We start from the raw sequence: 57671 nt of genomic DNA, 5'->3' as shown, positions 1-57671 counted from the left end.
CCGGTGTGAATTCGTGCTCGAAGGTTGCGGTAAAGCGGTCAAGCTCGTATTCTTCCCTGTCTTCCAGATAGCCGTAATAATTCTGGCGACGTACGCCGTGTTTAGTTACGGGTTCTAGGACGCCAACATTATTGGGCAAGACCGGAACGCCCCAGCGAGGCACGCCATTGTCGGGCCTGCCCCAGTCCTCCTGATGGATATAGGAAAGTGTCAGCTTGGTATCGGACGTCATGCCAAAGGTGACGGTGGGGGCGATGCCCCAACGTTTCTGGAAGACGTGATCCCGCTCGGCGAAGTCGCGGCTAAGCCCTACGGCATTCAGCCGGAATGCGACTTCCGGTGTCACCGGGACATTTACGTCGATAGCGCCACGATAATAGTTGTCAGTGCCTACGGTGGTGTAAATGTCGGCGAAGAAATGATCCTTTGCGGTCTTTGAGGTCATGTTGATGGAGCCTCCGCCGCCGCCACGGCCCAAGGTGCTGCCAGCGCCGCCCTTGAAAATCTCCACCTGTTCCATGTTGAAGGGATCGCGGCTGGCGATACCGGAATCACGGATTCCGTCGACGAAGACGTTTCCGACAGCAGTAAGGCCGCGAATGTTGAAGGAGTCGCCACCCATTCCGCCACCGCCGCCTTCGCCCGCGCTCATGGTCACACCGGGAACGCGCGTGATAAGTTCACTCAGATTCGTCACTGCGCGTTGCTGAATCTGTTCTTCCGTGATGACATTGATAACCTGTGGTGTGTCCTGAATCTTGGTGGGTACCCGTTTCAGACCCGTTGTCGCCTCGTTCGTGTTGGAGGTGCCTTCGCCGCCCTTGCCCTCCACATTGATCTGCTGGAGCACGACGTCGCCATCGGCGGCGCCCGGTGCAGGCGTGGCCGTCTGTGCATAAGCCGGGCTCGTGAGCGCGGCCGAAAGCGCAATCACCGGCAGAAGCCCCAAAGTGTTTCTTATCTGAGCCGATGTTTCCGGTGCAGCCGTACGACCGTCGATGCCAGCTTCCATGGCCTGTGACCCCCAACCTGAATTTTCTGGCCCGATCTCTTCGGGCCACGAGAATGTTTCCGAATTCTTGCCGAGCCTGCAGAAAGGCGGTCACCGGGAAACACCGGTGGTACTTCCGCTAGGAAACATGACAATAATTGTCAACTATGGTGCGAACTATGGAGAGCGCTTGTCGCATTTCTGCCACAGTTTGCAAGAGCTTGTTGCAATCTGGTCAGCGCGAATAGCGGATCGGTTGCACCAAGTTCATCCGCGATTTGGCGATTTCAGGCGGCGGGGCCGGAACGGGAGAGGCGCGCCGCACCAGTTCGACGGCGGCGTTGTCGAAGGCGGGATCGCCGGATGAGCGCGCCAGCGATACCGCGATGACGTCGCCAGCGGGATTGATGGTGAAGCTGACGGTGGCGGTGCCGACACCGCGCGCAGCCCGCGGATAACGCTTGTAGCGGTTAAGATGTGCGCTCACCCGCGAGTGCCAGCGCGCGGGCGACACACTGGAACCGCCGGCGGCCTTGGTCACGCGGGGAGCAGCGGCCTTGGGCGCGTCATCGGCGGATTTGGTCGAAGCGATCTGCGGAGCGGATTTCCTCTTCTCGACCTTCTTCTTTTCCACCTTTTTCTCGACCGGCTTTTCGACGGGCTTGGGCTTTTCCGGGATCGGGCGACGCTGCGGCACGGCCAGGGCCACCTCCGGCAGGGGCACCTCTTCGAGTTCCTCGACCACCTCTTCGATCTCTTCGAGAGGTTCGACCTCGGCGATTTCCTCCGTCTCGACCGGCTCTTCCTCGACGACTTCCTCTTCGAGGATCGGTTCTTCGACCGGATCGATCTCTTCCACCTGCTCGACCAGTTCGGCCGGGGCGCTGTCGACCATTTCGGCCATGTCGTTCAGCACCGCCTCGGGCGCGACGGCCATCGGGGCCAGTTCCATCATGATGGCCGGAGCGGCGTCGAGGGACGGGGCTTCCACGGGCTGCAGGCGTTGCAGATACCACGCGCCGGTCAGATGCGCGGCAAGCACGAAGGCGGCCGCGCCCGACCAGAGCGCCATTTCGCCCTTGCTGAGGTTGAGCGACAGGCTGTCTGCGTGGAAGGAAGCCGCCTTGCTCATTTTACGGAGCTCCGGTTTCGCCGTCGGTGGTGGCTGTCGGTACCATTTCGAGCCCGACAAGCGCGATCTTGAGATAGCCTGCCTTGCGCAGCAGGTTCATGACGTTCATCAGCTCGCCATAATCCACAGACTGGTCGGCGCGCAGGAAGACGCGCTGTTCCTTGTCGCCGCCGGTGAAGGTGTCGAGCGCGCCGGGCAGGCCGTCGCGGGCCACCTCGTCATTGCCAAGGAGAACGGACAGGTCTTCCTTCACGGTGAGGTAGAGCGGCTTATCGGGCCGCGGCGCAGGGGTGGCGGCCGCTGCCGGCAGATCGACATTCACATCCACGGTGGCGAGGGGCGCGGCGACCATGAAGATGATGAGCAGAACCAGCATGACGTCGATGAAGGGGGTGACGTTGATCTCGTGGGTTTCCTGGAGATCGTCGTCATCGCCCGTATTTTCCCTTATGCCTCCGGCCATGGCGCCTGCTCCTATTCCGCAGCCAGACGTTCACGCACGGCGGCAGGCGCCTTGCGGAAGTCGAGATCGCGGCTGACGAGCCGCTCCACGCCGGCGGCGGCGTCGGCCAGGGCCTGACGGTAGCCGGTGATCGAACGGGAAAAGACGTTGTAGATCACCACTGCGGGGATAGCGGCGACGAGGCCAAGCGCGGTGGCCAGCAGCGCCTCGGCGATGCCGGGGGCCACCACGGCCAGGTTGGTGGTCTGCGATTCCGAGATGCCGATGAACGAGTTCATGATGCCCCAGACCGTGCCGAACAGACCGACGAAAGGCGAAGTGGAGCCGATGGTGGCCAGCACGCCCGTACCGCGGCTGAGGCGGCGGCCGGTGTGGATCTGGATGCGGGACATGCGCGACCAGACACGCTCCTTCAGGCCGGACGGATCGGCATGATCAAGCGCGCCGGCCGACATCTTCGATTCCTCGACAGCCGCATGGACCAGCCGGGCAGCCGCATCGCGGCGCTTGCCGAGCTTCTGGGACGCCTCGCCGAGCGTGGTCGAACCGAGAATGGCGCGCAGCGCGGAGCGCAGCCGCGCCCTGGAGCCGGCAAGCTCGAGCGACTTCGCCAGCCAGACCGTCCAGGTGACCAGCGAAGCGAAAGCCAGGCCGATCATGACCGCCTTGACCACCCAGTCGGCGGCCATGAACATGCCCCAGGGTGAAAGATCGTGTGGCAGGGTGATGTCGCGCTCGCCTTCTTCCTCTCCCTCATCCAGGGGCAGGGCGTCCTGCGCGGGCGCTGGCTGAGAACCGTCATCGGCGGCAGGTGTGGAGGGCTGTACGCCGCCTTGCGCCGCGTCGGGCGTATCGGACGAAGCTGACGGAGCGGCTGCGTCGGGATCGGAAGACCCGGGTGCGGTCGGTGCTGCTTCAGCCGGGACGGTTTCCGCAGGCGCTGAAGGCGCGGGCGCAGCATCGGCCGGAACGGAGACCGCCGGAGCTTCGGGGGCCGTTTGCTCCTGGGCGATGGCCGTCGGCGCAGCGGCCATGAAGAGCCCGATGCTTACCGCAATGGCGGCGAGGCGTTTTGTTGTCGATCCCTTCGCACAGGGTTCATGCCTCATCAGATCGACCATTCTGCAACCTATCTCAATTGTTCCGCGTCGTTCGATCGCCATTTTTCGGGCTCCGCCATTTCGGGCGAGCCGTCGGGAGCGTCACAGCTCCGCCCTTTTGATCGAGTTGGATGGGCGGTTAGCATTGTTGACTAATGCATTCAAGATTAGACGGTGATTTTCACCACAAACTGTGTCAAATCCCTGTGTGGCCAAGCCGTCTCTGACGCCTTTCGGGGTCGGTCAGCCATTTTCCGGCGCGCTGGCCAGGGCAAGTGCAGCTTCGAGCGAGGCCGGCAGGGTGGCGGCATGGCCGAGCCCTTCGAATATATGAAGGTCGACGGCGAGTTGCGGTCGCCTCCTCAGCCGGTCGGCCATCTCCAGCGTGTGCGGGGCGGGGCCTTCCCAGTGCGGTCCGGCCGGATTGGAGCGCCGTTCCGCATCGCCCAGCATGAGCAGGACCCGGGCCGCATGTTCCGTCGGCGGTGTTGCGGATTCCAGACCAAGCATCCACTGGTCGTTCCACCAGATCGAGGGGCTGACGGAGATGTGACGGCTGAAAGCGCCCGGTCTGGTGAGCAGCGCGTGGAGCGCGCACATGCCGGCCAGCGAATGGCCCCACAGGGTGCGGCGGGATGGATCGACGGGAAGGGCGGTTTCGATCTTTCTACGCAGTTCGCCGGTTAGCAGATGCAGAAAAGCGTCGGCTCCGCCCGTCTTTCGTCCGCCGGGCGAAAGCGGCGTCTCGGCCGGAGTGTAGTCGAAGCTGCGGGCGATCACGTCGAAGCGCAGGTCCGTTTCATAGCCGACGCCGGCGAGCGCCAGTCCGGGGGCGGCCTCCAGATGTGCGGGCGTCAGCGCGTCGAATGCGGCGTTGCCATCCAGCATATAGAGAAGGGGATAGCCGTGCTCAGGAGGTTGCGCGCATGGAATGGCGAGGAAAATCTGAAATGTCCTGCGCCCGGCGGTAACCAGCCGACGCTCCAGCCGATGAGTGGAAACACGGGCGTCGAAAACGGCGAGCGCCGCAGGCTGCGGCTGCTTTGGCGGGGCAGGAGTGACGGCTGCTGGCTGCATCGGCAAGCTGTGACAGCTTGGGTAAAACACCGTCAAGACCGGCAGCGAACAAACCTGATAATTTTTCTCATGTAGCCGATGGAAACCGCGATTTCAGGTCATCGCCCGGTTCGCAGGCTTCTTCATCGCGTGTTCGCTGCGAAACGCGCCGGCAGCATGCGCGCCAGAAGCCCGTCCTTACGGACGAACTGGTGCCAGATCACCGCGGCGACATGCAGCATGACAACGGCGAGGATAAGCTTTGCGGCTACGTTATGCGCATCGCGCGGCCAGCGACCAAGCGTCTTGCCGAAGGCGGAAATGGCCAGCAAACCAAGCGCCGGCTGGGCCAGTATGGCGAGGTAGAGCAGGCCGTGCCCGGCGTGCGCGGCGATCCGTTGCAGGCGCGACATGCCTTCGGGCAAGGGCGGCGCGCGATGGGTGAGACGCCAGCCTATGCGGGCCAGGGCCAGCGCAAGTATGGCCGATCCAAGGGTGATGTGCGTGCGGAACAGGTAGAAGCGCGGTTCCGAGCCGCGCTCGAAGAAGCCCCATACCCATCCTGTCGCGAATTGGGCCAGCACCAGCAGGGCGACCAGCCAGTGCAGCCAGATGGCGACGGCATCATATCTGCGCTGCTGGTTCATCCCGCATACTCCGCGATTCCCTCGTTTCAGCCCTTGTCGTCGACATGGCGGCCCCTTGTCTACATTGCCGCTTTGTAAGTTGACATTTTGTTTCATATTTATATTGGTGCCCGCAAATCGACGTCGGGTCCATGGCAAGGGCGGCCTTGACGGCGACAATGGAATGCAGGTGCGGGTCTTGTCGTCAGATAAAGAAATTTCAGGCCGGGCCACAGAATGTGGACTTGCAGAGAGTTTTCTCCTGCGCGGCCATGGCCGGGTTCTGATCGGACAGGGGCTGCGCACGGAAGTCGGGCGCGGACCGATCGGGAGTCTCGCTGCGCGCGTGGGCGCGTTCTTCAAGGCAAACGAAGGGGGTCCGCGTGTCGTCATGGGCGCGCTGCCTTTCGACCGCTCCCAGCCGGACTATCTCTTCCAGCCGGAAATTTTCTCCACGGCAGACGGCAAGGACGGCAGAGGAACATCCTCCGCTTCGGCGGATGCCGCTCGCTGCACCATAACGCCGGCGCCCGCACCTTCGGTCTTTGCCGATGCGGTCGCCGCCTGCCTGGCGATGATCGCGGCTTCGGCCGATGACGCCGAGCCGCTGACCAAGGTGGTTTTGTCGCGCAGCCTTGAGCTTGTCTCGACGCATGAATTCGACGCGGCCGGTCTGCTGGCGGCGCTCGCCCGCGACCCCAGCATCGCCGTGTTTTCGACGCTGCTGCCTGCCGAGGCGGATGCGCCGCGCCCGCTGCTGGTGGGGGCGACGCCGGAACTGCTGGTGTCGAAGAAGGGCGACGAGGTGGTTTCTCATCCGCTGGCAGGCTCCGCGAGGCGCTATGGCGACCCCGGCGCCGACCGCCGCTCAGCCGCCGGGCTGGAGCGCTCGGAGAAGGACCGGCGCGAGCATCAGGCCGTGGTCGACGCCGTGTTCGACGCGCTCTCGCCCTATTGCAGGGAATTGAACGCGCCCGAGCGCACGACGCTGCGATCCACCGCCTCCATGTGGCATCTGGGAACGCGCATCGTCGGCAAGCTCAGGGATGCCGATACGCCTGTGGCCGAACTCGCATGCGCGCTTCACCCGACGCCGGCCGTCTGCGGCCTGCCGCGCAATCGCGCCGCCGAGGTGATCGGCCGGCTGGAGGGCTATGATCGCGGTTTCTATGCCGGCGCTGTCGGCTGGGCCGACGAGAAGGGCGACGGTGAATGGTACGTCTCGATCCGCTCGGCACGCCTCGCCGGCAAGCGGGCGACGCTCTATGCGGGCGCGGGCATCGTCGCGGGTTCCGACCCGGCGGGCGAAACTGACGAAACCTCGGCCAAGTTCGTGGCGCTGCTTTCGGCGCTCGGTATCGACGAGCATGGCCATCCGTTGCGGGAGCGGGCGGCATGATGCGGGTCAGCCAGACATGGCCGCAGGAATTCGCCCGGCGCTACCGCGACAAGGGCTATTGGCGTGGCGAAATCTTCCCGAAGATGCTGCGCGAGCGCGCGGCGGCTTTCCCTGATCGCATCGCTGTAGTGGGTGGTGGCGAGCGCTGGAGCTATGGCGAATTGCATGTCCGCGCCGAAACGGCGGCGGCGGGCTTCCTGAAGCTGGGGCTGAAGCCCGGCGAGCGCGTCATCGTGCAGATCGGCAACCGGCCGGAGTTCCTTTCGGTGGTGTTCGGCCTGTTTTATGCCGGGCTGATCCCGGTCTATGCGCTGCCGGCGCATCGCCGCACCGAGATCGTGCATTTCGCCAACAGGGCCGAGGCCGCCGGCTATGTGGTGGCCGACCGGGGCGACGGCTTCGACTATCGCGCACTGGCACGCGAGGCGAAGGTGGAAGCGCCGACGCTGCGCCATGTCGTGGTGCTGGGCGAGGCGGAAGAATTTTCCCGCTTCGAGGATTTCGAGCCCGATCCGGCGCTGCTGCCTGGCGATCCTTCGCCTTCCGACGTCGCTTTCCTGCAAATCTCGGGCGGCAGCACCGGTCTGTCGAAGCTCATCCCGCGCACCCATGACGACTATATCTATTCGTTCCGGGCGAGCGCGGAAATCTGCGGGCTGGACGAGAGCAGCGTCTACATGGCGGCGCTGCCGGTGGCGCATAATTTCCCGATGAGTTCGCCCGGCGTGATGGGCGCGCTCTACGCCGGCAGCCGCATCGTCATGTGCCCTTCGCCCGATGCGCAGACGGCCTTTGCGCTGATCGAGCAGGAGAAGGTGACGATCACCGGGCTGGTGCCGCCGCTGGCGCTTTTGTGGATGCAGGCGGCGGCCAATGCGAAGCACGACCTTTCCAGTCTGAAGGTGTTGCAGGTGGGCGGGGCGAAGTTCATGCCCGAAGCCGCGCGCCGGGTGCGCGCCACGCTGGGCTGCCAGCTCCAGCAGGTGTTCGGCATGGCCGAAGGGCTGGTGAACTATACGCGCCTCGACGATCCGGACGAGATCGTCGTGGAGACGCAGGGGCGGCCCATCAGCGCCGACGATGAGGTGCTGATCGTCGACGACGCGGGCCAGCCGGTGGCCGAGGGCGAGGCCGGTAATCTCCTGACGCGCGGGCCCTATACGATCCGCGCCTATCACAACGAGCCGGGCGCGAATGCGCGTTCCTTCACCGAGGATGGTTTCTACCGCACCGGCGATGTGGTGAAGCGCACGCCCGAAGGCTATCTGGTGGTGCAGGGACGGGCGACCGATCACATCAACCGCGCCGGCGAAAAAGTATCGGCGGAGGAAATCGAGGATCATCTTCTGGCGCATCCCAACGTGTTCGACGCGGCGGTGGTGTCGATCCCCGACGAGTTCCTCGGCGAGCGGAGCTGCGCTTTCATCATCGCGCAGGGCGAGAAGCCGAAGGGGGCCGCGATCAAGGCGTGGATGCGCACCCGCAACGTGGCCGAGTTCAAGGTGCCGGACCAGATCCGTTTCGTGGACGGGTTCGAGACCACGGCGGTGGGCAAGATCAGCCGCAAGGAACTGCGCGCGCGGCTGCGGCAGGCGTTCCTCGACGGTCAAGCGGAAAAAGGATGAGCGCCCATGGGCCTGCCGACGATCCAGCCTTATGAACTGCCCTCCGTGGCCGAACTGCCCCAATCGCGTGGGCCGTGGAAGGTCGAGACCGGGCGCGCGGCGCTGTTGATCCACGACATGCAGAACTATTTCGTGCGCCCCTTCGTGGCGGACGCCGCGCCGCTTGGCCCCGCCACCGCCAATATCGCGCTTCTGGCCGCACATTGCAGGAAAAAGGGCGTTCCCGTGTTCTATACGGCGCAGAACGGCGATCAGGACCGGCGCGACCGCGGCTTGCAGGCCGACCTGTGGGGGCCGGGCATGGGTTCGTCCGAAGCGGATCAGGGGATCATCGCGCCGCTGGCGCCGCACGGCCAAGATTTCGTGCTGGTCAAGCACCGCTACAGCGCCTTCCAGCGCTCCAATCTGGAGACGCTGATGCGGGTGCGCGGGCGCGACCAGCTCATCGTCACCGGCATCTATGCCCATATCGGCTGCATGATGACGGCGGCGGAAGCCTTCCAGCGCGACATCGAGGCGTTCTTCGCCGCCGACGCGCTGGCCGATTTTTCACGCGAAAAGCACGATCTGGCGCTGGACTGGGTTGCGGGACGCTGCGGCGTCGTAACCAGCGCGGACCAGCTTATCGCCGCTCTTGTCTGAAGGATGCTGACATGGCCATCACACTGGAGCGCATGCGCGCCGACATCGCCGGAATGATCCACGAGGAGCCGGAGGAAATCGGGCTTGAGGACAATCTCATCGACCTCGGCATCGATTCCATGCGCCTGCTCAACCTCATCCTGAAATGGCAGGAGGACGGGCTCGACCTCGAATTCGCCGAACTGGCCGACCGCTTCACGCTGGCCGGCTGGTGGGAGGCGATTCAAGCGAAACAGGCGGGCGGCGGAGCCTAGATATGGACGCCAGGCCGCCTGCCGCCATTTCCGGGACAGGCGCGCCGCTGACCGAGGCGCAGACGGGCCTCTGGTACACGCAGCGCATCGACCCGGCCAATCCGATCCTCAACACGGGGCAATATCTCGATATTGCCGGGCGGCTCGATGTCGAAGCCTTCCGCAAGGCGGTGGACGAGACCGTCGAGGAGGCGGAGGCGCTGTCGCTGCGCTTCGAGGATGCTCTGCAAGGTCCGGTGCAGGTGGTCGATCCATCGCGGCGGCCATTCCTCGAAATCGTCGACGTTTCCGGCGCGGCCGATCCGCAAGGCGAGGCGCTGGCCGGGATCGAAGCCGACACCAATACGCCGCTGGATCTCGCTCGCGACCGGATCGCTTCGTTCCGGCTTTACCGGCTGTCGGGCGAGCGGCACTTCTTCTACGAGCGCATCCACCATCTGGCCATCGACGGCTTCGGCATGGTGCTGGTCACCAACCGGGTGGCGGAACGCTACGCCTGTCTGATGAAGGGCACGGAGCCGGCAGTGAGCTTCCCGCCGTTGCAGGTGGCGCTGGATGACGACCGCGCCTATGCGCAATCGGAAAAGCGCGAGGCCGATCGCGCCTTCTGGCACGAGGCGATGGCGAGGCTGGAGCCGGTGACCGGCATGGCGCCGGGGCGCGCCATCTCCGGCCCGGGCTTCCACCGCGAAAGCCTTTATCTGCCCGCCAGCTTCATGGAACGGCTGCAAGCCTTTTCGAGCGGGGCGAAGGTGACGTGGCCGGATGCGCTGACGGCGCTGGTCGCGGCCTATTGCCGGCGCTTTGCCGGCACGGAAGAGATGGTCGTCGGCGTGCCCTATATGGGCCGGCTCGGTAATGTCGCGGCGCGCGTGCCCTGCATGCTGATGAACGTGCTGCCGCTGCGCATCGCGCCCGACGAGGCGCAGGCGATGGGCGATTATCTCGTTGGCGTGTCGAAGCAGTTGATGCGCGCGCGAAGGCACGGGCGCTACCGTTCCGAGCAATTGCGCCGCGATCTGGGACTGGTCGGCGGTTCGCGACGACTTTACGGGCCGCTGATCAACATGCAGCCCTTCGACCTGCCGCCGGCCATGCCAGGGCTGGACGTGACGCTGAACATCCTGGGCGCAGGCGCGGTGGACGACATCACCTTCACCTTCCGGGGCGATGCGCTGAGCGCGCTGCTGATGGAGGTCGATTCCAATCCCGCTCTCTATTCGCCGGAGGCCACAAGAGCGCATTCGCGGCGGCTGGCGGCATTCCTCGAAAAGGCCATGGAGGCAGCGACGCTGGCCGATGTGCCGACCGCTTGCGAGGCCGATGTGCAGCGCTATCTGGTGGAGGCGAACCGCACCGAACACGAAGTGCCGGACACGACGCTGGCGGCGCTGATCGAGGCGAAGATGCGCAAGACGCCGGATGCGCCGGCGCTGGTGTTCGGCGATATGGTGCTGAGCTACGCCGAGCTTGACCGGCGCACCGCTGCCCTTGCCGGCGAACTGGTGAAGCGTGGCGCGGGACGCGATAGAATCGTGGCGGTGGCGCTGCCGCGCTCGCTGGAACTGGTGATCGCCCTGATTGCCAGTTTGCGGGCCGGGGCGGCCTATCTGCCGCTCGATCTCGACAATCCGCCGCAGCGTCTTGCCCGCATCGTGGCTTCCGCCGAGCCGGTCTGCGTGCTGGCCGAGCCGGGCAACGACGCCTTTTCCGGTGCGCAGGTGCTGGCTCCGGCCGACTGGCCGAAGGAACCGGGCGGCGAGGCGCTGCCGCAGGTCGAGCCGGGCGACATGGCCTATGTGATCTACACGTCAGGCTCGACCGGCGAGCCGAAGGGTGTGGTGATCGAGCATCGCGCCATCGTCAACCGGCTGGAATGGATGCGCACGCATTACGGCTTTTCCGCCGCCGACCGCTTCCTGCAAAAGACGCCGGCCACCTTCGACGTTTCGGTGTGGGAGTTCTTCCTGCCGTTCCTGTGCGGTGCGCGGCTGGTGGTCGCGCCGCCCGGAGCGCATCGCGATCCGGCGGCGATTGCGGCGCTGGTGCGCCGGCATGGCGTCACCACGCTGCACTTCGTGCCTTCCATGCTTTCCGCCTTTCTGGCTTCGCCGGCCTCGCAGGGCCTGAACGTCGTGCGCACCTTTTGCAGCGGCGAGGAACTGACCGCCGATCACCGCGACCGCTTCCATCAGCGCATCACGGGCAAGTTGCACAATCTCTACGGGCCGACCGAGGCGGCGGTGGATGTCAGCTACTGGCCGGCGGGACCGGATGACGACAGCGCTCCGGTGCCGATCGGTTTTCCGGTGTGGAACACCCGGCTTTACGTTCTGGACGAGCGGCTGCGGCCGCAGCCGCCGGGCGTCGCCGGCCATCTTTACCTTGCCGGCGTGCAGCTTGCGCGCTGCTATCTGGGGCGGCCGGACCTCACCGAAGAACGCTTCGTGGCCGATCCTTTCCGGCCGGGCGAGCGCATGTACATGACCGGCGATCTGGCGCGGCTGCGCGAGGATGGCGCGGTCGTCTATCTTGGGCGTTCCGATCATCAGGTGAAGATCCGGGGCCTGCGCATCGAGCTTGGCGAGATCGAGGCGGCGATCGCCGGCTCCGGTCTGGTGACGGACGCGGCGGTGATCGTGCGCGAAGACCGGCCGGGGGCCAGGCACATCGTCGCCTATGTCGTGCCGGGCGAGGGCTACGAGGTGGAGCGGCTGCGCCGGCATATGGCGGCAAGGCTGGCGGATTACATGGTTCCTTCTGCGATGGTCGAGATGCAGGTGATGCCGGTCAACGCCAATGGCAAGCTGGACCGCAAGGCGCTGCCCGCGCCGAGTTTCGATGCGCCTGCGGCGCGCGCTCCGGCGACGCCGACCGAGGCGGCGCTGTGCCGGCTCGTGGCCGATGTGCTGGGGCTGGAGGCGCTGCCCGACCCGGATGGCGATTTCTTCAATCTGGGCGGCGACTCGCTGCTGGCCGTGCATCTGCTCTTGCGGGTGCAGGAGCGTTTCGGCTTCGATCCCGGGCTGGGCGTGCTGTTCGAGCATCCGACCATCGCCACGCTGGCGGCTTCAATCGAGGCTGACCGGGCGCATGACAGCGGGCTGGAGCCGATCATCCGGCTGCGCGGCGGAAGCGACGACAAGCCGCCTCTGTTCATCGTCCACCCGGCTGGCGGGCTTTCATGGGGATACAGGACGCTGGCGCGGTCGCTGGGAGCAGGGCGGGCTATCTACGGGCTGCAATCGCCCGCCATCGATCCGGAGCATCCTTTGCCGGACAGTCTCGACGCGCTGGCCGCCGACTATGCAAAGCGGATCGCGGAGATTTACCCGCAAGGGCCTTACCATCTGGCCGGCTGGTCGGTGGGCGGCATCATCGCACACGCCATGGCCGTGCATCTGCAAGCGCGCGGCAAGCAGGTCGGCGTGGTGGCGATGCTCGATTCCTATCCGGCGGAATGCTGGCGGGCGGAGCCGGAACCGGATGAGGCGGCGGCGCTGCGCGCGCTGCTGGCGATCGCCGGCTACGATCCCAACGCGCATCCCGAACTGACGACGCGCGCGGCCATCACCGCCTTCCTGCGGGCCGGCGACAGCCCGCTCGGCAACCTGCCGGGAACGGCGCTGGACGGCGTGGTGCGGGTCGTTCTCGACACCAACCGGCTGGTGCGCAACCACTATCATGGCCGCTATGACGGCACGGTCACGCATGTGCGCGCCGCGCTCGACCACAAGGATCGCCCCGATCTGACGCCGGAGCTGTGGCTGGCGCATGCCGCCGGGCTCGACCGCATCGACGCGCCGTTCCTGCATCCGCAACTGACCGCGCCGGCGGCCTCGGCGCTGATCGCGCCGGAACTGGACCGCCGGCTTGGCCGATACGACTGAAGGAGTTTCTTTCGTGCGCCCCACCGGACTTGAGGGAAAGACCGCGCTTGTGACGGGCGCAGGCGGCGGCATCGGGCTTGAGGTCGTGCGGCTTCTGGTGGAGGAGGGGGCGTCCGTTCTGGCGACCGATTTCGACGCCGCGACGCTGGCCGGCCTGCCGGCGGACAGGGTGACGCGCGCCGCGCTGGACGTGCGCGATTCCGCCGCCGTCGAAGCGCTGGTCGAGGCGCATGAGCGTGCGGCGGGGCCGATCGATCTCGGCGTCAGCGTGGCCGGTATTCTCTCCACCGATCTTGTCACGGACACCTCGGACGAGACTTGGCGCAACGTGTTCGCCGTCAACAGCGACGGCGTGTTCCATGTGGCGCGTGCATTGGCGAAGCGCATGAAGGAGCGGCGGCGGGGCGCGCTGGTGACGGTGAGCTCCAATGCGGCCGGCATTCCCCGCCACGCCATGGCCGCCTATGCGGCGTCGAAGGCGGCGGCCACCATGTTCACCCGCTGTCTCGGCCTGGAGCTTGCGCCCTTCGGCATACGCTGCAACATCGTCGCGCCCGGTTCCACGCTGACCCCCATGCAGACCGGCATGTGGGCCGACGAAAACGGCGCGGAAAAAGTGATCGCCGGTTCGCTGGAAAGTTTCAAAAGCGGCATTCCGCTCGGTAAGCTGGCGACGCCGCAGGATATAGCCGAAGCGGTCGTTTTCCTGCTTTCCGACCGGGCCGGACACATCACCATGAGCGATCTTTATGTGGACGGCGGCGCCACCTTGCGCGGCTAGTCAAATATAACTTGAGCACAACAATCATGTTATGTAGAACGAGCCGGTTCTCCCAAATGACCGCTGCTTGCAGCGGCCTCAACCGACAGGAAGGCATTTCCATGCACGGCACTTCATCCTCCATTTTCCGAAACCGGTCCGCTGCGGGATTGCGCTTCATCGTCGCCGCCGGCGCGCTGGCGCTCAGCCTTGGCACGGCGCTGGCGCAGGTCGCCTTCGATGCGCCCGACGCCAGCTATCAGGGCCGCGCGCGCGCCGGGGCCGCCGAGATGGGCCAGCCGGTCTATTCCGGCTCCGAGATCAAGGTTTCAGGCCAGAACTTCAAGCCCGGCCAGGAAGTGACCATCCTGCGCGGCGCGCAGACGCTGGGCGACGGCCCGATCACCGCCGATCAGGAAGGCAAGTTCGAAGCGACCTTCAAGCTGCCGGAAGACGCCGCCACCGGCACGCATCCGCTGGTGCTCACCACTGCCGCGCCCTACCACGCCGAGATCGTGGAACTGAAGGTTTCGCCGCAGGTGCCGCTGTCGGGCGCGGACAAGTTCGAGATCAAGGACAACAAGCTTGTGTCCGGCCTTTACCAGAGCGCCTACAGCGCCAAAAACGACGCCGTGTTCGTGACCTCGGCCGTCGGCCGCCCGCCGGTCAAGGAATCGGCGCTGGTCAAGGTGAACCCGGAAACGCTGGAGATCGTGGCGCAGGTTTCGCCCGCCGAAGCTCCGGCGCGTGAGGACGGCAGGGAAGGCGGCGTCTACGCCGTTTACGGTGTCGCCGTTGACGACGCCAACGACAATGTGTGGGTGTCCAACACCCGTCAGAACACGGTCGCCGTCTACAAGCAGTCCGACCTTTCGCTGGTCAAGCAGTTCGAGCCGGGCGCGGTTCCCCATGCGCGCGATGTGGTGGTGGACGAGAAGGGGGCCAAGGCTTATGCGACGGCCACCGGTACGCCGAACGTGGCGGTGTTCGACGCCGGGAGCCTTGAGCCCGCCGGCACGATCGAGATCAAGAGCGGCAAGCGCGGCGAGAACTTCTCCGTCGGCAGCCTGAAGTTCGACGCCGGGTCCGGCAAGCTGTTCACGGTCAGCCTGTCCACCGACGAGGCCGCGATCATCGACGCCGCCAGCGGCGAGGTGGAGAAGGTGTTCCCGATCGAGGGTTCGCGCGGGGCCATCGGCGTGGCCTATGACGGCGAGACGAAGCGTATCTTCGTGGCCTCGCAGGGCAGCGACAATGTGCTGATCGTCGACGCCGAGAGCGGCAAGACGCTGCACAACGTGCAGGTGGGCGCGGGCGCGCTAAACGTTACATTCGATCCGGTCAGCAAGCATGCCTATGTCAGCAACCGCGGCGCGGGCACGGTGACGGTGGTGGACGTGGATGGCAACATCGTCGCCAATCTCGAAAACGCGCCGTTCGCCAACCATGTCGCGATCGACGGCAAGGGCGACGTGTTTGCAATCAACAAGGCGCAGGGCAAGGACAATCCGGCCAACGACCGCATCACCAGGATCTCTCCCAAGAAGTGATCGCGCGCGCCGGCCGGGCAAACTGCGCCGGCCGGCGCTGGAAAGCAGGGCTGCGCGGTGGTCCCGCTCCGGCTACACTGGCTGCGTGATGATGCGCCGCAAGGGAGCCGCAATGACGGAAGATCGCCTCGAAGCATTCAGGATCAGCGCCGGCGGCATCACCGCCGGCGTCATACCTTTCGGGGCGACCCTGACGGAACTGACCGTGCCGGGCCGCGCCGGCCCGGTGGGCGTCGTGCTTGGCTTCGACAACAGTCGTTCCTACCGGACGCATGGCGCTTTCTTCGGCGCTGTCGTGGGACGCTGCGCCAACCGGATCGCGCGGGGCCGCGCGCGCATTGGCGGCAAGGATCACCAGCTCGACCTCAACGAGAACGGCCGGACCCATCTGCATGGGGGATCGGGCGGCTTCTTTGCGCGCGACTGGGCTGTGGAGCAGGTGGCGGCCGATTCCGTACTTCTTTCACTGGTGTCGCCGGACGGGGATCAGGGCTATCCCGGCGAAGTGCGGGCCAGCTGTCTCTACAGGGTCGAGCCCGGCCGGCTGGTGGTGGAAATGGAGGCGCGGACGGACCGGGAGACGCTGGTGAATCTCGCCGCGCACCCGTATTTCAACCTCGATGGCGGCGGAAATGTGCTGGGCCACCGGCTGCGCATCGCAGCGGATGCGTTTACGCCAGTGGACGCGGACAATATCCCGACCGGCGAAATCCGCACAGTGGCCGGGAGCCGTTTCGACTTTCGCCAGTTGCGACCGATTCACCGCGAGGGCGAGCTTTATGAGGGCTACGATCATAACTTCGCCCTGGCGCAGAAGCCTTCCGCCGCATCTGCTTTCGCCGCGCGTATCGAGGCAGCCCGTTCGGGTGTCGTCATGGAGGTGTGGACGACGGAGCCCGGCCTGCAATTCTATGACGGCGGCGGCCTGCCGGTGTGCGATATGTTGCGCGGCGGGGTTCCGGGCGTGCGTTTCGGCGGCTTGTGTCTGGAGCCGCAGCGCTTCCCGGATGCGGTCCATCATCCCGGCTTTCCGGACGCGGTGTTGAAACCAGATGAACGCTATCGACAGATCACCGAGTACCGCTTTCAGGTCCGCTGACGCCGATTTTCATTCTTTCTCCATGACCATCCACAGGGGTCGCCGTAAAGCTGCGGCGAATGGATGCTATTATGACTTTCATGAACATTCGACTTGATTGAGAGACACATGTTCACTATTGATGAGCCAACCATTGGAGGATGCACGACATGAGCATTAACATTGCCCCGACGGGATTGGCGCGGGATCTTCAGGAGCGTGCCGCATCCGGCAAGCCGATCCGCATCGGCCTGATCGGATCGGGCGAGATGGGCACCGACATCGTCACCCGCGTGGCGCATATGTCGGGCATCGAGATCGGCGCGATTTCCGAACTCAATGTTCCGAACGCCCACAAGGCGGTCGACATCGCCTATCAGGAGCAGGGCCACTCCCGCGAGGCGGGAACGTCGTCGGAGATGACGGCTGCGATGGAAGCGGGCAAGGTCGCGGTGACCGACGACGCCGACCTCATCATCAACAACGATCTGATCGACGTGGTGATCGACGCGACCGGCGTTCCTGCCGTGGGCGCGGAAATCGGTCTGCGCGCGATGGAGCATGGCAAGCATCTGGTGATGATGAATGTCGAGGCCGACGTCACCATCGGCGCTTATCTGAAGGCGGAAGCCGATCGCCTCGGCGTCACCTATTCGCTGGGCGCGGGCGACGAGCCGTCCTCGTGCATGGAGCTGATCGAGTTCGTCTCGGCCATGGGCCATCCGATCGTCGCCGCCGGCAAGGGCAAGAACAATCCGCTCAACATCGACGCGACGCCCCCCGACTACGAGGAGGAGGCGAAGCGCCGCAACATGAACGTACGTATGCTGGTCGAGTTCGTCGATGGCTCCAAGACCATGGTCGAGATGGCGGCCATCGCCAACGCCACCGGTCTGGTGCCTGACAAGCCGGGCATGCACGGCCCCGCCGCCACGCTCGACCAGCTTTCCAGCGTGCTCATTCCCGAGAAGGATGGCGGCGTGCTCTCGAAGGTGGGCGTGGTCGATTACTCCATCGGCAAGGGCGTTGCGCCGGGTGTATTCGTCGTCGCCGACATGTCGCATCCGCGCATTTCGGAGCGCATGGAAGACCTGAAGATGGGCAAGGGCCCGTATTTCACCTTCCATCGCCCTTATCACCTGACCTCGCTGGAAGTGCCGCTGACCTGCGCCCGCGTCGTGCTCTACGGCAAGGCCGACATGGTGCCGCTGGCGAAGCCGGTCGCAGAAGTCTGCGCCGTCGCCAAGAAGGACATGCAGCCGGGCGAGAAGCTCGACGCCATCGGCGAATATTGCTACCGCGCCTGGATCATGACCGCGCCGGAAGCGCGCGCCGCCAAGGCCATCCCCTGCGGCCTGTTGCAGGGCGGCTCGGTGACCGCGCCGATCAAGAAGGGTGAACTCATCACCTATGCAAACGCCGCGACCGCGCCGGGATCGAAGATCGCCGAACTGCGCGCCCGGCAGGACAAGCTCGTTTACGGTTGAGGAGCCTGAATATGGCCACAGCAAAAAAGGCGGCGAAGCAGTCCAACCTGCCGTTTGCCTATACCCGGTACAGCCACGAGCAGCTCAGAGACGTGCTGCGCAAGATGTATCTCATCCGCCGCTTCGAAGAAGGCGCGGAAGACAGCTACACGCGCGGTCTGATCCATGGCACCATGCACCTGTCCATCGGGCAGGAGGCGAGCGCCATGGGCATCTGCATGCCGCTCACCGATGAGGACCAGATCACCTCCACGCATCGCGGCCACGGCCATTCGATCGCCAAGGGCGCGGACGTGAAGAAGATGTTCGCGGAGTTCTTCGGCAAGACCACCGGCTACTGCAAGGGCCGTGGCGGCTCCATGCACATCGCCGACGTGAGCAAGGGCAATCTGGGCGCCAACGGCATCGTGGCCGGCGGCATTCCGATCGCCGTGGGCGCGGCCCTTTCGGCCAAGCGCCTCGGCAACGGCAAGGTTGTCGTCTCCTTTTTCGGAGATGGCGCGAACAATGAGGGCGCGTTCCACGAGTCGCTCAACATGGCTTCCATCTGGAAGCTGCCGGTGATCTTTGTGTGCGAGAACAACGGCTACGGCATGTCTACCTCCACGGCGCGTTCGACCGCCGTGGCCAACATCGCCGACCGCGCCGCCGCCTATTCGATGCCGGGCGTGATCGTCGACGGCAACAATTTCTCGGAAGTGGCCGAAGCCTCCCACGCCGCCGCCGAACGGGCGCGGGCCGGCGACGGGCCGACGCTGATCGAGTCCAAGACCTACCGCTATCGCGGCCATTCCAAGAGCGACCGCAACCGCTATCGCACCAAGGAAGAGATCGAGGACTGGATGACCAACCGCGATCCGATCACGCTGTTCGAGACCGAACTGAAGGAATTCGGCGCGATCGACGATCATGGCATCGAGGCGATCCGCGAGGACGTGGCGCGCGAGATCGCGGAAGGCATCGAGTTCGCCAAGGAAGGTCCGATGCCGGAAATTTCCGACCTCGCCAAATTTGTCTATACTGAGGTGGCGTGATGGGTGAAGCTGTGCGTGAACTGAGCTACTCGCAGGCCATTCAGGAAGCCATGGCCATCGCCATGGAGGCCGACGAGCGCGTCATCCTCATGGGTGAGGACATCGGCGTCTATGGCGGCGCGTTTCAGGTGACCGGCGATCTGATCGAGCGCTTCGGCCCGGACCGGGTCATGGATACGCCGATTTCGGAACTTGGCGGCGCGGGCGTGGCCGTCGGCGCGGCCGTGACCGGCCTGCGTCCGATCTTCGAATTCCAGTTCTCCGATTTCGCGACGCTCGGCATGGAGCAGATCGTCAACCAGGCCGCCAAGATGCGCTTCATGCTGGGCGGAGAGGTCTCCGTGCCTGTCGTCATGCGCTTTCCGGCCGGTTCGGGCACGGGCGCCGCAGCCCAGCACAGCCAGAGCCTTGAGGCATGGCTGGCGCATGTGCCGGGCCTCAAGGTGATCCAGCCGGCGACCCCGCACGACGTGAAGGGCATGCTGCTGGCGGCGATCGCCGATCCCGACCCGGTGATGATCTTCGAGCACAAGCTGCTTTACAAGATGAAGGGCCCGGTGCCGGAAGGCCACTATACGGTGCCGATCGGCAAGGCCGAGGTGCGCCGCGAGGGCAGGGACCTCACCATCGTCGCCACCTCGATCATGGTGCACAAGGCGCTGGAAGCGGCCGAGACGCTGGCCGGCGAGGGCATCGACATCGAGGTGATCGATCTCAGGACCATCCGCCCCATCGACCGCGAGACGGTGATCGAGAGCGTCAAGAAGACCTCGCGCCTGATGTGCGTCTATGAGGCTGTGAAGACGCTCGGCATCGGCGCCGAGATCAGCGCCATGATCGCGGAGAGCGAGGCGTTCGACTATCTCGACGCGCCGATCGTGCGCCTCGGCGGCGCCGAGACGCCCATCCCCTACAACCCGGAGCTGGAAAAGGCCGCCGTACCGCAGGTGCCCGGCATCATCGCAGCAGCTCGCGATCTGGTGAAGGGAGCGCGCTGAGACATGGCCGTAGAAGTCATCCTCCCCAAGGTCGACATGGATATGGCGACCGGACAGATCTCGCGCTGGTTCTTCAAGGAAGGCGACGCCGTCAAGCAGGGTGACGTCCTGTTCGAGATCGAGACCGACAAGGCGTCGATGGAAATCGACGCTCCGGCCAGCGGCATCCTGCGCAACGTCACCGGCAAGGAAGGCGTGGACATTCCCGTCGGCCATGCGGTGGCGTGGATCTATGCCGAGGGCGAGGATGCCAGCGCGGCTGCGCCTGCCGCGGCCCCGGCTGCCGAAGTGAAATCCGAAGAAACCGAAACGTCCGCTTCTGAATCGTCCTCCCAGGACAGGTCCGCGCAGACTGCGCCCGCAGTGCAGGATACGCCTGTACAAGCGGGTGCGGTCCGCGCCACGCCGCTGGCGCGGCGTCTGGCCCGCGAGGCCGGGCTCGACCTTTCGGCGGTTTCGGGGTCTGGCCCGCAGGGTCGGGTGGTGAAGGCCGATGTCGAGGCGGCGATCGCCGGCGGCGGGGCCAAGCCTGCTGCTGCGCCGGCAACTGCTGCGGCCGGAGCAGCTCCCGCCGCCGCGCCGGCGGTCAAGCCGATGTCGGACGATGCGGTGCTGAACCTGTTCGAAGAAGGCTCCTACGAGCTGATCCCGCACGACACGATGCGCCGGACCATCGCCAGGCGTCTGGTCGAGGCCAAGTCGACGGTGCCGCACTTCTACCTCACCGTCGATTGCGAGCTGGACGCTTTGCTGGCGCTGCGCAAGCAGCTCAACGACGCCGCCCCGGTCAAGAAGACCGACAACCCGGCCAGTGGGGGCGCGGAGCCGGCCTACAAGCTTTCCGTCAACGACCTGATCATCAAGGCGCTGGCGCTGGCGCTGAAAGAGGTGCCGGACGCCAATGTGTCGTGGACCGAGGGCGCGATGGTGAAGCACCGGCACGCCGATGTGGGGGTGGCGGTGTCGATCCCCGGCGGGCTGATCACGCCGATCGTGCGAAAGGCGGAGGAAAAGAGCCTGTCTTCGATCTCCAGCGAGATGAAGGATCTGGCGGCGCGGGCGCGGACGCGCAAGCTGAAGCCGGAAGAGTATCAGGGCGGCACCACGGCGGTGTCGAACCTTGGCATGTTCGGCATCAAGGACTTCGCCGCCGTCATCAACCCGCCGCATGCGACGATCCTGGCCATTGGCGCGGGCGAGCAGCGGGCGGTGGTGAAGGACGGCGAGATCAGGGTCGCCACCGTGATGTCGGTGACCTTGTCGACCGACCACCGCGCCGTGGACGGGGCGCTGGGGGCCGAACTGGTCGGCGCCTTCAAGCGCCTCATCGAAAACCCGATGGGACTGGTGGTGTAACGCCGGTGCTGGCGTTCGCCTGCGAAGTTCCTATATTCGTTCTGAAAATCCCCTGTCCCTGAGGGCAGGGGATTCAAAGGTAACAAGGAACCTCGCCATGCCTCCGTTTGGGCCTTCCGACGTCCGCAACATCGTTTCGAAGGTGATGAGCGCGTCGCCGGCCGACATCAGGCTGGTGGCGCAGCGTCTGCATGACCATGCCTTTGAGGAAAGACTTTCGGGCGAGGACACCGCTCTTCTGGTGCAGGAACTGGGCTATGAGAGCCTCGAAGCCTTCTGCACCGATTTGCAGCTTCCCGCCCACATCGCCGAACGCTGGGCGCGGTTCGGCATTTCCGTCGAGATGCGGCAGGTGCTGACGCTGCTCGTCACCCACCGTCGCCGCATGAACGAAGCGGTGCGCGAGTTCGAGGACGTGACCAATGCCGGCCTCGACGACTTTCTGCGCGAGCGCGGGCTGATCTAGCTTCCCGAATTTCGTCAGCCGCCGGCACTCAGCGCTTCGGCCGTCTCGCTGTCGGTGATCAGCACATTGGTCTCAAAAGCGTTGAGGGCGGCGCGGGTGGCGGCGATCTTGTGGCGGCCGCCCGCGGCCAGAACCACATTGGGGATCATGCCGACCACGTCGAGGCCGATGGCCATCACCCGATCGTTGACCTCGTGATCGACCAGCCGGCCTTGTGCATCAATGAAATAGGACAGCACGTTGGCCTCCGCGCCCTTCGCCCGCAGTGAGGGGAGGAGCGAGGGCGGCACCAGCCCATGCCGGAAGATCGTGGCCTCGCGCGAAATCTCGCCGACCGTCAGCAGGGCGATGTCGGCGTTGGCGGCGCGCGTCCTGACGTCCATCAGTTCGGGCTGCGCCCACAGGAGATCGCGCAGCGCCGGGTCGTGCAGCATGACCGGGGCGGTGATCTGGTAGCTGTCGACGCCGAATAGATCGGCCACCTTGGCGGCCACGATGGACGGGTTGATCCATTGCGAATGGGGCAGGGCCCCGACGAGGCCGATGACGGACGCATTGTGCAATTGCCGGCGGCCGAGATAGGCGAGGCTGGCATGGAGCGTCGCGCCGCCGCCGATGGCGAGCGTCATGCCGTCCTGCATGTGTTCGCCAAGATAGAGCGCCACGGCGTGGCCGATGGCCTTCTCCAGATGGCCGGCGTCTTCGGGGGTCGGCACGACCACTGCCGAATCGAGTCGAAAGCGCTTTTCCAGCGCACGCTCCAATGCCACCTGCCTTGCAGTCTGGGCGTTGATGGTGGTGACGACGACGCCCTCGGCCGTGCAGGCGGCCAGTGTTCGCATGACCTTGACGCGGCTGACGTTCAGCTTTTCCGCGATCTGCTCCTGCGTCAGCCCTTCGACATAGTAGAGCCATGCCGTCTTGACGTTGATGTCGGACGAGACCAGCGGCACGTTCCGGCCGGCCTCCCTGCGTTTGCTTTTCGCCAATTTCGGCATGCTCCTCTCCCGATTCGGCGCCGGAGCGCCGTGCGTCGGACGCACAAAACACGCTCTAGCACTCTGATGGAGCATCGGAACAGCCCGCTAACCCGGCTTACAGTGCGGCCCGATGCGCCCGGACTGTGGATAACACCCTGTCTCCACCACCCTACATTGCGCCTGTTCAAATGTGTTTGACAACAAACAAATGAACATATCATATGGGGACTAGGATTTTGTCATCCATCGGTCATACAGGATGTGCAGGGAGGAGCGGGTTTGGCCGGCAAACGAGCCGGAGAACCGCGCGAAGAAGATCAGGAGGTCTCCATGAGAACGCGTTTCGTTACATTGCTTGCGAGCAAGGTCGCACTTGCCGCCATGCTTATCTCGGGCGCAGCCAGCGCCGACACGCTGACGCTTTATACGTCGCAGCCGGAGGCCGATGCGGCCAAGACGGTCGAAGCCTTCAAGAAGGCCCATCCCGACACCGATGTGAACATCTACCGTTCCGGCACCAGCGACATTCTGGCCAAGCTGGCGGCCGAGTTCGCCGCCGGCAGCCCGCAGCCCGACGTGCTGCTCATCGCCGACGCGGTGAGCATGGAACTGCTCAAGGCTGAAGATCGGCTGCTGGCGTATCCGGAAGCCAGCATCGACGGCATCGAGGCCGATGCGGTCGATGCCGACAAGACCTATTTCGGCTCCAAGCTGATCACCACCGGCATCGCCTACAACACCGCCGCCGCCGAAAAGCCCGAACATTGGGCCGACCTCGCCAAGCCGGAGTACAAGGACGGTCTGGTGATGCCGAGCCCGCTCTATTCGGGGGCCGCCGCCTACCTGCTTTCCGGCTTCGTGGCCGAGTCCGACTATGGCTGGGATTTCTTCCAGAAGCTGAAGGACAACAACACCATCTCCGTGCGCGGCAACGGCGCCGTGCTGAAGTCGGTGGCCAGCGGCGAGAAGCCGTACGGCGTCCTCGTCGACTTCATGGCCATGAACGCCAAGGCCAAGGGCTCGCCGATCGAGTTCGTGTTCCCGTCCGAGGGCGTGCCGGCTGTGACCGAGCCCGTCGCCATCATGAAGACGGCCAAGAACGTGGACGCGGCCAAGGCCTTCGTCGACTTCATCCTGTCGGATGATGGCCAGAAGCTGGCGCTCGACATGGGCTACCTGCCGGCCAAGGCGTCGGTGGGCCGTCCCGAATGGATGCCCGAAGGCGTCGAGGTGAAGGTGATGTCGTTCGACTTGCCCGCCATCATCAAGAACACCGAAGCCGACAAGGCGAAATTCTCCGAACTGTTCGGCGGCTGATCTGGCGGAGGGGCCGGCGGACAGGACCGCCGGTCCCTCCCCACCACATTCACGGCCGGCGGGCCAGCCAGATACGCTGGAAAATGCGACGACCCTCGGGGCAGTTCGCGCCAACCCGCCTATATCGAGCCAGAAGGCTTCTCGGGAAACAATCATGTCCGCATCTGTCAAGGAAAGCCGGGGCCAGGAAATGGCCCTGACGGTGGCTGTCGTCGTCGTCATCGTGCTGCTTTCGCTGCTGCCGATGCTGCGTCTCATCAAGGAGATCGTGGCGCCCGGCGGCACCATATCCGATACGGCTATCCGTCTCGGGCTGGCCAGTCCGGCGACCTGGACGGCCACGGTGAACACGCTCGTCGTCGGCTTCGGCGGCACGGTGCTCGCGGTGTTGCTCGGAACTTTCGTTGCGCTGCTGGTGACGCTGACCGACATACGCGGCCGCTCCATGCTGGTGCTCGCCTATGTGATGCCGCTGATGATCGCGCCACAGGTGACGGCGCTGGCATGGCTGCAACTGTTCGGGCCGGCGAGCCCCTTCCTCAAGATGATCGGCATGGCGCCGCCCATCGGCACCCGCAATCCGCTTTATTCGACCGAGGGCATAATCCTGCTGCTCGGCGTGCAATACGGGCCGCTGGTGTTCCTGCTGGTGCGCGCCGGACTGCGCAAGCTGCCGCGCGAGCTGATAGAGGCGGCACGCTCTGGCGGGGCGGGCTGGTTCACCGTGCTGCGCACCATCGTGTTGCCGCTGATGACGCCGTCCATCGTGGCGGCCGCGGCGCTCGCCTTCGTTTCCTGCGTCGGCAATTTCGGCATTCCCGCCTTCCTCGGCATTCCCGCCAACTATCTGGTGCTGCCGACGCTGATCTACCAGAAGCTGGCGGGCGGCGGCCCGGCTGTGCTGGGCGAGGCGGCGTTCCTCTCGGTGCTGATCGGCGTGATCGCCATGGCTGGCATTCTGGCGCAGGAGGTGATGAGCCGGCGGCGCGACTATCGCATCTCGTCCACCTCCCTGCCGGCCGACGCCTATGAGCTTGGCAAATGGCGGAGACCGGTCGAGATCGGCATGTGGCTCTTCATCGTGCTCATCCTGGTGTTGCCGCTGTTCGGCCTGCTGCTCACCTCGCTGGTTCCGGGCTACGGCATTCCGCTGAACTGGGCGACGGCCACGCTCGATAACTACCGCTTCGTGCTGTTCGAGCACGCGGCGGCGCAGCGCTCGTTCTTCAATTCCTTCGCGTTGTCGATCGCGGCCGCGGTCTTCGCCGTGCTGGTCGCGGTGCCCGTCGGCTACATGGTGGCCTGGGGCAGGCAGAAGTGGATCCGCTATGTGAACCTCGCCATCGAACTGCCCTATGCGCTGCCCGGCGTGGTGCTGGCGATTGCGGCGCTTCTGATGTTCCTGCGTCCGATCCCGTTCACCGGCATCCAGATCTACAACACGGTCTGGATCATCCTCTATGCCTATCTCGCCCGCTTCCTCGTGCTGGCTCTCAGGCCGACGGTGAGCGGTTATCACCAGATCGACCGGGCGCTGGAGGAGGCCGCGCAGGTGGCGGGCGCAGGACTGTTCACCCGGTTGCGCACCATCGTCTTCCCACTGGTGGCCCCGGCCGCACTGGCTGGCGGACTCCTCATCTTCATGACCGCGCTCAGCGAACTGACCGTTTCGGCGCTGCTGTGGTCCTCCGGCTCGGAGACCATCGGCGTGGTGATGTTCTCGTTCGAGCAGGGCGGCGATTCCAGCTATGCGGCGGCGATGTCGGCCATCACGGTCTCCATCACCTTCGTGCTGATGCTCGCCACCAACCTGCTCGCCCCCTACCTTCCCAACGGAGTTCTGCCATGGCGGGATTGACGCTCTCCAACGTAACCAAGACCTTTGGCGATTTTGACGCGGTGAAGGACGTTTCGATCGACGTGCGTGACGGCGAATTCCTCGCCGTGCTTGGCCCCTCGGGCTGTGGCAAGACCACATTGCTCAGGCTGGTGGCCGGCTTCGAGCGGGTGAGCGACGGGCGGATACTGATCGGCGGCGAGACGGTGTCCGACGCCGGCGGCAGCGTGCCGCCCGAGAAGCGCCGCGTCGGCATCGTGTTCCAGAACTATGCGCTGTGGCCGCACATGACGGTGGCCGAAAATGTCGGCTATTCGCTGAAAGTGGCCAAGGTGGACAAGGACGAGGCGAAGCGCAAGGTGGACGAGGCGCTGGCGCTGGTGGACCTGAAGGGCCTTGCCGACCGCCGCCCGGCCAACCTTTCGGGCGGGCAGCGGCAGCGCGTGGCGCTGGCGCGCTGCCTCGTGGCCGCGCCTTCGCTGGTGCTGTTCGACGAGCCGCTGGCCAATCTGGACGTGCATCTGCGCGCCTCGATGGAGGACGAGTTCGCCGCTTTCCACAAGCGCACAGGAACCACCATCGTCTACATCACGCATGACCAGTCGGAAGCCATGGCGCTGGCCGACCGCATCGCGGTGATGGACAATGGCAGGCTGGCGCAGCTCGCCACGCCGCGCGAGCTCTACAACGAGCCGGCCAACGAGATGGTCGCCTCCTTCATCGCGCAGGGGATCGTGCTGCCCGCCAGGGTGCTTTCGGCCGAAGGCGGACAGGCGCGGGTGGAGGTTTTGGGGCAGGAGGTGGCGGTGCGCTGCCGCCCCGATGACGGCCCGCGCGCCGCCGCCAGCATCTGCGTGCGCACGCCCGATCTGGAGATCGCCGGCGAGGGCGAGCCGGGCGTCGAAGGCACGGTGACGCGCGCCGTTTACAAAGGTGGCGCGCTGCGCGTCGACTTCGCGCCGGCGGCCGATCCGGACCGGGTGATCAGCTTCGAATATCCCGGGCATACAGGCTTCGAGGAAGGCGCGCGGCTGCGGCTGCGCATCGTTTCGGGCTGGCTCATTCCCGGCGGGCAGCAGGCATGACGCTGGAAGTTGAACTTGCCGGCGGCTTCGGTGAGAAGGGCCGCACCAGCGTCGTCGTGGGGCGCGAAGGCCAGCGCGTAATGCTGGACGCCGGCATCAAGGTGGGCACGACCGGCCGCGATTATTACCCGCGGCCGCTGACGCCGGTCGACCAGCTCGATGCGGTGCTGATCTCGCATGCCCATGAGGATCATGTCGGGGCGCTGAACTGGCTGCTGTCGGAGGGCTTTCGCGGGCGCATCCTGATGACCCGCGAGACGCGCGACGAGGCTCCCGCCACGCTGGCGGCCTATGGCGAAAAGGCGCTGCTGGAAGCACATCCCATTCCGGCGGAGCGGATCGAGCTGTTCCGACCGGGCGACGTGCTCGACGTTGCGGGCTTCCGCATCGCCACCGGGCGTTCCGGCCATGTGGTGGGCGGCGTGTGGTTCGCGCTGGAGGACGACGACGCTGCGCGCGTCGTCTATTGCGCAGACGTGGTGCCGGACAGCGCCGTGTTCGTCATGGACGGGATGCCCGAATGCGACCTCTTGCTGCTCGACGCCTCCTATGGCGCGGATCCGGTGTCCGGTAGCGAGCGGGCGGAACGAATCGCCGCCTGGATCGCCGAACGGGCGGGCGGCTGCCTGCTGCCGACGCCGCTTTCGGGGCGGTCGCTGGAACTGGTGGCGGCTATATCCGGCCGCTTCGCCATCCATGCCTCGATGCGCGAACATCTGCTGGCACAAATCGAGGCGCGCGACGCGCTGAAACCCGACATCCCCGAACTGCTGCGCGCCCGCATCGATGCGGCGCTCGACTGGACGGATGGCGAGCCTCTGCCGGACTGCCCGCTGCTGGCCGATGACGGAATGGGCAAGGCGGGGCCGTCCTCGCGGCTGATTCCGCTGGCCGATGCGCAGGGTTTCCCGATCCTGCTCTCCGGCCATCTGCCAGCCGGTACGCCGGGTTGCGAGTTGCACGGGAAGGGCCGCGCCGACTGGATCAGGATGCCGACTCACCCGACGCTCTCCGGCAATGTCGATATCTGGGAAAAATCCGGACGCCCGCCGGTGCTCGGCCATTCCTGCGGGGCGGACGAGATCGCGCGTCTGGGGGAACACATTCCGGCGCTGCAAAGCGGCCGGCGCACCGGCGAACGGCTGGTGGTGGGATAGAAGCAATTCCTGCAAAAGCGTGAAACGGTTTTGCGTCTGGAATTGCGTGAAAACAAAGAGTTAGAGCGTCCTTTGCATCTGACGGGACGGACGGCGCTCCAGGAGGTTTTGCCATGAGGATTCTGGTTTCCAACGACGACGGCATCGACGCGCCGGGCATTGCCCGTCTGGCCGAGGCCGCGCGCCGCCTGAGCGACGATGTGTGGGTGGTAGCGCCGGAGAAGAAGCACACCGCGGCGGGGCCTTCGCTCACCATCGCCCAGCCGATCACCATGGAAAAACGGGGCGACAGGCGCTTTTCCTGCTCCGGTCGTCCGGCTGATTGCGTGGTCGCCGCTTTTGCATGGCTGTTCGAAAACGACCGCAAGCCGGACCTGGTGCTGGCCGGCATCAATGACGGACGCAATGTGGCCGAAGATCTGGCCTATTCAGGCACGCTCGGCATCGCCCGCGAAGCGACCTTCTGGGGCGTGCCCGCCATCGGTTTCTCGCGGGTGAAGAACCCGGAGATCACCGACGCGGACGAGGCATGGCTTTCCGGTTTCATCGGCAGGCTGTGGGAAAATCGCGCGCAGTGGGCGCAGCAGGGCCACTGGCTGAGCGTCAACCTGCCGACGCTCCTTCCGGCCGAGGTGCGCCAGCCGGTGATCGGCCGCGACAAGATCGCCTCAAAGGCGGAAGTCGTGGAAAGCGACGGCGACCGCACGATCATCATCGTGCCGCGCGGACGTCCGCACACGTCCGTTCAGGGCGACGAGAACAGCATGATCGACGCCGGTTTCGTGACCGTCAACCGGCTCAACTGGTTCGGCGGCGCGCGTCTGGAAGACGGCTTCGTGGCGGGTTTCTGACACCCTCCCACCGATGTTTCCGGCATCCCGGATGATGCTCCAAGCCGGGACGCCGCGCGGGATGAGGGTCAATCCAGCCGGAAGCCGCGCTTTTCCAGTTCCGCCGTAACATCCGCCCAGTCGGCGCTGACGGCGCTTGCGCCGCAGGAGAGCAGGCGCTCGCCATGGCCCTCATAGCTATGGCTTCCGCCGGTGTAGCCGATGGCCAGCATGCCGGCCGCGACCGCGCCTTCCACGCCGAAGGGCGAATCCTCGATCACCACGCAACTGGCCGGATCGGCTCCCATCTTCTCCGCCGCGAACAGAAAGATGTCCGGGGCCGGCTTGCCGTGCCTGACCATGGATGACGAGAAGATCGCCTCGCCGAAGAACGGGGCGATGCCGGTGACGTCGAGGCTGTGGTGGATTCGTTCCAGTGAGGACGAGGAGGCGACGCAACGGTCGATCTTCAGCCCGGACAGGAAATCGGGCAGGCCGGCGGTGGGCTGAAGATGTTCGGTGAACAGCGCCTTCGTCTCGTCCCACAGATCGTCGGGGGCATGTTCGGGATATTGATGGCCGGTCAGTTCCCGGATGCGGGCGATGATGTCGGCCTGCTTCATGCCGAAGCACTGGCTGATGATGTCGACGCCGACGCCCGGCATTCCATGGCGTTCATAAACGCGCTCATAGGCGAGCACGGCCAGCGGCTCGCTGTCGACCAGAACGCCGTCGCAATCGAATATGATGAGCTGTGATCCGGTCACGGGTTTCCTCTTTATAGGGAGAGTGGGGGATTTGAAGGGTGAACTAATGCGCGGGGAGGCCGTGTGGCGCCCCGCCTTCCAGAGCGGGCTTCATGCGCTGCATGGCATGGCGCGCGGCCGGCTGGTCCGGCGCGATCCAGTTCGGCTCGCCGCCCAGGAAACGGTCGAGGAAGGCGACGGCGTAGGCCGGGACTTCAGCGACGTTCTCGCGATAGGACCACCATGTGCGCAGATCGTCGGCGCATGTGTCGATTTCAGGAATAGCGCCGAATTCCTGCTCGTGGATAGCGGCCACAGCCGACACGCAGTAATTGGTGTAGAGGAAGCCCTCCGGCCAGAAGCGGACGATCTCCTGCGTGGCGGTGGAAACGCCGGCGTTGCCTGCCGGAGCGTCAGTCTGCGCAAGCGCCCGCGCCGGGTTCTGGCGAATCAGCTCCCGCAGCGCCACGCCACCCGCAAACACGATGAAGTCGGCCCGGTTGACGCCGGCATAGGCCTTCTGCCCCTCCACGATCTCGATCCAGTCAAGGAAGGCGCGGGCGAGGCGGGCGTCGTTGATCTCGAAATGCACGCCATAGACCCCGGTGACGGCCCGTGCGCTGGCGCGGAAGGTGGCGCGGAACCAGCGCAAACGGCGCAGCCTGTGGCGCAGATCCGGCATCGACGCCAGTTCGTCCTTGAACCGAAGGTCCATCACGCTTCCTCTTTGCACGCAACTTTATCATGGTCGCGGCGTCGGCTATAGTTAATAGCCGAAACCATACATATTGACACTTAAGAAAACAAATGTTCTCTAGGTTGACGATTGCGCCAAAGGCATGCGTCCGCCCGGGCAAGGAAGGAAAAGGCTGATGGCGATCTGGCAATGGGCCCTGCTTCTGCTGGCTCTCGTCTGGGGCCTTCAGGCCTTTGGCGTCTGGCTGCAGATGAGGCATTACACCGATGTCTTCAAGGGCATCACCGAAAAGTACAAGGACGGTTTTGTCGGCGCAGGCAATTTCAGGGGGCGGTTCAGAAAGGGCACGATCGTGCTCATCGTCGTCACTCCCGATATGGTCGTGCGCCGCCTGTTGATCATGAGCGGGCGCTCCGTGTTCACGAAGTTCCGGCGTCATGAGGAATTCGAGGGCAGGGCCCTCAACGAGATCCGGTCCGACCCTGCAATTCTGGGGGAGGGGGAACCCGGTGTGGCCGAGGCTGTCAAACGGGCGATCGAGCAGATCGACCGGGCGATGTCGGAGCCAGGCAGGGAGCCGGGCTTATCCGGCTTGAGTACAGCAAGGGCATAGAAACGGCGCTGCCGACGCTTTTTTACGCGGCCGGCGCTCCGCCAGGGAGGAAACATGTCTGTCATATCGTTGTTGGCGCCGCACGCCGACATGGCGATGCAGAACCTGCATGTCGCAGGCGCCATGGTTCATGATGCGGCATTGCACGGCAAACTCGCCGTGGAGCATGCCTCGGACCACCTCGTCATCCTCGCCCAGGCGAGCGATGGAAACGGGATCACCGTCGATGAGTTCCGCGAGCGGTTGAGCGAGGTTCAGCAGGAAGAGCAACTCGGCTGGTTGAGCGCCGCCGGTAAATATTTCATCGGCATCTTCCAGAAGGGCGGCGAGGTCTTCGCCGGTTTCGTCACCGGCATCATTCCCACGCTGGTGGTTCTGATGACGGCCTTCTACGCGCTCACCGAACTGATCGGCGAGGAGCGGGTGCACAGGGTCGCCCGCGGCGCCGGCCGTATCGCGCTGACGCGCTACACGGTGCTGCCGGTGCTTGCGGTCTTCTTCCTGACCAACCCGATGGCCTACACCTTCGGCTCGTTCCTGGAAGAAAAGCACAAGCCCGCCTTCTATGACGCCGCCGTTTCCTATGTGCATCCGCCGCTCGGCCTGTTTCCGCATATCAATCCGGGCGAATATTTCGTCTGGGGCGGAATTCTGGTGGCGTTGCAGGAGCTTGAGCGCAATGGCAGCGTCGGCGGCGGATACCATATCCGCGTGGCGATCTGGTACGCGCTCGTTGGTCTCGTCGTGATCCTGCTCAAGGGCATACTCACCGAACGCATCACGGCCATCATGGCGCGCCGCCAGGGCGTCGAGCTCTAAGGGCGGGGAGGGACAAATGGCCAAGAAGTACAAGGCAGTAAAGATTTCCAAAGGCTCCGGCGGCTGGGGTGGCCCGCTCGTCATCGAGCCGACAGAGCAGCGCAACAAGATCGTCTCCGTCACCGGCGGCGGCATCCATCCGGTCGCGCAGCACATCGCGAAACTGACCGGCGGTGAAGCGGTCGACGGTTTCAAGGCGCCGCCGATCGAAAGCGAGATGGCGGTGGTGGTCGTCGACTGCGGCGGCACGGCGCGTTGCGGCGTCTATCCGCGCAAGCGCATCCCGACCGTCAACCTCACTCCGGTGGGGCAGGCCGGCCCGCTCGCCCAGTTCATCACCGAGGACATCTATGTGTCGGGCGTGACCACGGCCAGCATCGCTCCGGCCGACGGCGGCGAGGCGGTGACGGGCGCGGGCGTCGCCGCAACACCGGCCGCGTCGGCTGAAGTGGATTCGTCCGCCGCCGCAGCGGTCCCGCAGGAAAGCGAGGGCGGCATCATCGGGCTGATCAGCTCGGTCGGCCGCGTGATGGGCAGGGTCGTCGGCATCTTCTTCAACGCCGGCCGCCGCACCATCGATCAGGTGATCCGCAACGTCCTGCCGTTCATGGCGTTCGTCACGATGCTGATCGGCCTGATCCTCTACACCGGCATCGGCGACGTGCTCGCCCAGCCCATGGGTCCGCTGGCCAACAACATCATCGGCCTGCTGATCATCTCGGCCATCTGCGGCCTGCCGTTCCTGTCGCCCATTCTGGGGCCGGGCGCGGTGATCGCGCAGGTCATCGGCGTCGCCATCATCGGCCCGCAGATCGCCAACGGCACGATTTCGCCCGCAATGGCCCTGCCGGCGCTGTTCGCCTACAACACGCAGGTGGGCTGCGACTTCGTTCCGGTCGGTCTTGCGCTCGGCGAGGCCAAGCCCAAGACCATCGAGATCGGCGTGCCGGCGGTGCTCATCAGCCGCCAGATCATGGGCCCCGTATCGGTGCTGATCGCCTGGGTGGTCAGCCTGTTCGTACTGTAAGCATAGGAATAGTGAGGTTCGCCAAATGACGGTTCTTCTGAAGTCACGGGTTACGGAAGTCGGACCCGAGGTGGCGGACCTCGCCGAGGGCGGCGTGGTCATCCTGTTCGCGGATGGCTCCCCGCCCGAACTGGCGGAAGTCTCGGTGCTGCACAGGACCGAGGAGGGCCCGAGCACGGATGCGCCGCCGGTCGGCGCATCCATCGCCATCGGTCCGGTCAGGGCGACGATCACAGCTATCGGCCCGACTGCATGGATGAAGGTGCGCGAGATCGGCCATGTCGTCATCACCTTCAACGGCGCCGGCAGCGCGGAACGCCCTGGCGAAATCTGCGCCTCGACGGTCGAGACCGATCAGCTCGTGGCGGCCCTGAAACCCGACGCCATGATCACCATCGCGGCCTGAAAGCCAGGGGCGCGCGCAACCGGAAGCGAACAAGGCAGTTTGAAAGTCATGGAACGCTCGACAATCGTCAGGGTGCACGAAGGTTTGCACGCCCGGCCGGCAACAAGGTTCGTCAAGCTCGCAAAGAGCTTCGAATCCGAGATTGAGATCGTCAGGGACGGCAAGGCGGTCAGCGCCAAGAGCTCGGTCAAGCTGATGCTGCTCGGCGTCAAGGAAGGACAGGAAGTCAGCGTACGCGCCGAAGGGGCGGACGCAATCGAGGCCGTCGAAGCGCTGATCGGCTTCCTGGAGAATCCGAAGGCGGGGCTGGATGACGAAGCTTCATCGCAGGCCGGGGCGACGCCTGCCGCCGCACCCGAACCGGCGACGAAGCAGCCGACCCCGGTCGCGCCGCGGGCCGCGACGGACGGCGACGGCCTTGCCGGCATCGCCGCCAGCGAAGGCGTTCATCTCGGGCCGGCCTTCACGCATTTCCCGCCACAGATAAAGGCGGAGGACCGCAAGCTCGGCGCTGATGAAATCGAGCCAGAGCTGAATCGTTTTCATGCGGCTGTAGAGGCGGTTCGGGCGCGCATGGACAAGGCGCTGGCCGACGACAAGCTGGCCGAGGGCGACCGCGGCATCGTGGCGGCGCTGCGTGACATCGCCGGCGACGAAACGCTGGTGGGCGACGCCACCGAGACGATCCGTGGCGGGCTCGACGCCGTTTCGGCCACTATCGCCACCACGGCGCGGCTGGCGCAGGAGTTCGGCGCGGTCGAAGACCCTTACCTGAACGCCCGCGCCGACGACATGCAGGCGGTGGGCCGGCAGATCTGCCTTGCCCTTCTGGGACAGGACGACGCCAGCCTCGACCATATTCCGCAGGGGGCGGTGCTGATCGCGGAGGATATCGGCGCCTGGGACCTGGCGCGCGCGCCACTGGAGCGCATCGGCGCGGTCGTGTGCGGCCATGGCGGCGCCACCTCGCATATCGCCATCATCGCGCGTTCGCATGGCATTCCAGCGGTGCTGGGGCTGGGCGCGCGCATCCACGACCTGCGCACCGCGAAGGAAATCGCCGTCAATGGCGACAGCGGCGCAGTGATCCCCGATCCTGATGCGCAAACGAGCGCGGACTATCGCAAGCGCATGGACGAGGCGGCGGCTGAGCGCACGGCGCTGGAAGCCTACAAGGACATGACGCCGACGCTGGCGGACGGGACGGTGATCGAGGTCGCGGCCAATCTTGGCTCGCTGGAAGAAATTGATGCCGCACGGGAGGCGGGCGCGATGGGCGTCGGACTGTTCCGCACCGAGCTTCTGTTCATGCGGCACATGCATCTGCCTTCCGAAGACATGCAGGCCGAAATCTACGGCGCGCTCGCCGGTGCGTTTGCGCCTGCGCCTGTGATCGTGCGCACGCTGGACATCGGCGGCGATAAGCCGATCGCCGGCATCGAGTTCCCGCAAGAGGAAAACCCGTTCCTCGGCTGGCGCGGCATCCGCATGTGTCTCGACCGGCCGGATATTTTCAGGCAACAGCTGCGCGCCCTGCTGCGCGCCGCCGTGCATGGCAACGTCAAGGTGATGCTGCCGATGGTTTCGCAACTGTCGGAAGTCACCCGTACGCGCGAACTGATCGCGGAGTGCGAGGCGGAGTTGAAGGAGCGCGGCGTCGCCTTCGGCTCGTTCGAACTCGGCGTGATGATCGAGACGCCGGCGGCCGTGCTGGTCGCGCCTCAACTCGCGAAGGAGGTGGCGTTCTTCTCGATCGGCACCAACGACCTCACCCAGTATGTGATGGCGGCGGACCGGCTCAACCCGACCGTGGCGGGGCTGAACGACGTGTCCAACCCGGCGGTGATGACGGCGATCGAGATGACGGCGAAGGCCGGTCGGGAAGCGGGAATCATGGTCGGCATGTGCGGCGAGGCTGCTGGCCGGCCCGACCTCATCCCGGAATTTCTGCGTATGGGTCTGACTGAGCTTTCCATGAGCCCCGCATCCATTCCGCGCGCCAAGAAGGTGATCGCGGAATTGGCGGCAGCGGCGAAATAGATTGGAAACCGCCCGTTGAAACCGATTCAACGGATGCTTCCATCCAATTGCCCCGATAGGGAAATGACGTTCCGCCTGCCTTCAGCGCAGGTGGAAAATCAGCATCGCGAAGATCGGCGTCAGTTCGGCGACCGGATCGGCGGCGCGGCAGGCCGGAACGATACGGTCGAGGCGCGCCTCGACGGCCATCGCCGCCATGTCGAGCAGGTCCGTTCCCTGATCAGCTTCGGCAAGCGCCGGGGCAAGCGCCAGAGGCGCCAGAACGGACACTGCAAGCATGTTTTCCGCTTCCAGCACATTGGCGACGCCGCCTTCCGGCGGATGGGGGCGCACCGGCCGCGCCCGCAGCAGCTCGACCGACAGCGCCGCGCACAATTGCGCGATACGGGCGATGCGTTGGGTATCTCCGATTTCGCCTTCGGCAGGGCGCAGAAGATCGCCGTGCTGACGCAACATCGCCGCATGGACGGTGGCGAAGCCAGCCTCCTGCACCGGATCGGCGACGGCCTTGCGGTGCGCCAGCATGGCTTTGGCCATGTAATACATGTCGCGCCGGAACGCCCGTTCGCCTTTGAGCGCATCGCTGCCGGAGCGGAAATAAACATCGAAGGAGCGGGGGCGGACAGGGCCGCCATCGTGCGGCATCAGCGTTTCGGCCATCGTCATGGCGTCGTCGAAGGCGCTGACCGCGCGTCCGATCAGCCCTTCAATCTCCGGCAGGGGGAAGGGCGTGCGTCCGCCGGGCAGGGGCGGAAGGCCCGGCCCCGCATTGTCGTGACGGTGGCGGCGGATGACATGACGCATCTCGCGCAGCCTGTCCTTGAGGTTGATGCGCACTTCCTCGGATATCTCACGCAGCATTCTTGCGCCCCGCACTGTGGTGGATCAGGCAATTTAGCATGCATAGCCGCAAAACATGATTGTTCCCATCGCGTCTTCACGGTCAATAGACGATATTGTGCAGCCGCGTTGAATCGTTACACGTAGAGCGTGCATCGCTCGGGGAGAAGGTATTGGCAAGGAAGCCCAGGGGAGAAAGCGGCGCGAACGTGGGTGGCGATCCTGTCGCCGCCAATGGCGGCGCGGAGAGCCGCAGCGACCGCCTGCGCATTCGCGCCGCCTGGATGTATTTCATCGAGCAGATGACCCAGAACGAGATCGCGGACGTGCTCGGCGTCGGCCGCGTGACCGTCGTGCGCATGCTGGCCGACGCCCGCGCCCGCGGCGAAGTCAGGATCACCATCGAAAGCGAGCTGGTCGAGATCGTGCGGCTGGAGCGCGAGCTGGAGCGCGCCTTCGGGCTGGAACAGGCGATCGTGGCGCCGCTGTCGGCGCCGGATGCCGATCCGATCCCGGCGATTGCGGCCAAGACGGGCGGCTATGTTTCGGAAGTGATGAAAGCCGGAATGCGGGTGGGCGTGGGCTGGGGCAACACGCTGTTTTCCACCCTGCAATTCCTGAGCGCTCGCTCGCTCGCTGATTTCAAGGTGATCTCGCTGCTCGGCGGCGTCGGCGTCGCCCGGCGCTTCAATCCGGCCGAATTCGCCTGGCGCTTCGCACAGGTTTTCCAGGGCGACGGCTATCTGATTCCGACGCCGGCCGTGGTCGACAGCATCGAGACCAAGGTAGCGCTGGTGGAGCGCTGCGGCTTGCAGGAAATCTTCCAGCTTGCGGATTCTCTCGATGCCGTGCTGGTGAGCGTGGGCGGCATCGCATCGGCAACCACTTTCTATCGCGGCGGCTTTCTCAAGGAAGCGGACCGGGAGGAACTGGTGGCGCGAGGCGCGGTCGGTGACCTTCTGTTCCACTTCTTCGACCGTAATGGCGATCTCGTCGACCATCCCGTCAACCGGCTGGTGATGTCCGTGGAAGTCGACCGCCTGCGCCGCGCCCCGATGCGCATCCTCACCTCGGGCGGCGAGGAAAAGATCGGCGCGCTGATGGGCGCGATGAACCTCATCAGGCCAACTGTTCTGATCACCGATGAGGAAAGCGCCCGCCGCATGCTGGCGGAGCGCGCCGGGAAGCCCGGCTAGAGCATGTCGCCAGAAAGCGGGAACCGGTTTCGGGGCAACGACATGCGTAAAAACAGGAACTTAAAGCGCAGGGAGCGAATCTGAAAGATCGCGACGCGCTTTAGGCAGGTCAGATATTGAGAGCGATATCCGTTGGGAAATCGTCGTTGGCGGCGTCGCGCAAGGCGGCGAGGCTGCGGCTGTCCAGAACGTTGGCGATGGCCTGACGCACTTCGAGCATCATGTGGCGCACCTCGCAGGTGGCCTCATCGCTGCAATCGTCGCAGCGCTGGTATTGCGTTCGGCTGGCGCAGGCCAGCGGCGCCAGCGGGCCGTCCAGAACGCGGATGACGTGGCCGATGCGGATTTCCGCTGCCGGGCGGGCGAGGCGATAGCCTCCATCCTTGCCCTTGCGGCTTACCACGAAGCCGGCATTGCGCAATTCGCCCAGTATGGCGTCGAGGAATTTCTTGGGAATGTTGTTCCTGACGGCGATGTCATTGACGAAGGCGAGCCGGCCTTCCGGCAGACGCGACAGATGCACGAGAGCCTTCAGACCGTATTTGCCTTTTTTGGTGAGCATTCCTGCCGATATCTTACGAGATGCCAAACCGGCCGGAGCCCGCGTTTGAGCGCATTGGGGAGTTTCCAGACCAGCATGACCTGAATTTTCAAGAATAGGACCATGGACCGGGTTCGACAAGGGCATGGCCGATCAAGGAAAAAGCCGGCGCGAGGCCGGCTTTTCATTTTCAACGGCGAGGCTGGCAGGGTCAGCGGTTGCCGTAAGCCTGGTCGAGCAGGGCGCCTTCGGCGAAGTGCTCCGCCTGAACCTTGTCCCAGCCCCCGAACACGTCTTCGACGGTGACGAGGCGCACATCCGGGAACTTTTCCCCGAATTCGGCGGCGACGGCTTCGTTGCGCACGCGCAATCCGTGTTCGGCCTCGATCTTCTGGCCTTCGGGCGAATAGAGGAACTCGAGATAGGACTTCGCGAGATCGCGGCTGCCGTTCTGGTCCACGACCTTGTCCACGATGGCGATCGGGAATTCGGCAAGCAGGCTGACCGACGGCACGACCTGCTCATACTTGTCGGTGCCATATTCGTTGGCAATGCCCTGCGTCTCGGATTCGAAGGTGATCAGCACGTCGCCGATGCCGCGCTCGGCGAAAGTGGTGGTGGCGGCGCGCCCCCCAGTGTCGAACACCGGCACGTTGTTGAAGATCTTGGTGACGAATTCCTTCACGCTGGCCTCGTCACCGTTGAACTTCTCAAGCGCATAGGCGCTGGCGGCCAGATAGGTGTAGCGCGCATTGCCCGAGGTCTTGGGGTTGGGGAAGATGATCTGCACGTCGTCGCGGGCGAGATCGTCCCAGTCCTTGATGTTCTTCGGATTGCCGGCGCGCACGAGGAAAGAGGGCAAGGAATAGAAAGGCGAGGCGTTGTCCGGGAATTCCTTCTGCCAGTCGTCGGACACCAGCCCCTGGGTGACGAGGAAGTCGATGTCGGTGACCTGATTGAAGGTGACCACATCGGCGGCCAGGCCGTCGGCGATGGCGCGGGCCTGCTTGGAGGTGCCAGCGTGCGACTGGTCGACGGTCACGCCTTCATGGTGGGCCACGAAAGCCTTGTTGATGTCAACGAACAGCTCGCGCGCCACGTCATAGGAGGCGTTGAGCAGCTTGTCGGCCGAGAAGGCCGAGGCGGAGGAGAAGAGCAGACCGGTGGCGGCCGTTGCGGCGAGCAGAAGGCGTTTCATGAGAGGCTCCAGATAAGAATGCCTTATCGTATATCCTTGGGAGCGTGCTCGCCGCGAGGCATGGCGCTTCTGTTGAAGCGTCACTTTGAGAAAACAATTCCACCATTCTGCTGATTTGATGGAATTGTCGTTCTCGTCATTTTTCCTGAAGCGCGCTTTGCGGAAAAACCTTCCATTTGCGCGGACGAAAAGCCACCCGGCTCTTCTGCGCCGCCGGGTGGTCGACCGGCAGCTCGATCTCGACCCGCTCGCGCTGGCCGCCGATCTCCAGTTCCACGCGCCTTGTGCCGGCGACGCGGCGGCTGGCGGCGACGGTGCCGGCGAGGCAGCCTGAGCAGCCGTCCAGCAGCTCGATATCGTGCGGGCGGAAGAACAGCGTGCCGGGGCCGGCAGGCAGGCCGGGGGCCGAAAGGCCGAGCGGACGGTCCGCCAGCCAGACCTGATCGTCCTCGACCTTGATCGGCAGCGAACTCGAATCGCCGATGAAGCCGTAGACGAAAGGCGAGTTCGGGTTGTCGTAGACCTCATCGGCGGTGCCGACCTGCTCGATGCGGCCCTGGCTCATCACCACCACGCGGTCGGCCAGTTCAAGCGCTTCCTCCTGATCGTGGGTGACGAAGACCGTGGTATGGCCGGTCGCCTCATGGATTTCGCGCAGCCAGCGGCGCAGGTCGCGGCGCACCTGCGCGTCGAGCGCGCCGAAGGGCTCGTCAAGCAGCAGCACCTTCGGTTCGATGGCGAGCGCGCGGGCCAGCGCAACGCGCTGGCGCTGGCCGCCCGACAATTGCGCCGGGTAGCGCTTTTCCAGGCCCGTCAGTTGCACCAGATCGAGCAATTCCGACGCGCGCTGGCGGATCGCGGCCGCAGGGGGGCGTGTTTCGGACGGACGCACCTTGAGGCCGAAGCCGATATTGTCGGCCACCGTCATGTGCCGGAACAGCGCATAGTGCTGGAAGACGAAGCCGACATTGCGCTCGCGGATGCTCTTTGCCGAGGCGTCCTCGTCGCCGAAGAAGATGCGGCCGGTGGTGGGTTGCTCCAGCCCGGCGATGAGGCGCAGCAGCGTGGTCTTGCCGGAACCGGAAGGCCCCAGAAGTGCGATCAGCTCGCCCGAGCGGACTTCCAGCGAAACTTCGTGGAGCGCGGGGAAGGTGTCGAATTCCTTGCGGACATTGGCGACGCGAACTTGCATGGGTAATTCCTGTCAGTGCCCGCGGGTCGCGGCGATTTCGGCGCCGTAGCGCATTTCAAGGAGCGACTTCAGCGCCAGCGTGACCAGCGCGAGGCCGGCCAGCAGCGAGGCGACCGCAAAAGCGCCGGTGGCGTTGTAGTCGTTGTAGAGGATCTCGACATGCAGCGGCATGGTGTTGGTCTGTCCGCGAATATGGCCGGAAACCACCGACACGGCGCCGAATTCACCCATGGCCCGCGCATTGCACAGCAGCACGCCATAGAGCAGACCCCACTTCACGTTCGGCAAGGTGACGTACCAGAAGGTCTGCCAGCCGCTCGCGCCAAGCGAGATTGCGGCTTCCTCGTCCCTCGTGCCCTGCGCCTCCATCAGCGGAATGAGCTCGCGCGCCACGAAGGGGAAGGTGACGAAGATCGTCGCCAGCACGATGCCGGGAACGGCGAAGAGGATTTCGATGCCGTTGGCCTTGAGCCATGGCCCGAGCAGGCTCTGCGCGCCGAACAGCAGCACGTAGACGAGGCCTGAAATGACAGGCGAGACCGAAAAAGGCAGGTCGACCAGCGTGGTGAGGAAGGCCTTGCCTTTGAACTCGTACTTGGCGATGGCCCATGCCATGGCGACACCGAAGACGACGTTGAGCGGCACGGAAATGGCTGCAACCAGCAAGGTGAGGCGAATGGCCGAGAGCGTGTCGCGCTCGCCGAGCGTCGAGACATAGTAGCCGACGCCTTTCTTGAAGGCTTCCATGAACACCAGCATCAGCGGCAGGAGCAGGAAGACGCCAAGGAAGATGAAGGCGACCGCCATCAGAGCCCAGCGGGCCGGGCGCTGCTCGGTGATTCCGGCGGTGCTCGACGGAGTCGCCTCAGCGGCGAACACGACGGGATCAGCCATAGCGCTTGCGGCTCCAGGATTGCAGCATGTTGATGACGAAAAGCATGGCGAAGGAGATGATCAGCATCACCGCGGCGATCGCGGTCGCAGCCGGATAGTTGTATTCCTCGAGCCTGATGATGATCAGAAGCGGCGCGATCTCCGACACATTCGGCAGGTTGCCGGCGATGAAGATGACCGAGCCATATTCGCCGACGCCGCGCGCGAAGGCGAGCGCGAAGCCGGTGACGATGGCGGGCGCCAGGCCGGGAAACAGCACGCGGGTGATGGTCTGGAAGCGGGTGGCGCCAAGCGTTGCGGCCGCTTCCTCGACCTCGCGGTCGATCTCCTCCATCACCGGCTGCACGGTGCGCACGACGAAGGGCAGGCCGATGAAGATCAGCGCCACCACGATGCCGAGCGGCGTGTAGGCGACCTTGATATCGAGAGGGGCAAGCAGGCTTCCGATCCAGCCGTTAGGCGCATAGAGGGTGGTGAGCGCGATGCCGGCGACGGCCGTGGGGAGCGCAAAGGGCAGGTCGACCATGGCGTCGACCACGCGTTTGCCGGGAAAGCGGTAGCGGACCAGCACCCAGGCGACAACCGTGCCGAAGACGACGTTGACCGCCGCCGCCGCCAGCGCGGTGCCGAAGCTGAGGCTGAGGGCGTTGATGGTGCGGGAATCCGTGGCCTGCGCCCAGAACTGGGGCCAGCCCAGCGATGCGGAGCGCCAGGCGAGGCCCGACAGCGGGATGAGGATGATGAGGGTGAGATAGGCAAGCGAAAGACCGAGGGTCAAACCGAAGCCCGGAATGACGCTCGGCTGCCTGAATCGCCACCCCGCTCTGGCGGGCGCTGCGCTCATGTTGTCCCTTACTCTTGAAGCGCGCGGAAAAGCCGCCGCGCTTCAGGTTCCTGTTTCAGGGCCCCTGATTTTTTTGGGGTCCGTTGCCGCCATTATTGGGCCGGCTTGTATATCTGGTCGAATATCCCGCCATCGGCGAAATGGTAAGGTTGCGCTTTCTTCCATCCGCCAAAAATCGGGTCGTCTATGCTCACAAGCTTCACATTTGGGAAAATTTTTCTCTCCTCCTCCGGAACGAGGTCCGATTTCGAGGGTCGGTAGAAGTTTTTGGCGGCGATGCGCTGGCCTTCTTCCGAGTAGAGATACTGCAGATAAGCCTCCGCGATCTTGCGGGTGCCCTTGGCGTCGACATTGCCATCGACGATAGCGACCGGCGGCTCGGCGAGGATGGATTGCGAGGGAATGATGGTCTCGAAAGCGTCCTCGCCATATTCCTTCTTGGCGAGGAAGGCTTCGTTTTCCCATGACAGGAACACGTCGCCGATCTTGCGCTCGGTGAAGGTCAGCAGCGAGCCGCGCGCGCCGGTGTCGAGGATAGGCACGCGGCGGAACAGTTCGGATATGTATTCCTTGATCTTCTCCTCGTCGCCGCCAAACTCATGGTGCGCCCAGCCCCATGCTGCGAGATAGTTCCAGCGTGCGCCGCCCGACGTCTTGGGATTCGGGGTTATGACCTGCACGTCTCCCTTGACGAGGTCGCCCCAGTCCGTGATGCCCTTGGGATTGCCCTTGCGCACGAGGAGGACGATGGTCGAGGTGTAGGGGGCGGAGTTGTTCTCGAAATGCTGACGCCAGTCGGGCTTGATCTTTTGGGTGGCCTCGACGATGGCGTCGATGTCGCTTTCGAGCGCCAGCGTGACCACATCGGCGTCGATGCCGTCGATGACCGAGCGGGCCTGCTTGCCAGAGCCGCCATGCGACTGCTGGACGCTCACCGTCTCGCCGGTTTCGGCTTTCCAGTGGTTGGCGAAAGCGTCGTTGAATTCCTTGTAGAGCTCGCGCGTCGGATCGTAGGACACATTAAGAATGGTTGTGTCCGCCATTGCAAAGCCCAGCGTGCCAAGCTGCACGGAACCCGCGATGATGATGCCGAGTAAGGTATTTCGAGGGAATTGGCTCATGTCAGCCTCCTGTTCACACCACTTTAGTCTACTGAAATGGTAGGAATTGGATGCGCAGGCCGTTGCCTTTTTCGGGCAACTTCAGAAAACTCCTGTTCGATTGAAGGCGCAATCGGAAAATTTTTCTCTTTCCCGAGAGAGAGCATGCGGGGAGGGGGCCGCTATTCGACGAAGACCTTGACGCTGGCCGCGCGGCCGGCCGCGTCGATGACGGTGAGCGTCGATGTGCCGGCGCCGTCCGGCCGCCATGTGGCGGTGCGGCGGCGGTCTTGACCTGCCAGCGGCTTGCCATTGGCGAGCCAGCGGAAAGGGGCGCGGCCGCCCTGAAGTTTCAGCACCAGCGGCGTCGCTGCGCTTGAGGAGACGCCGAGATCGACACGCGCGCCATCGGGCGGAAAGACGATGCGCGGCGCGGGCTCCACCGGGCCGACGGGGGCGGCGAGGGCATCCGCGCCGAAGCGGGCGAGCGTCACGGGCAAATCCTCGCGCCGCATATGGCGTACTCCGGGCGGAGCGGATGAAAATGGCGCGGCGGCGACGCCCGAACGCGCGAAACCCTCGAAGACGATGGGCGCGGCCGAGACATAGCCGGACAGGCCGGGGACGGCCGCCGCATCGGCGCGTCCGACCCAGACGCCCAGCACGTAGCGGCCGTCATAGCCGACCGTCCATGCGTCGCGGTAGCCGTAGGAGGTGCCGGTCTTGTAGGCGATGCCGCGCCGGGATGCGCCCTGCGGCGGGCGGACGCCCGAAAGAATGTCGGTGATCTGCCAGTTGGCCTGCGGATCGAGCAGGGTCGCGCCGGAGGGCGTGGCGGAGGCCAGCTCGGTTCCATCGCGGAGGCGGTGGACCTTGCCGCCGTTGGCGAGCCCGGCATAGAGCTGGACGAGATCGCGCAGCGTGACGCCCGCGCCGCCGAGGCCGATGGCGAGGCCTGGCGGCTCGTTGGGCGGCAGCACCAGGGATACGCCCGAATTGCGCAGGCGTGCGGTGAGCCGTGCAGGGCCGACGGCATCGAGAACACGCACGGTGGGAACATTGAGCGAAAGTTGCAGAGCGTTTCGGATGGTGACGTCGCCCTGATAGTCCATGTCGAAATTCTTCGGACGGTAACCGGAGAAATCCGCGGGCGTGTCGGAAATCATCGTCTCCTGCGCCACCAACCCCTGCTCGAAGGCGAGGCCATAGATGAAGGGTTTGAGCGTCGAGCCCGGTGAGCGCAAAACGCGGGTCATGTCGATCCAGCCGGAGCGGGCGGAATCGGTGAAGGAGGCCGATCCGACCTCGCCCAATATCTCGCCGGTTCGGGAATCGGCCATGATCATGGCGACCGAGAGTTTCGGCCCAAGCCGTGCCGCCGCCTCGCGGGCCACCGCTTCCAGCCCCTGCTGAACCCGGCGGCTGATGGTGAGGCGAGGAGGGGGCTCACCGCCGGCGCGCAGCGCACGCAGCGTCGCATGGGCGGCAAGGGAAGGCATGGCGCGGCGGTAGGACGGCACCTCTTCAAGCGCGGCGCGAGCGGCCTCGCGCTCGCCGAGAAGCCCGGCGCTCACCATGCGCTCCAGCACCCGGTCGCGCGCGGCGCGGGCGGATTGCGCATTGCGGTCGGGCCGGCGCTTTTCAGGCAATTGCGGCAGGGCGACCAGCAGCGCGCTTTCAGAAACGGCCAGGCGCGTCGGCTCCTTGCCGAACCAGGCGAGCGAAGCCGCGCGGACGCCTTCCAGATTGCCGCCATAGGGGGCGAGGGTGAGATAATATTCGAGGATCTCCCGTTTCGTCAGGCGACGCTCGATCTGCGCCGCGCGGGCGATCTGGCGCAGCTTGGCGGCGATGCTGCGGTTGGCGCGGGGCTCGATGAGGCGGGCAAGCTGCATGGAAAGCGTCGAGCCGCCCGAGACGATGCGGCCGTTGCCGGCGAATTGCAACGCGGCGCGGCCGAGCGCCAGAAGGTCGATGCCGCTATGATCCCAGAAGCGCTTGTCCTCATAGGCGATGAGCATGTCGAGGAACGCCGGATCGACGTGGTCGAGAGACGTGTCGAAACGCCAGTATCCGTCCGGCGTGGCGAAGGCGCGCAGAAGGTGTCCGTCGCGGTCGGTCACTTCGGCGGAGACGACCGGTCTCTCCGGCAGAGGCGGCGGGAAAGCGCGGTCGAGCCCCCACAGACCGGCAGCGCCGGCTGCGACCAGCAGCGCAACTCCAATCGCCGATCTGCGCAGCGCTTTGCCGGAAATATCCCTCATGCGCCCTCGCTTCGCCCGGCCTGCACCTTACGGCGCCTTCACCTCCATCATGCCTGTGGCGGTGCGAGCTGAATATTGCGGCCGGTACATATCCTCGACGCTGGCCGCCGGATGGGCGTAGACGCCGGGCGTGACGGCGCGCACGACATAGGCCAGCGTGACTTCCCTGCTGCTGTCACCGCCCGGATCGAAAGCCGCGACGAAACGGTCGTCGCGGAATTCGAGATGCGCGGCGCTGGTGTCCGGCAGCCAGCCGAAGTTGGAAAGCTGGGCGCTGGAGACAAGACCGGGATTATCGATCTCGAAGCCGGCCGGCAAAAGGTCGGTGACGAGCATGCGCGTCGGCCAGTTGTTTTGCTGATGGATTCGAAGCACCGTCACATAACGCTCGTTCTGCGTTGCTTCGGTCACATTCGCCTCGACGCCATCCAGCGTATAATAGCTGCGCTCGATTGCGAAGCCGTCGCCGCCGGCCGGCAGCGGCTGGGCGGGCGCGGCGATGGTGGTGACAACCGCATCGATGGCGTCCTTGCCGGCGTTTGCGATGGTGAGCGGGTTCCGGACCACATCGGAGCCGTCGATCTCGCGGGCGAAGGGGCCATCATGGGCGAGGTCGTTCACGGTCAGCGAGATGGCGTTGTCGCCTTCCTTCATGCCGCGCGCGGCAAGCAGCATCCACGCATTGTCCTGCGTGCTGGTCCATCGGGAGGCGGCGCGCTCGCGGTTCACAAGGCTGACCAGCTCCGGCACGACGGAGGGAGCCGGCCTGCTTTCGGCGGCAAGCGCCAGCATCGCCGCAGCGTCGCGCAGCGGCGATGCATAGTCGGCGCGGTGCTGGTCGAAGGCGGTGCTGTTGCGGGCGAGTTGCAGGGCGGCGGCGAAGGTCGCCTCGGAGCGCTGGGCGTCGCCGTAGAGGGCCAGCGCCGCGCCAAGCTGCGCCACAGCCATCGGGCTGGAGAAGGCTTCCAGCTTGGTGTCGGCATAGTAGCGCAGGTCGCCCACCGACGCCTTCTTGTTGCGGGCCAGCACATAGAGCGAATAGGCCATTTCGCTGCCGCGATCCTGTACGTCCTGATCGTAGCCGATGCTGTTTTGCAGGTTGGACAGCGCCTGCGCTGCCGACCGCTCCGGCACGTCATAGCCCTGTTCGCGGGCACGGGTGAGGAAGTCCGTGGCGTAGGCGTCCAGCCACAGATCGCCAGATCCCGGCCCCCACAGGCCGAAACCGCCGGTCGAGGACTGGTGGGCGAGCACGCGATAGATCGCTTCCTGCACGCGCTCGCGCAGGCTGTCATCGACGGGAATGCCGAAGCCTTGCGAGAGGTCGTTGACATAGAGAAGCGGCAGCGCGCGGCTGGTGGTCTGCTCGGTGCAGCCATAGGGGTAGCGGTCGAGCGCCAGAAGCAGGGACGGCACGTCGAGGGCCGCCGTGCGCGAGACGCCGACGCTGACGGATGCGCCGGGCAGCAGGCTTGCCGCCAGCAATTCCTGATCGACGCGCAGGGAGGCGCCGGGCTTCAGGTTCACAACCATGCGATTGGTGACCGGAAGCTGCGCCGGGCGTACCGGCAGATAGAGCACCTGCTCGGACGCCGTGCCATCGGCATGGGCGAGGCGCACGGTGAGCGTGGCATCGCCCGGTTCGACCGCCATTAAAGGCACCTCGAAGCCGCGGCGTTCGCCGGCGTCAAGGGCAACGCTTGCCGGCACCCCGTCGTCGCCGGTGGCGACGCCACCGGTCGTGTCGATAATCACGGCGTAGTCGCCGGCAGGGCCGTCCGTATTGGCTACATCGAGGCGCAGGGTGGAGGCGTCGCCCGGCGCGAGGAAGCGGGGCAGGCTGGCGGTGATGACGACCGGGTCGCGCACGATCACGTCCGTCACCGCATGGCCAACGGCCGTTTTGGTCCAGGCCACGGCCATGACGCGCACTGTGCCGTTGAACTGCGGCAGGTCGAATGCGACTTCGGCCTTGCCGTCCGCACCCACTTCGACGATGCCGGAGAAGAAGGCGACCAGCTTTTCCTTGGGCGGATTGCCCTGTGACTGCATGGCGGCGCCGTCGCCGCCAGTACGCAGCCGTCCGGCAGCGCCCAGCGAACCGTCGATCAGGCGACCATAGAGGTCGCGCAGTTCAAGGCCCATCATGCGCTGGCCGAAGAACCATTCCGTTGGGTCCGGCGCTTTATAGTTGGTGAGGTTGAGGATGCCGACATCCACCGCCGCGACCGTGACATAGGCCTTTTCCCCGACGGACATGCCGGAGACAGCGACGGGAATGGCGAGCGGCTGGCGCGGTTCGGTCTTTTCCGGCGGGGTGAGAGTGAGGGCAAGCTTGCGTTCGGCCGGGTCGACCTTCAGCCATTTCACGCCGATGGCGCGGGCGGGCATGCGCTTTTCCTGCGCATCGCCGGGACGGTAGAGAGTGGCGGTGATATAGGCTCCGGCGCCCCAGTCCTCGCCGACCGGAATGTCGACCGTGCCGCCTTCAGCGGGGATCGTGGCCGAAACGGTCTTCAGCAGCCTGTCTGCGCCGATGGCGACCAGAAGCTCACCCGCGAATTGCGGCGACACGTTCAGCTTGGCAACCTCGCCGGGCGCGTAAACGTCCTTGTCGAGGGCGATTTCCAGTCCGTCCGGCGTTTCGGTGGAGGACGCCTCCACGTACCAGCCGGCATAGAATTCATGGCTTGAAGCCGTGCCTTCACCCCCGGCGCTTTCAACTTCCAGCCGGTAGCGGCCCCAGTCCACAGGCAGCGACAGAGTGGCTTCACCGGAAGCGGCGATGTCCACCGCGCCGTTGGCAACCTCGCGGGTGAGCGTTATCGGCTCGTAGTTCCACGAACTGCCGTTGCGATACCACTGATAGTTCCGCTCGACCTTGACCAGCGACCAGTTCACGCCGGCAAGCGCCTTGCGCGCCCCTTCCGCGTCCGCGGCGATGAGGCTGAATTTCGCCGTGCCGCCCTGCTGCACTTCATCGAAATCAGGGCGAATGCCGATCATGTCGCCTTGCGGGAGCACGTCGAGGTCGATGGAGCGTTCCACAGTGCGCCCGCCGGTCTCGCGCATGCGCACCGTCACCTTCGACTTCACCAGCTTCGTGGTGGCGGGCAGGTTGTCGATTGCGATCGGGAAGGTGGCTCTGCCGTCCTGCCCAAGAACCGGAAGGTCTTTCAGCGGCGTGACGGAAGCGCCGGCGCTGTCTTCATCGACAAGGCCAAAGAAGAAGCCTCTGAAACGGTTCCATTCCCGCGTCAGCGACAGCGTCGTTTCGCCTTCCAGAGCCAGACCGGCGGCGGGCGCGCCGTAGAGGAACCGGCCATCGACGGCGATCGTTGCGGTCTCTCCGGGCGCGACCTCGGTCCGGTCGGCGCTCAGGTCGAATTCGATGCGGTCGGGCACGAAATCCTCGACGAGGAAATTCTGCGTGGCGACGGCCGGGCGCTTCGGGTCGGTGTGGATGGCCAGGGACCAGGTGCCGCGCATGGAATTGGGTTCCAGCGGCAGGTCGACGGCATGGCCGCCGGCAGAAGCGCCTTCTGAGACGATGCGGCGATCTTCTACGCCATCCGGCCGCGAGAAGACGAAGGTGAGCGGCAGGTTATCCACGGCGTCTGCGCTGCCGTCTCGCGCAAGGGCGGAGACGTGGACGGTTTCCCCCGCCCGATAAATGCCGCGCTCGGTCCAGGCGTAGATGTCGAGCGCGCCGGGTGCGGCGCGCCCCTCCACGCCACGGTCGGACAGGTCGAAGCCGGCGCGTGCCATGTCGAGGAACACGAAATCGGCGTCGCCCCGTTTCGCCGTCAGAACGGCGGGCGCCATCCCGCCTTCGCCGCGCGTGAGGCCGGGGTTGAAGATGACACGGCCTTCGTCATTGGTGACGGCGGCGCCCAGCACCTCGTTGTTGCGGGCAAGCAGGGTGAGTTCCACGCCGGAAATGGGCTTTGCGCTGGCCAGCGAGCGCGCGAAAACGGTCAGCCCGTCCTCGCCCGTATAGGTGGAAAGGCCGATGTCGGAGACGACGAACCACTGCGTGGCGCGCGAATCCCAGGTTTCACTGCGGTCATTCTCGGGCTGTGCGGTCAGGACATAGACGCCGGGCTTGCGCTCCGGCAGCGCCTCATCGACCGGGAAGGAGGTGGTCACCTCCTTGTTGATCTGGTCCTCGATCTCCAGCTTCCCTTCCCAGACAGGCTCGCCCATCTGGTCGGAAATGCCGGAGATTTCGTAGCCGTCGAGCTGGCGCAGGAACTGGTAGCCGGACAGGAGCTGTGCCAGCGAGCGGTCGCCGATGCGGTAGAGCTTCATGTCGGCCACCGGCATATTGACGGTAACCACGGGAATGCTGCGCCGCGCGCCGGCCGGCAGCACGAAGGCATCGCCGGTGAAGCGCACGGACGAGGCGCGGTCCTGCACATAGATGGACAGCGTGGTCGGTGCGCTCAGAACCTCGCCTATTGCCGCCGGAAGCCCGGCGCGGAAGGTGACCTCATAGGACTGACCGTGGGCGAGACCCTCCACGCAGATCTGCTTTTCTTTCGCCTCGATGCCGGCGGGAGCCGCCCCGTTGACGCGCACGAACTGGCTGTAATCGACATCGGTGCGCACCAGTTCCTCGGAGAACTGCGCGCAGATGCGTGGGCTGGCCGTGTCGGCGTCGACGGAATGATTGAGGATGCGAAACCCCTTGCGGGCCTTGAGGTCTTCGTAGGACGCGCGCACGGAAGCGGAATTGACCAGATCGAGGCTGGCTTCATAGGCTTGCAGGGCGGGGCGATTGAGATCGCGCCCGTCGAGCGCCGCGCCAAGCAAGGCGAGGGCGTCGGCGCGGGTGGCCGCAGTGCGTGCGAGATCATAGGCGTTGAGCGCCGCCGATGTGGCGTTGGTGCGCAATGTCGAGGTTTCGCTGCTGTTGCCGGGGGCGACGTTCAGTATCGAGCGGGCGAGTTCCAGCCACAGCCCGCCGTCCTGCGACAGGACGGAAACGGCTTGCTCATATTTCTTCATCGCGCTGCGCGGGTCGCCGTTTTGCGCTGAGGCTGTGGCTTCCTCGATGAGATTGCCGAGACCTTCGCCCGATCTCGCATAGTCCGGGCCGGTCAGTTGCCTGCGATATTGCGCAGCCTGATCCTTCACCCATGCCGGCACATAGCCGAGCGCCGGCGGCGCGCCGATGTCGGGGTCGGCGTCGAGAACCACGACCTTGCCGGCGGTCGCTCCGGCGAAGGGCTTCATTTCGTTGAAGTCGGACTTGAGGAAGCACCACTTCGCCTTGTTGTTATAGGTGAAGGCGCGACAGGCCGAATCGCCGAGGCAGGCCGATGAGCACTGGTCGAGGGTGACGTTCTGTTCGGAACGCAGATCAAAGCCGAAATAATCGGCGTTCTCGGTGGTGACGATGCGACGTGCTTCCTGCGCATGGGCGAGGCCGGCCGCCATCAGCAAAAAGACAGCGATTGCCGCAAGTTTCCTTATCGCGCGCATGGTCATGACGCCTCTCCGGAGTTCCGGCGCAGCTTTCGGCCATCCGCGCGGCTTGTCAATCGGAGGGATGCGGCAACCCGCACGTAACGGTTTCAATTCACCGGATTCGCCGCTATTGAGCCAGAAAGGCGTGTTCACGCTTTTTTGCCGGTGTATGCAGGGATTTGAGTTTCAACCTGACGCTCTTCTGGCACAAGCGGACGTTGCGTCATTCACGAAAGGTTCGGAATTTCAGTCGAATTTTAACTTTGTTCGTTAAGTTGGCGGAATGCGGTACGATATGAAGCAGGCAGCACATACGCCGGCGGCAGGGCTTTCCCTGCCGCGCGCGCTGCTGCTTGCGCTTTTCGCCAGCTCCGCGATGGTCTATGCGCCGCAGCCGGCGGCGGCTTTCGAACTGTTCGGGATCAAGTTGTGGGGTTCGTCCGGGGACGAGGATTCCGATATCGTCGATCCGATGAACTACACCGTCACCATCAATGTACCGGACGATTATGTAGATCTGGAGAAGAAGCTGGAGGCCGCCTCGACGCTGAAAAGCGACGAGGACCGGCCGGTTTCCGGTTCGCTCGGCCTGATGTCCAAGGCGCGCGGCGACCGCGAGCAACTCGTCGCAGCGCTCTATGCCGATGCGCGCTATGAGGGCGTGGTCAACGTTTCGATCGACGGACGCTCCATCGACGATCTGCCGCCCGACGCAGAATTCAGGGGGCCGCAACCCGTTCCTGTCGTGATCGACGTCGCCCCCGGCCCGAAATTCACCCTTGGCGACATAAGGCTTGAAGGCGATGCGGCGGGGCTGACCGGCGCGGATTTCGGACTGATCTCCGGTGGCGACGCAGGATCGGCCGCGATCCTCAAGGCCGAGGCGCTGATCGTGCGCGCGCTGAAGGAGGACGGGCGGCCGCTGGCCGAGATCACCGATCGCGAAATCGTGGCCGACCACAACACGACGACGCTTGACGTGACGCTGACGGTGAAGGCCGGGCCGGTGGCCGGATATGGCGAGACCACCGTCGAAGGCACCGAGCGGATGGACCCCGAATTCACCCGCTACATGGCGGGGCTGAAACGCGGCGAGCGCTATTCGCCCGATGAAATGGACGACGCTCGCGAGCGGCTGCTCGGCATGGAGGTCTTCAACAGCGTGACGTTGCGCGAGGCCGATGAGCTCGACGCCGAAGGCAATATTCCGATCGACATCAACGTCACGGAACGCAAGACGCGCTATCTGGGAATCGGCGGCACGGTTTCGAATACCGAAGGTCTGGGAATCGAGGGCTACTGGGGCCATCGCAACCTGTTCGGCCGCGCCGAGAAGTTGCGCGTCGACGGCTCGATCAGCGGCATCGGCTCCAACGACATCAAGAAGCTGAATTACAATGCGGGCGTCATGTTCGAGAAGCCGGGCGTGGTGGGGCCGGCCTCGAAATTCTTCGCCAGCCTCAAGACAGTCTACGAGCACCCGGACGCCTATGACCGCTTCTCGGTGAAGGGCAGCGCGGGGCTTTCCTACCAGCTCGGCAAATACAGCACGGTGTCGGCGGAGCTTTCGCTGGATTATTCCGAGATCACCGACGCCTATGGCAAGAACGACTATCTGATCGCCTCTGTGCCCCTGCAATATGTGCATGACAGGCGCAACGACCGGCTCAATCCCACCAGCGGCTTCCGTCTCCTCGCTTTCGTGGAGCCGAGCTATGACGCCCTGAACTCCAAGGCTTTCGTCAAGGTCAGGGGCGAGGGCTCGGCCTACTACGCGCCGATGGAAAGCAACCGCCTGGTGCTGGCCGGCCGTGTGGCCGCAGGCTCGATTCTCGGCGCGGGGCTTTCCCATGTGCCGGCCGACCGGCGCTTCTATGCCGGCGGCGGCGGTTCGGTGCGCGGCTATTCCTATCAGGGAATCGGGCCAAAAGATCCGCTGACTGACAAGCCGACCGGCGGCCTTTCCTATTTCGAGACCTCGGCCGAACTGCGCATCGCCGTCACCGACACGATCGGCGTCGTGCCTTTCGTCGACGCCGGCACGGTTTCGCACAAGCAGTTCCCGGAATTTTCCGATCTCAAGGTGGGCGCGGGCATCGGCCTGCGCTATCTGACACCTTTCGGGCCGCTCAGGGTGGATGCGGCCGTCCCGCTCAACCGGGAGCCGGGCGATCCGCGCTACGGCATCTATGCGGGCATCGGGCAGTCCTTCTGACGCGATGGAACGGCAGGCGAAGAGCATGAAGATTGCAAGGCGGATCATGCGCGTTCTGTTCTATGCGGTGCTTGTCGCCGTGGCCGGACTTGCGGGCGCCGCCGTGGTGCTGACCACGACCGAGCGAGGTCGCGAGAACCTTGCCGGGCTGATTTCCTCCGTGGCGTCCACCGATGACGCAAAAGTGACCGTGCGCGGCATCAGCGGCATATGGTCCGGCAATCTCCGGGTCGATCATGTGGTGCTGGAAGATCGCGAGGGGCCCTGGCTGGTCCTGCGGGAGGTGGCCGTCGACTGGTCGCCATTCGCGCTCATTTCGCGCACATTCCTCGCCGACCGGGTTGCCGTCGGGCGCATCGAGGCCGCGCGCGCTCCAGTTTCCGACCCTGACGAAAAACCACGCACAGGCGGCGGATTTTCGCTGCCGGTTTCGGTGGATATCCGCTCCATCGACCTGCCACAGATCGCGCTTGGAGAGGCTCTGGCCGGGGCGGGCATCGCCGAACTGGCCGCGGAAGGGCATGTGCGGGCGGAGCGCTCGCCACTGGCTGTGGAGGCCGACCTTTCGGTGGCGCGGCGCGACGGCCACGAGGGCTCCGTTTCGGCGCTGGTTCATTTTCTGCCCGAAGACAACCGGCTGGACCTCAACGTCCAGGCCTCCGAGCCGGCAGGCGGCATCATCGCAAACCTTCTGCAACTACCCAACGCACCGCCGGTCAACATCGCGCTTACCGGCAAGGGGCCGCTGGCGGACTGGACCGGGCGCGGCGTCTTCCACGCCGGCGGTGAGCTGATCACCGAGATTTCGGGCCACCACGCCTTCACCGATACGGGAAGCCGGGTCCAGATCAGCGGCAATGGCGATTTCGCGCGATTTGCGCCGACCCAGTTCCGGCCGCTTCTGGCCGGAAACACCCGGTTCGAGATTGCCGGCAGCAGGGATGCGGAACGGGGCGTCACGGTCGAGACGGCGACGGTCGATACGCCGGTGCTGCATGGCGCGGCGAAGGGCAGCATCAATCCGGCCGGCATGACCGATTTCTCGCTGGAGCTGACCTCGGTCGGGCCTACCGTCCCGCTGGGGCTTGGCAGCGAGGAAAGCCCGATCGATATAGAGCTGCGCTCGGCCTCGCTGCGCGCCTTCGGAGAGGGCAAGGCCCCGGCGGTGGATATAGAGACGCAGATGGCGAGCGTCGCCACCAAGGATATGCGTGTCGACAACATCGCGCTGGCGTTGCATTCCGACGCCTTCGATATCGAAAACCGCAGCGGTCCGATCTCGGGCACAGCGAGCGCCGACAAGATCGGGCTCGACAACCCCACCGTCGCGCCGCTGATCGCCGGCCGCATCACCGCGCTGGTGGAAGGCGACGTCACGCAGGACACCATCACCATCGGCAAGGGTGAGATCGCCAGCGACGCGCTGAAGGGCGGCTTCGACGGCAATGTTTCGCTGGCTGACGGTTCGATCGAGCTGAACGTGAAGGCGGACGTGGCCTCGGCTGCGCTTCCCGCCGCCGCCAGGCCTGCGCTGGGCGAGCGCACCACGCTTTCGCTTGCCTTGCGCCGCGACAGCAACGGCAATGTCGACGCCGACAGGCTGGAGTTGTTGTCGGGTCCATTGTCGGCCAATGGCAAGGCGAGCCTCACGGACGGGATGATCGCGGCCGAACTGAACGGCGCGCTGGCCGATATCGCGCCGTTTGCGCAGGAGGCCAGCGGCGCGATTGCGCTTGTCCTCAAGGCCAGCGGTTCGCTGGCAGGGCCCGACGTGGCGCTGACGGTGAGCAGCGACAGGCTGGTCGTGGCCGAACGCGAGATCACGGGCCTGAAGCTGGACGCGACGGCCAGAGCCGACGTCGCCAACCCGGCCGCCGATGTGGCGCTTGCGGGCGACGTCGCGGGCGAGCGATTGCAGGGCAAAGCGACGCTGAAGTCGGAAGGCGGGCAAAGCCGCATCGACGGGCTGACGCTGTCGCTGGGGCAAAACCGCATCGACGGCGATCTGGTGCTGGACGACAAGTTCCTTCCCGAAGGCCGGATCGGCTTCGAACTGCCCGATCTCGGGCCACTGGCGGCGCTTGCGCTGGAAAAGGTGGAGGGCGCGCTGAACGGCAGCGTCACCTTCAGCAAGCCGGAGGGCGTGCCGCAGGTGGACATTAAGGCGGCGACGCAAAGCCTCACGCGCGGCGACCTCAACGCCCGCAACGTGCGGATCGACGCGCTTGTCGCCAATTATGCACAAGCGCCGGCGATTTCCGGCACGATCAGGGCCGATGGCGTGAATTCCGGCGGCACGGCCGTCACCGGCATCGCCATCGACCTCAAGCAGGACGGCGAGTGGACGGGGTTCTCGGGCGGCGCGACGGTCAAGGACATTCCGGCCAGCGCCGCCGGAAGGGTCAAGGTCGTTGACGGCACGACGACGCTGGAACTGCAATCGGGACAGGCGACGTTTCAGGGTGCGCGCGCGGCCATCGCCGAGCCCTCGACCATCGTGGTGAAGGACGGGCGCACGGCTCTGGAACGGCTGGTCATCGGTATCGGCAGCGGCAGGATCACGGTTGCCGGAGCCGTTGCCGACGCGCTCGACATCAAGGCCGACCTCAACGCGGTGCCGGTTTCCGTCGCCAACAATTTCTCCGCGGGGCTCGATGCGGCGGGCAGCATTTCGGGAACGGTGAACGTAACCGGACCAACTTCCGCGCCGGTGGTGAAATATGACCTCAAGGCGAGCGGTCTTGCGGCGGCGCAGACCCGCAGCGCGGGCCTTGGCGGCATCGACATCGATTCTTCAGGTGCCTTCGCCAACAACCGGCTCGACTTCACCTCGACCATATCCGAAGGCTCGGGGATGAGGTTGCAGGGCGGCGGCGCCGTGACCACGCAGGGCACGCCGAACCTCTCGCTCGACTTTAACGGCAATGTGCCTTTCGCCATCGCCAACCGGATGCTGGCCGGGCAGGGCATGTCCATGGAGGGCACGGCGGCGGTGGCGTTGAAGGTGAGCGGTCCGGCCACCTCGCCGGCGATCAGCGGAACCGTCCGCTCGAATGGAGCCCGTTTCGTCGCCGCGCAGGCCGGCATCGCCGTCAACGACATCGCGCTCGACGTTTCCATGGGCAACGGCGTGGCGACCATCAACCGGTTGACCGGTCGGCTGTCGTCGGGCGGCACGCTTACCGTGGGCGGCACGGTCGGCATCGACGTGAATTCGGGTTTCCCTGCCGATATCAGCATCCGGCTCGCCGACGGGCGCTATACCGATGGCCACATCGTGACCGCGAACCTGAGCGGCGACCTGACCATCAAGGGCCAACTCACGGCATCGCCGATGCTGTCGGGCGTCATCAATCTGGCGCGCACGGTGATCACCGTGCCGACCAAGCTGCCGACCTCGCTTTCCGAGCTCAACGTGCAGCACAGGAATGCGCCCGCCGCCGTGCGCGAGCAGGACCGGGCGCTCAACCCGCCGAGCAGCGGCGATGGCGGGCCGAAGAGCGGCATGAACCTCGACCTGACGGTCAACGCGCCCAACTCGATCTTCGTGCAGGGCAGGGGCGTCGATGCGGAGCTCGGCGGCAGCATCAGGCTGACCGGCGCGGCGACCTCGCCCGAGGCCGTGGGCAGCTTCACCTTGCGGCGCGGCCGTCTGGAAATCCTCGGCAAGCGGCTCAATTTCACCGAAGGAACGCTGACCTTTTCGGGCTCCACCATTCCCTACCTGAACTTCGTGGCGGAGACGACGGCTTCCGACGCCACTGTGACCATCTCGGTGAGGGGCGAGGCCACAAATCCGCAATTCGTGTTCTCCTCCGTGCCGGCATTGCCGGAGGACGAGGTTCTGGCGCGCCTGATCTTCGGCCGCTCCATGTCGAACCTGTCGCCGTTGCAGATCGCCCAGCTTGCGGAAGCGGCAGCCCAGCTTGCGGGCGTCGGCGGCTCGACCTCGCTCTTGCAGAACCTGCGCAACGCCCTCGGCGTTGACGATCTCGACGTCATTACCGACGATCAGGGGGGCACTTCGGTGCAGGCCGGCAAATATCTGAACGACCGCACCTATGTGACGATCCAGAAGGGGGAAAAGCCGGGTTCCGGCAAGGCGCGCATCGACCTCAATGTCGGACGCGGCGTGAAGCTGCGCGGCGAGGCGAGCGACGCTGGCGAAGCCAAGGGCGGCATCTTCTACGAGAAGGAATACTAAAGCATGTCGTTCGAAGGCGGGAACCGGTTTCGGGGCAACGACATGCGTAAAAACAAAACTTAAAGCATAGGGAGCGAATCTGAAAGATCGCAGCCCGCTTTAGGCGCAGTTTCGAACCGCCGCCTCATCCCGGCTCGCGGTAACGTCGTTCTCCCGGAGCGAATGGAGGGTGAGCGGGGCTGCCGGTTACAATCGTCCGCAGCTCTGCATCTGCTGGGCGTAGCGGCGGGCCATGGCGTCTGTCTCGCGG

45 protein-coding genes (2 of these 45 only partly in view) are annotated in these 57671 nt (G+C 65.2%); 26 read left to right on the top strand and 19 right to left on the bottom strand.

Going from position 1 to position 57671, the window contains the following annotated elements:
- From ABID44_RS06060 to ABID44_RS06035, 6 genes are all read right to left on the bottom strand, one after another.
- Nucleotides 1-1012, bottom strand: the beginning of a protein-coding gene (locus ABID44_RS06060) for a TonB-dependent receptor (RefSeq protein ID WP_354150795.1). It extends 1289 nt beyond the left edge of the window; only the first 1012 of its 2301 coding nucleotides appear in the window; the start codon lies at nucleotides 1010-1012; its stop codon lies off the left edge, out of view.
- A 214-nt stretch (nucleotides 1013-1226) separates the two neighbouring features.
- A complete protein-coding gene (locus ABID44_RS06055; protein WP_354150794.1) occupies nucleotides 1227-2123 on the bottom strand; it encodes an energy transducer TonB family protein in 897 nt (298 codons plus the stop codon).
- 1 nt (nucleotide 2124) lies between these two features.
- Complete coding sequence (exbD, locus tag ABID44_RS06050) at nucleotides 2125-2586, bottom strand: TonB system transport protein ExbD (RefSeq protein ID WP_354150793.1); 462 nt, start codon at nucleotides 2584-2586, stop codon at nucleotides 2125-2127.
- A gap of 11 nt (nucleotides 2587-2597) precedes the next feature.
- On the bottom strand, nucleotides 2598-3707 hold the full coding sequence (exbB, locus tag ABID44_RS06045) for a tonB-system energizer ExbB (protein ID WP_354150792.1): 1110 nt from the start codon (nucleotides 3705-3707) through the stop codon (nucleotides 2598-2600).
- A gap of 222 nt (nucleotides 3708-3929) precedes the next feature.
- Nucleotides 3930-4763: an alpha/beta hydrolase gene (locus tag ABID44_RS06040; protein ID WP_354150791.1), complete on the bottom strand. Its 834-nt coding sequence runs from the start codon at nucleotides 4761-4763 to the stop codon at nucleotides 3930-3932.
- Between the two features lie 122 nt (nucleotides 4764-4885).
- The gene (locus tag ABID44_RS06035; RefSeq protein ID WP_354150790.1) at nucleotides 4886-5389 is read right to left on the bottom strand and encodes a cytochrome b; all 504 of its coding nucleotides are present in this window, start codon (nucleotides 5387-5389) and stop codon (nucleotides 4886-4888) included.
- Between the two features lie 178 nt (nucleotides 5390-5567).
- Here ABID44_RS06035 and ABID44_RS06030 point away from each other — a divergent pair, with 178 nt between their 5' ends.
- The 13 genes from ABID44_RS06030 to ABID44_RS05970 all read left to right on the top strand — a co-directional run bounded on the left by ABID44_RS06030 (nucleotide 5568) and on the right by ABID44_RS05970 (nucleotide 21907).
- On the top strand, nucleotides 5568-6767 hold the full coding sequence (locus ABID44_RS06030) for an isochorismate synthase (protein WP_354150789.1): 1200 nt from the start codon (nucleotides 5568-5570) through the stop codon (nucleotides 6765-6767).
- Nucleotides 6764-8392 (top strand): (2,3-dihydroxybenzoyl)adenylate synthase, encoded by a 1629-nt coding sequence (locus ABID44_RS06025; RefSeq protein WP_354150788.1) that lies wholly within the window; start codon nucleotides 6764-6766, stop codon nucleotides 8390-8392. The genes ABID44_RS06030 and ABID44_RS06025 overlap by 4 nt, the downstream gene beginning before the upstream one ends.
- Before the next feature lie 6 nt (nucleotides 8393-8398).
- Nucleotides 8399-9034 (top strand): isochorismatase family protein, encoded by a 636-nt coding sequence (locus ABID44_RS06020; protein ID WP_354150787.1) that lies wholly within the window; start codon nucleotides 8399-8401, stop codon nucleotides 9032-9034.
- A gap of 11 nt (nucleotides 9035-9045) precedes the next feature.
- Nucleotides 9046-9288 carry a phosphopantetheine-binding protein gene (locus ABID44_RS06015; RefSeq protein ID WP_354150786.1) on the top strand — a complete coding sequence of 81 codons (243 nt, stop codon included), beginning with the start codon at nucleotides 9046-9048 and terminating at the stop codon, nucleotides 9286-9288.
- Between the two features lie 2 nt (nucleotides 9289-9290).
- Nucleotides 9291-13178, top strand: coding sequence for a non-ribosomal peptide synthetase (locus tag ABID44_RS06010; RefSeq protein WP_354150785.1), 3888 nt, complete (start codon nucleotides 9291-9293; stop codon nucleotides 13176-13178).
- Between the two features lie 13 nt (nucleotides 13179-13191).
- Nucleotides 13192-13959, top strand: a complete 768-nt coding sequence (locus tag ABID44_RS06005; RefSeq protein WP_354150784.1) for a 2,3-dihydro-2,3-dihydroxybenzoate dehydrogenase — start codon at nucleotides 13192-13194, stop codon at nucleotides 13957-13959.
- Nucleotides 13960-14015: 56 nt separating this feature from the next.
- Entirely contained in the window at nucleotides 14016-15488 is a 1473-nt protein-coding gene (locus ABID44_RS06000) for a YncE family protein (protein WP_354150783.1), read from the top strand.
- Between the two features lie 112 nt (nucleotides 15489-15600).
- Nucleotides 15601-16587: an aldose epimerase family protein gene (locus ABID44_RS05995; protein ID WP_354150782.1), complete on the top strand. Its 987-nt coding sequence runs from the start codon at nucleotides 15601-15603 to the stop codon at nucleotides 16585-16587.
- A gap of 149 nt (nucleotides 16588-16736) precedes the next feature.
- Nucleotides 16737-18053 (top strand): NAD(P)H-dependent oxidoreductase, encoded by a 1317-nt coding sequence (locus tag ABID44_RS05990; protein ID WP_354150781.1) that lies wholly within the window; start codon nucleotides 16737-16739, stop codon nucleotides 18051-18053.
- A gap of 11 nt (nucleotides 18054-18064) precedes the next feature.
- Nucleotides 18065-19087: a thiamine pyrophosphate-dependent dehydrogenase E1 component subunit alpha gene (locus tag ABID44_RS05985; RefSeq protein ID WP_354150780.1), complete on the top strand. Its 1023-nt coding sequence runs from the start codon at nucleotides 18065-18067 to the stop codon at nucleotides 19085-19087.
- Complete coding sequence (locus tag ABID44_RS05980) at nucleotides 19087-20085, top strand: alpha-ketoacid dehydrogenase subunit beta (protein ID WP_354150779.1); 999 nt, start codon at nucleotides 19087-19089, stop codon at nucleotides 20083-20085. Before ABID44_RS05985 ends, ABID44_RS05980 begins: the two co-directional genes overlap by 1 nt.
- Nucleotides 20086-20088: 3 nt before the next feature.
- Nucleotides 20089-21441, top strand: a complete 1353-nt coding sequence (locus tag ABID44_RS05975; protein ID WP_354150778.1) for a pyruvate dehydrogenase complex dihydrolipoamide acetyltransferase — start codon at nucleotides 20089-20091, stop codon at nucleotides 21439-21441.
- Nucleotides 21442-21538: 97 nt separating this feature from the next.
- Entirely contained in the window at nucleotides 21539-21907 is a 369-nt protein-coding gene (locus ABID44_RS05970; protein ID WP_354150777.1) for a hypothetical protein, read from the top strand.
- A 14-nt stretch (nucleotides 21908-21921) separates the two neighbouring features.
- Here ABID44_RS05970 and ABID44_RS05965 read toward each other — a convergent pair whose 3' ends face one another.
- On the bottom strand, nucleotides 21922-22905 hold the full coding sequence (locus ABID44_RS05965; RefSeq protein WP_354150776.1) for a sugar-binding transcriptional regulator: 984 nt from the start codon (nucleotides 22903-22905) through the stop codon (nucleotides 21922-21924).
- 312 nt (nucleotides 22906-23217) lie between these two features.
- Between ABID44_RS05965 and ABID44_RS05960 the strand changes: the two genes are divergently transcribed.
- The 5 genes from ABID44_RS05960 (at nucleotide 23218) to ABID44_RS05940 (ending at nucleotide 29134) form a co-directional block, all read left to right on the top strand.
- On the top strand, nucleotides 23218-24204 hold the full coding sequence (locus ABID44_RS05960; RefSeq protein ID WP_354150775.1) for an ABC transporter substrate-binding protein: 987 nt from the start codon (nucleotides 23218-23220) through the stop codon (nucleotides 24202-24204).
- Between the two features lie 154 nt (nucleotides 24205-24358).
- Nucleotides 24359-26062 (top strand): ABC transporter permease, encoded by a 1704-nt coding sequence (locus tag ABID44_RS05955; RefSeq protein WP_354150774.1) that lies wholly within the window; start codon nucleotides 24359-24361, stop codon nucleotides 26060-26062.
- Nucleotides 26050-27126, top strand: coding sequence for an ABC transporter ATP-binding protein (locus ABID44_RS05950; RefSeq protein ID WP_354150773.1), 1077 nt, complete (start codon nucleotides 26050-26052; stop codon nucleotides 27124-27126). Before ABID44_RS05955 ends, ABID44_RS05950 begins: the two co-directional genes overlap by 13 nt.
- Nucleotides 27123-28283, top strand: a complete 1161-nt coding sequence (locus ABID44_RS05945; RefSeq protein ID WP_354150772.1) for an MBL fold metallo-hydrolase — start codon at nucleotides 27123-27125, stop codon at nucleotides 28281-28283. The genes ABID44_RS05950 and ABID44_RS05945 overlap by 4 nt, the downstream gene beginning before the upstream one ends.
- 113 nt (nucleotides 28284-28396) lie before the next feature.
- Entirely contained in the window at nucleotides 28397-29134 is a 738-nt protein-coding gene (locus tag ABID44_RS05940; RefSeq protein ID WP_354150771.1) for a 5'/3'-nucleotidase SurE, read from the top strand.
- A 68-nt stretch (nucleotides 29135-29202) separates the two neighbouring features.
- Here ABID44_RS05940 and ABID44_RS05935 read toward each other — a convergent pair whose 3' ends face one another.
- Both ABID44_RS05935 and ABID44_RS05930 read right to left on the bottom strand, forming a co-directional pair.
- Nucleotides 29203-29880 (bottom strand): HAD family hydrolase, encoded by a 678-nt coding sequence (locus ABID44_RS05935; RefSeq protein ID WP_354150770.1) that lies wholly within the window; start codon nucleotides 29878-29880, stop codon nucleotides 29203-29205.
- Between the two features lie 43 nt (nucleotides 29881-29923).
- Nucleotides 29924-30574, bottom strand: a complete 651-nt coding sequence (locus ABID44_RS05930; RefSeq protein WP_354150769.1) for a hypothetical protein — start codon at nucleotides 30572-30574, stop codon at nucleotides 29924-29926.
- Nucleotides 30575-30731: 157 nt separating this feature from the next.
- On the opposite strand from ABID44_RS05930, the gene ABID44_RS05925 reads away from it, so the two are divergent.
- From ABID44_RS05925 to ptsP, 5 genes are read left to right on the top strand one after another with little or no spacing between them, the layout of a single operon-like run.
- Nucleotides 30732-31169, top strand: coding sequence for a transcriptional regulator GutM (locus ABID44_RS05925; RefSeq protein WP_354150768.1), 438 nt, complete (start codon nucleotides 30732-30734; stop codon nucleotides 31167-31169).
- A 54-nt stretch (nucleotides 31170-31223) separates the two neighbouring features.
- On the top strand, nucleotides 31224-31988 hold the full coding sequence (srlA, locus tag ABID44_RS05920; RefSeq protein WP_354150767.1) for a PTS glucitol/sorbitol transporter subunit IIC: 765 nt from the start codon (nucleotides 31224-31226) through the stop codon (nucleotides 31986-31988).
- Between the two features lie 16 nt (nucleotides 31989-32004).
- On the top strand, nucleotides 32005-33015 hold the full coding sequence (srlE, locus tag ABID44_RS05915) for a PTS glucitol/sorbitol transporter subunit IIB (RefSeq protein WP_354150766.1): 1011 nt from the start codon (nucleotides 32005-32007) through the stop codon (nucleotides 33013-33015).
- Between the two features lie 25 nt (nucleotides 33016-33040).
- Complete coding sequence (locus ABID44_RS05910) at nucleotides 33041-33421, top strand: PTS glucitol/sorbitol transporter subunit IIA (RefSeq protein WP_354150765.1); 381 nt, start codon at nucleotides 33041-33043, stop codon at nucleotides 33419-33421.
- Between the two features lie 48 nt (nucleotides 33422-33469).
- Nucleotides 33470-35461 (top strand): phosphoenolpyruvate--protein phosphotransferase, encoded by a 1992-nt coding sequence (ptsP, locus tag ABID44_RS05905; protein WP_354150764.1) that lies wholly within the window; start codon nucleotides 33470-33472, stop codon nucleotides 35459-35461.
- Nucleotides 35462-35542: 81 nt separating this feature from the next.
- Here the strand turns inward: ptsP and ABID44_RS05900 are convergent, their stop codons facing one another.
- Nucleotides 35543-36322: a hypothetical protein gene (locus ABID44_RS05900; protein ID WP_354150763.1), complete on the bottom strand. Its 780-nt coding sequence runs from the start codon at nucleotides 36320-36322 to the stop codon at nucleotides 35543-35545.
- Nucleotides 36323-36510: 188 nt separating this feature from the next.
- Here ABID44_RS05900 and ABID44_RS05895 point away from each other — a divergent pair, with 188 nt between their 5' ends.
- Nucleotides 36511-37497 (top strand): sugar-binding transcriptional regulator, encoded by a 987-nt coding sequence (locus tag ABID44_RS05895; RefSeq protein ID WP_354150985.1) that lies wholly within the window; start codon nucleotides 36511-36513, stop codon nucleotides 37495-37497.
- Between the two features lie 109 nt (nucleotides 37498-37606).
- Here the strand turns inward: ABID44_RS05895 and ABID44_RS05890 are convergent, their stop codons facing one another.
- From ABID44_RS05890 to ABID44_RS05855, 8 genes are all read right to left on the bottom strand, one after another.
- Entirely contained in the window at nucleotides 37607-38059 is a 453-nt protein-coding gene (locus ABID44_RS05890; RefSeq protein ID WP_354150762.1) for an RrF2 family transcriptional regulator, read from the bottom strand.
- 190 nt (nucleotides 38060-38249) lie between these two features.
- On the bottom strand, nucleotides 38250-39236 hold the full coding sequence (locus ABID44_RS05885; RefSeq protein ID WP_354150761.1) for a sulfate ABC transporter substrate-binding protein: 987 nt from the start codon (nucleotides 39234-39236) through the stop codon (nucleotides 38250-38252).
- Nucleotides 39237-39372: 136 nt separating this feature from the next.
- The gene (locus tag ABID44_RS05880; protein WP_354150760.1) at nucleotides 39373-40428 is read right to left on the bottom strand and encodes a sulfate/molybdate ABC transporter ATP-binding protein; all 1056 of its coding nucleotides are present in this window, start codon (nucleotides 40426-40428) and stop codon (nucleotides 39373-39375) included.
- Nucleotides 40429-40440: 12 nt separating this feature from the next.
- The gene (gene cysW, locus ABID44_RS05875) at nucleotides 40441-41322 is read right to left on the bottom strand and encodes a sulfate ABC transporter permease subunit CysW (protein ID WP_354150759.1); all 882 of its coding nucleotides are present in this window, start codon (nucleotides 41320-41322) and stop codon (nucleotides 40441-40443) included.
- The gene (cysT, locus tag ABID44_RS05870) at nucleotides 41315-42166 is read right to left on the bottom strand and encodes a sulfate ABC transporter permease subunit CysT (RefSeq protein ID WP_354150758.1); all 852 of its coding nucleotides are present in this window, start codon (nucleotides 42164-42166) and stop codon (nucleotides 41315-41317) included. The genes cysW and cysT overlap by 8 nt, the downstream gene beginning before the upstream one ends.
- A gap of 92 nt (nucleotides 42167-42258) precedes the next feature.
- Nucleotides 42259-43287 carry a sulfate ABC transporter substrate-binding protein gene (locus ABID44_RS05865; RefSeq protein ID WP_354150757.1) on the bottom strand — a complete coding sequence of 343 codons (1029 nt, stop codon included), beginning with the start codon at nucleotides 43285-43287 and terminating at the stop codon, nucleotides 42259-42261.
- A 161-nt stretch (nucleotides 43288-43448) separates the two neighbouring features.
- Nucleotides 43449-45530, bottom strand: a complete 2082-nt coding sequence (gene pbpC, locus ABID44_RS05860) for a penicillin-binding protein 1C (RefSeq protein ID WP_354150756.1) — start codon at nucleotides 45528-45530, stop codon at nucleotides 43449-43451.
- A gap of 27 nt (nucleotides 45531-45557) precedes the next feature.
- Entirely contained in the window at nucleotides 45558-51023 is a 5466-nt protein-coding gene (locus ABID44_RS05855) for an alpha-2-macroglobulin family protein (protein WP_354150755.1), read from the bottom strand.
- A 274-nt stretch (nucleotides 51024-51297) separates the two neighbouring features.
- On the opposite strand from ABID44_RS05855, the gene ABID44_RS05850 reads away from it, so the two are divergent.
- Together ABID44_RS05850 and ABID44_RS05845 are read left to right on the top strand one after the other, a co-directional pair.
- Nucleotides 51298-53217 carry an autotransporter assembly complex protein TamA gene (locus ABID44_RS05850; protein WP_354150754.1) on the top strand — a complete coding sequence of 640 codons (1920 nt, stop codon included), beginning with the start codon at nucleotides 51298-51300 and terminating at the stop codon, nucleotides 53215-53217.
- Between the two features lie 25 nt (nucleotides 53218-53242).
- The gene (locus ABID44_RS05845) at nucleotides 53243-57421 is read left to right on the top strand and encodes a translocation/assembly module TamB domain-containing protein (RefSeq protein ID WP_354150753.1); all 4179 of its coding nucleotides are present in this window, start codon (nucleotides 53243-53245) and stop codon (nucleotides 57419-57421) included.
- A gap of 186 nt (nucleotides 57422-57607) precedes the next feature.
- Here the strand turns inward: ABID44_RS05845 and ABID44_RS05840 are convergent, their stop codons facing one another.
- On the bottom strand, nucleotides 57608-57671 hold the end of the coding sequence (locus tag ABID44_RS05840; RefSeq protein ID WP_354150752.1) for a transglycosylase SLT domain-containing protein. It continues 533 nt past the right edge of the window; 64 of the gene's 597 nt are visible here — the last part of the coding sequence; its start codon lies off the right edge, out of view — the gene reads right to left on this strand; it ends in the stop codon at nucleotides 57608-57610.

The organism is Aquamicrobium ahrensii, from assembly GCF_040545755.1.
GTDB classification, from domain to species: Bacteria; Pseudomonadota; Alphaproteobacteria; order Rhizobiales; family Rhizobiaceae; genus Mesorhizobium; species Mesorhizobium ahrensii.
The sequence above is the reverse complement of the archived record's forward strand: the minus strand, read 5'-3'. Positions and strand labels throughout refer to the sequence as shown.

Bases quoted from the DNA above. Each gene is read 5' to 3' on its own strand.
- ABID44_RS06055 (WP_354150794.1), bottom strand. From the start codon at position 2,123: ATGAGCAAGGCGGCTTCCTTCCACGCAGACAGCCTGTCGCTCAACCTC.
- exbD (WP_354150793.1), bottom strand. From the start codon at position 2,586: ATGGCCGGAGGCATAAGGGAAAATACGGGCGATGACGACGATCTCCAG.
- exbB (WP_354150792.1), bottom strand. From the start codon at position 3,707: ATGGTCGATCTGATGAGGCATGAACCCTGTGCGAAGGGATCGACAACA.
- ABID44_RS06040 (WP_354150791.1), bottom strand. From the start codon at position 4,763: ATGCAGCCAGCAGCCGTCACTCCTGCCCCGCCAAAGCAGCCGCAGCCT.
- ABID44_RS06035 (WP_354150790.1), bottom strand. From the start codon at position 5,389: ATGAACCAGCAGCGCAGATATGATGCCGTCGCCATCTGGCTGCACTGG.
- ABID44_RS06025 (WP_354150788.1), top strand. From the start codon at position 6,764: ATGATGCGGGTCAGCCAGACATGGCCGCAGGAATTCGCCCGGCGCTAC.
- ABID44_RS06020 (WP_354150787.1), top strand. From the start codon at position 8,399: ATGGGCCTGCCGACGATCCAGCCTTATGAACTGCCCTCCGTGGCCGAA.
- ABID44_RS06015 (WP_354150786.1), top strand. From the start codon at position 9,046: ATGGCCATCACACTGGAGCGCATGCGCGCCGACATCGCCGGAATGATC.
- ABID44_RS06010 (WP_354150785.1), top strand. From the start codon at position 9,291: ATGGACGCCAGGCCGCCTGCCGCCATTTCCGGGACAGGCGCGCCGCTG.
- ABID44_RS06000 (WP_354150783.1), top strand. From the start codon at position 14,016: ATGACCGCTGCTTGCAGCGGCCTCAACCGACAGGAAGGCATTTCCATG.
- ABID44_RS05995 (WP_354150782.1), top strand. From the start codon at position 15,601: ATGACGGAAGATCGCCTCGAAGCATTCAGGATCAGCGCCGGCGGCATC.
- ABID44_RS05990 (WP_354150781.1), top strand. From the start codon at position 16,737: ATGAGCATTAACATTGCCCCGACGGGATTGGCGCGGGATCTTCAGGAG.
- ABID44_RS05985 (WP_354150780.1), top strand. From the start codon at position 18,065: ATGGCCACAGCAAAAAAGGCGGCGAAGCAGTCCAACCTGCCGTTTGCC.
- ABID44_RS05980 (WP_354150779.1), top strand. From the start codon at position 19,087: ATGGGTGAAGCTGTGCGTGAACTGAGCTACTCGCAGGCCATTCAGGAA.
- ABID44_RS05975 (WP_354150778.1), top strand. From the start codon at position 20,089: ATGGCCGTAGAAGTCATCCTCCCCAAGGTCGACATGGATATGGCGACC.
- ABID44_RS05970 (WP_354150777.1), top strand. From the start codon at position 21,539: ATGCCTCCGTTTGGGCCTTCCGACGTCCGCAACATCGTTTCGAAGGTG.
- ABID44_RS05965 (WP_354150776.1), bottom strand. From the start codon at position 22,905: ATGCCGAAATTGGCGAAAAGCAAACGCAGGGAGGCCGGCCGGAACGTG.
- ABID44_RS05960 (WP_354150775.1), top strand. From the start codon at position 23,218: ATGAGAACGCGTTTCGTTACATTGCTTGCGAGCAAGGTCGCACTTGCC.
- ABID44_RS05955 (WP_354150774.1), top strand. From the start codon at position 24,359: ATGTCCGCATCTGTCAAGGAAAGCCGGGGCCAGGAAATGGCCCTGACG.
- ABID44_RS05950 (WP_354150773.1), top strand. From the start codon at position 26,050: ATGGCGGGATTGACGCTCTCCAACGTAACCAAGACCTTTGGCGATTTT.
- ABID44_RS05945 (WP_354150772.1), top strand. From the start codon at position 27,123: ATGACGCTGGAAGTTGAACTTGCCGGCGGCTTCGGTGAGAAGGGCCGC.
- ABID44_RS05940 (WP_354150771.1), top strand. From the start codon at position 28,397: ATGAGGATTCTGGTTTCCAACGACGACGGCATCGACGCGCCGGGCATT.
- ABID44_RS05930 (WP_354150769.1), bottom strand. From the start codon at position 30,574: ATGGACCTTCGGTTCAAGGACGAACTGGCGTCGATGCCGGATCTGCGC.
- ABID44_RS05925 (WP_354150768.1), top strand. From the start codon at position 30,732: ATGGCGATCTGGCAATGGGCCCTGCTTCTGCTGGCTCTCGTCTGGGGC.
- srlA (WP_354150767.1), top strand. From the start codon at position 31,224: ATGTCTGTCATATCGTTGTTGGCGCCGCACGCCGACATGGCGATGCAG.
- srlE (WP_354150766.1), top strand. From the start codon at position 32,005: ATGGCCAAGAAGTACAAGGCAGTAAAGATTTCCAAAGGCTCCGGCGGC.
- ABID44_RS05910 (WP_354150765.1), top strand. From the start codon at position 33,041: ATGACGGTTCTTCTGAAGTCACGGGTTACGGAAGTCGGACCCGAGGTG.
- ptsP (WP_354150764.1), top strand. From the start codon at position 33,470: ATGGAACGCTCGACAATCGTCAGGGTGCACGAAGGTTTGCACGCCCGG.
- ABID44_RS05900 (WP_354150763.1), bottom strand. From the start codon at position 36,322: ATGCTGCGTGAGATATCCGAGGAAGTGCGCATCAACCTCAAGGACAGG.
- ABID44_RS05890 (WP_354150762.1), bottom strand. From the start codon at position 38,059: ATGCTCACCAAAAAAGGCAAATACGGTCTGAAGGCTCTCGTGCATCTG.
- ABID44_RS05885 (WP_354150761.1), bottom strand. From the start codon at position 39,236: ATGAAACGCCTTCTGCTCGCCGCAACGGCCGCCACCGGTCTGCTCTTC.
- ABID44_RS05880 (WP_354150760.1), bottom strand. From the start codon at position 40,428: ATGCAAGTTCGCGTCGCCAATGTCCGCAAGGAATTCGACACCTTCCCC.
- cysW (WP_354150759.1), bottom strand. From the start codon at position 41,322: ATGGCTGATCCCGTCGTGTTCGCCGCTGAGGCGACTCCGTCGAGCACC.
- cysT (WP_354150758.1), bottom strand. From the start codon at position 42,166: ATGAGCGCAGCGCCCGCCAGAGCGGGGTGGCGATTCAGGCAGCCGAGC.
- ABID44_RS05865 (WP_354150757.1), bottom strand. From the start codon at position 43,287: ATGAGCCAATTCCCTCGAAATACCTTACTCGGCATCATCATCGCGGGT.
- pbpC (WP_354150756.1), bottom strand. From the start codon at position 45,530: ATGAGGGATATTTCCGGCAAAGCGCTGCGCAGATCGGCGATTGGAGTT.
- ABID44_RS05855 (WP_354150755.1), bottom strand. From the start codon at position 51,023: ATGACCATGCGCGCGATAAGGAAACTTGCGGCAATCGCTGTCTTTTTG.
- ABID44_RS05850 (WP_354150754.1), top strand. From the start codon at position 51,298: ATGAAGCAGGCAGCACATACGCCGGCGGCAGGGCTTTCCCTGCCGCGC.
- ABID44_RS05845 (WP_354150753.1), top strand. From the start codon at position 53,243: ATGAAGATTGCAAGGCGGATCATGCGCGTTCTGTTCTATGCGGTGCTT.